Annotated in this window: 48 protein-coding genes, 1 tRNA gene and 4 pseudogenes (1 of these 53 running past the window's edge); 36 read left to right on the forward strand and 17 right to left on the reverse strand. The window is 51.3% G+C overall.

Features of this window, described 5'->3' with window-relative positions:
• Positions 1–178: 178 nt before the first annotated feature.
• Both Q9J79_RS03605 and pyrG read left to right on the forward strand, forming a co-directional pair.
• The gene (locus Q9J79_RS03605; RefSeq protein WP_301911942.1) at positions 179–1,849 is read left to right on the forward strand and encodes an AMP-binding protein; all 1,671 of its coding nucleotides are present in this window, start codon (positions 179–181) and stop codon (positions 1,847–1,849) included.
• A 111-nt stretch (positions 1,850–1,960) separates the two neighbouring features.
• On the forward strand, positions 1,961–3,595 hold the full coding sequence (gene pyrG, locus Q9J79_RS03610) for a CTP synthase (RefSeq protein ID WP_301911941.1): 1,635 nt from the start codon (positions 1,961–1,963) through the stop codon (positions 3,593–3,595).
• 117 nt (positions 3,596–3,712) lie between these two features.
• Here the strand turns inward: pyrG and Q9J79_RS03615 are convergent.
• Positions 3,713–3,824, reverse strand: a pseudogene (locus tag Q9J79_RS03615) (IS5/IS1182 family transposase); the annotation flags it as partial.
• Positions 3,825–4,005: 181 nt separating this feature from the next.
• Between Q9J79_RS03615 and cas3 the strand changes: the two are divergent.
• The 11 genes and pseudogenes from cas3 to cas4 (Q9J79_RS03670) form a co-directional block, all read left to right on the forward strand.
• The gene (gene cas3 / locus Q9J79_RS03620; protein WP_301911940.1) at positions 4,006–6,291 is read left to right on the forward strand and encodes a CRISPR-associated helicase Cas3'; all 2,286 of its coding nucleotides are present in this window, start codon (positions 4,006–4,008) and stop codon (positions 6,289–6,291) included.
• A 79-nt stretch (positions 6,292–6,370) separates the two neighbouring features.
• Positions 6,371–8,200 carry a DUF262 domain-containing protein gene (locus Q9J79_RS03625; RefSeq protein WP_107848843.1) on the forward strand — a complete coding sequence of 610 codons (1,830 nt, stop codon included), beginning with the start codon at positions 6,371–6,373 and terminating at the stop codon, positions 8,198–8,200.
• 97 nt (positions 8,201–8,297) lie between these two features.
• Positions 8,298–8,972: a type I-C CRISPR-associated protein Cas5c gene (gene cas5c / locus Q9J79_RS03630; protein ID WP_301911939.1), complete on the forward strand. Its 675-nt coding sequence runs from the start codon at positions 8,298–8,300 to the stop codon at positions 8,970–8,972.
• Positions 8,969–10,747, forward strand: coding sequence for a type I-C CRISPR-associated protein Cas8c/Csd1 (gene cas8c / locus Q9J79_RS03635; protein WP_301911938.1), 1,779 nt, complete (start codon positions 8,969–8,971; stop codon positions 10,745–10,747). Before cas5c ends, cas8c begins: the two co-directional genes overlap by 4 nt.
• Before the next feature lie 11 nt (positions 10,748–10,758).
• Entirely contained in the window at positions 10,759–11,625 is an 867-nt protein-coding gene (gene cas7c, locus Q9J79_RS03640; RefSeq protein ID WP_301911937.1) for a type I-C CRISPR-associated protein Cas7/Csd2, read from the forward strand.
• 15 nt (positions 11,626–11,640) lie between these two features.
• Positions 11,641–12,294: a CRISPR-associated protein Cas4 gene (cas4, locus tag Q9J79_RS03645; protein ID WP_301911936.1), complete on the forward strand. Its 654-nt coding sequence runs from the start codon at positions 11,641–11,643 to the stop codon at positions 12,292–12,294.
• Between the two features lie 49 nt (positions 12,295–12,343).
• Positions 12,344–13,828, forward strand: a complete 1,485-nt coding sequence (locus tag Q9J79_RS03650) for an RNA-directed DNA polymerase (protein WP_301911935.1) — start codon at positions 12,344–12,346, stop codon at positions 13,826–13,828.
• 74 nt (positions 13,829–13,902) lie between these two features.
• Positions 13,903–14,099: pseudogene (locus Q9J79_RS03655) on the forward strand (CRISPR-associated endonuclease Cas1); the annotation flags it as partial.
• A gap of 34 nt (positions 14,100–14,133) precedes the next feature.
• Positions 14,134–15,033: a hypothetical protein gene (locus Q9J79_RS03660; protein ID WP_301911934.1), complete on the forward strand. Its 900-nt coding sequence runs from the start codon at positions 14,134–14,136 to the stop codon at positions 15,031–15,033.
• 17 nt (positions 15,034–15,050) lie between these two features.
• Positions 15,051–15,401: pseudogene (gene cas1 / locus Q9J79_RS03665) on the forward strand (CRISPR-associated endonuclease Cas1); the annotation flags it as partial.
• Positions 15,383–15,865 (forward strand): annotated as a pseudogene (gene cas4 / locus Q9J79_RS03670) (CRISPR-associated protein Cas4); the annotation flags it as partial. The pseudogenes cas1 and cas4 (Q9J79_RS03670), both read left to right, overlap by 19 nt.
• A 41-nt stretch (positions 15,866–15,906) precedes the next feature.
• Here cas4 (Q9J79_RS03670) and rpoD read toward each other — a convergent pair.
• The 4 genes from rpoD to secA all read right to left on the reverse strand — a co-directional run bounded on the left by rpoD (position 15,907) and on the right by secA (position 22,685).
• Positions 15,907–17,835: an RNA polymerase sigma factor RpoD gene (gene rpoD / locus Q9J79_RS03675; protein ID WP_301911933.1), complete on the reverse strand. Its 1,929-nt coding sequence runs from the start codon at positions 17,833–17,835 to the stop codon at positions 15,907–15,909.
• A gap of 188 nt (positions 17,836–18,023) precedes the next feature.
• Positions 18,024–19,796, reverse strand: coding sequence for a DNA primase (dnaG, locus tag Q9J79_RS03680; RefSeq protein WP_301911932.1), 1,773 nt, complete (start codon positions 19,794–19,796; stop codon positions 18,024–18,026).
• A complete protein-coding gene (locus Q9J79_RS03685; protein WP_301911931.1) occupies positions 19,774–19,920 on the reverse strand; it encodes a hypothetical protein in 147 nt (48 codons plus the stop codon). The genes dnaG and Q9J79_RS03685 overlap by 23 nt, the downstream gene beginning before the upstream one ends.
• Before the next feature lie 14 nt (positions 19,921–19,934).
• Complete coding sequence (secA, locus tag Q9J79_RS03690; protein WP_301911930.1) at positions 19,935–22,685, reverse strand: preprotein translocase subunit SecA; 2,751 nt, start codon at positions 22,683–22,685, stop codon at positions 19,935–19,937.
• Between the two features lie 131 nt (positions 22,686–22,816).
• On the opposite strand from secA, the gene Q9J79_RS03695 reads away from it, so the two are divergent.
• From Q9J79_RS03695 to Q9J79_RS03720, 6 genes are all read left to right on the forward strand, one after another.
• On the forward strand, positions 22,817–23,239 hold the full coding sequence (locus Q9J79_RS03695) for a DciA family protein (protein ID WP_107818651.1): 423 nt from the start codon (positions 22,817–22,819) through the stop codon (positions 23,237–23,239).
• 281 nt (positions 23,240–23,520) lie between these two features.
• Positions 23,521–24,072 carry an azurin gene (azu, locus tag Q9J79_RS03700; protein ID WP_301911929.1) on the forward strand — a complete coding sequence of 184 codons (552 nt, stop codon included), beginning with the start codon at positions 23,521–23,523 and terminating at the stop codon, positions 24,070–24,072.
• Between the two features lie 95 nt (positions 24,073–24,167).
• The gene (locus tag Q9J79_RS03705) at positions 24,168–24,677 is read left to right on the forward strand and encodes a hemerythrin domain-containing protein (RefSeq protein WP_301911928.1); all 510 of its coding nucleotides are present in this window, start codon (positions 24,168–24,170) and stop codon (positions 24,675–24,677) included.
• A gap of 33 nt (positions 24,678–24,710) precedes the next feature.
• Entirely contained in the window at positions 24,711–25,331 is a 621-nt protein-coding gene (locus Q9J79_RS03710) for an HI_0552 family protein (RefSeq protein WP_301911927.1), read from the forward strand.
• Between the two features lie 99 nt (positions 25,332–25,430).
• Positions 25,431–26,576: a succinyl-diaminopimelate desuccinylase gene (gene dapE, locus Q9J79_RS03715; protein WP_301912004.1), complete on the forward strand. Its 1,146-nt coding sequence runs from the start codon at positions 25,431–25,433 to the stop codon at positions 26,574–26,576.
• Between the two features lie 418 nt (positions 26,577–26,994).
• A complete protein-coding gene (locus Q9J79_RS03720; protein ID WP_301912003.1) occupies positions 26,995–27,810 on the forward strand; it encodes a helix-turn-helix transcriptional regulator in 816 nt (271 codons plus the stop codon).
• On the opposite strand, the gene Q9J79_RS03725 is transcribed toward Q9J79_RS03720, so the two are convergent.
• Entirely contained in the window at positions 27,788–28,345 is a 558-nt protein-coding gene (locus Q9J79_RS03725) for a YbhB/YbcL family Raf kinase inhibitor-like protein (protein ID WP_301911926.1), read from the reverse strand. The two genes, Q9J79_RS03720 and Q9J79_RS03725, sit on opposite strands and share 23 nt — an antisense overlap.
• A 256-nt stretch (positions 28,346–28,601) precedes the next feature.
• Here Q9J79_RS03725 and Q9J79_RS03730 point away from each other — a divergent pair, with 256 nt between their 5' ends.
• Positions 28,602–29,411 carry a methylated-DNA--[protein]-cysteine S-methyltransferase gene (locus tag Q9J79_RS03730; protein ID WP_301911925.1) on the forward strand — a complete coding sequence of 270 codons (810 nt, stop codon included), beginning with the start codon at positions 28,602–28,604 and terminating at the stop codon, positions 29,409–29,411.
• 49 nt (positions 29,412–29,460) lie between these two features.
• Here Q9J79_RS03730 and glgB read toward each other — a convergent pair whose 3' ends face one another.
• The gene (gene glgB, locus Q9J79_RS03735) at positions 29,461–33,753 is read right to left on the reverse strand and encodes a 1,4-alpha-glucan branching protein GlgB (protein WP_301912002.1); all 4,293 of its coding nucleotides are present in this window, start codon (positions 33,751–33,753) and stop codon (positions 29,461–29,463) included.
• 260 nt (positions 33,754–34,013) lie between these two features.
• Between glgB and Q9J79_RS03740 the strand changes: the two genes are divergently transcribed.
• From Q9J79_RS03740 to smpB, 3 genes are all read left to right on the forward strand, one after another.
• Positions 34,014–34,089 (forward strand) — tRNA-Asn (locus Q9J79_RS03740).
• Positions 34,090–34,219: 130 nt separating this feature from the next.
• On the forward strand, positions 34,220–35,230 hold the full coding sequence (waaF, locus tag Q9J79_RS03745) for a lipopolysaccharide heptosyltransferase II (RefSeq protein ID WP_301911924.1): 1,011 nt from the start codon (positions 34,220–34,222) through the stop codon (positions 35,228–35,230).
• Positions 35,231–35,284: 54 nt separating this feature from the next.
• Positions 35,285–35,731 (forward strand): SsrA-binding protein SmpB, encoded by a 447-nt coding sequence (gene smpB / locus Q9J79_RS03750; protein WP_013448717.1) that lies wholly within the window; start codon positions 35,285–35,287, stop codon positions 35,729–35,731.
• Positions 35,732–35,809: 78 nt separating this feature from the next.
• Here smpB and Q9J79_RS03755 read toward each other — a convergent pair whose 3' ends face one another.
• From Q9J79_RS03755 to Q9J79_RS03770, 4 genes are all read right to left on the reverse strand, one after another.
• The gene (locus Q9J79_RS03755; protein ID WP_250314195.1) at positions 35,810–36,040 is read right to left on the reverse strand and encodes a hypothetical protein; all 231 of its coding nucleotides are present in this window, start codon (positions 36,038–36,040) and stop codon (positions 35,810–35,812) included.
• 90 nt (positions 36,041–36,130) lie between these two features.
• Complete coding sequence (locus Q9J79_RS03760) at positions 36,131–36,637, reverse strand: YfbM family protein (protein WP_301911923.1); 507 nt, start codon at positions 36,635–36,637, stop codon at positions 36,131–36,133.
• A 34-nt stretch (positions 36,638–36,671) separates the two neighbouring features.
• A complete protein-coding gene (locus tag Q9J79_RS03765) occupies positions 36,672–38,039 on the reverse strand; it encodes an FAD-binding oxidoreductase (RefSeq protein ID WP_301911922.1) in 1,368 nt (455 codons plus the stop codon).
• Positions 38,040–38,148: 109 nt separating this feature from the next.
• Entirely contained in the window at positions 38,149–38,415 is a 267-nt protein-coding gene (locus tag Q9J79_RS03770; protein ID WP_301911921.1) for a hypothetical protein, read from the reverse strand.
• Positions 38,416–38,890: 475 nt separating this feature from the next.
• On the opposite strand from Q9J79_RS03770, the gene Q9J79_RS03775 reads away from it, so the two are divergent.
• Both Q9J79_RS03775 and hpnC read left to right on the forward strand, forming a co-directional pair.
• Entirely contained in the window at positions 38,891–39,373 is a 483-nt protein-coding gene (locus Q9J79_RS03775; protein ID WP_002212871.1) for an FKBP-type peptidyl-prolyl cis-trans isomerase, read from the forward strand.
• 86 nt (positions 39,374–39,459) lie between these two features.
• Positions 39,460–40,272 (forward strand): squalene synthase HpnC, encoded by an 813-nt coding sequence (hpnC, locus tag Q9J79_RS03780; RefSeq protein WP_301911920.1) that lies wholly within the window; start codon positions 39,460–39,462, stop codon positions 40,270–40,272.
• A gap of 72 nt (positions 40,273–40,344) precedes the next feature.
• Here hpnC and Q9J79_RS03785 read toward each other — a convergent pair whose 3' ends face one another.
• Positions 40,345–40,815 carry a DUF1841 family protein gene (locus Q9J79_RS03785; protein ID WP_301911919.1) on the reverse strand — a complete coding sequence of 157 codons (471 nt, stop codon included), beginning with the start codon at positions 40,813–40,815 and terminating at the stop codon, positions 40,345–40,347.
• 90 nt (positions 40,816–40,905) lie between these two features.
• On the opposite strand from Q9J79_RS03785, the gene Q9J79_RS03790 reads away from it, so the two are divergent.
• Positions 40,906–42,747 carry a protein-disulfide reductase DsbD gene (locus tag Q9J79_RS03790; protein ID WP_301911918.1) on the forward strand — a complete coding sequence of 614 codons (1,842 nt, stop codon included), beginning with the start codon at positions 40,906–40,908 and terminating at the stop codon, positions 42,745–42,747.
• 409 nt (positions 42,748–43,156) lie between these two features.
• On the opposite strand, the gene Q9J79_RS03795 is transcribed toward Q9J79_RS03790, so the two are convergent.
• Positions 43,157–44,353, reverse strand: a complete 1,197-nt coding sequence (locus Q9J79_RS03795) for an acetate kinase (protein WP_301911917.1) — start codon at positions 44,351–44,353, stop codon at positions 43,157–43,159.
• 349 nt (positions 44,354–44,702) lie between these two features.
• On the opposite strand from Q9J79_RS03795, the gene Q9J79_RS03800 reads away from it, so the two are divergent.
• The 10 genes from Q9J79_RS03800 (at position 44,703) to Q9J79_RS03845 (ending at position 50,995) form a co-directional block, all read left to right on the forward strand.
• Positions 44,703–45,002 (forward strand): HLGFF motif protein, encoded by a 300-nt coding sequence (locus Q9J79_RS03800; protein WP_301911916.1) that lies wholly within the window; start codon positions 44,703–44,705, stop codon positions 45,000–45,002.
• Entirely contained in the window at positions 45,002–45,187 is a 186-nt protein-coding gene (ccoS, locus tag Q9J79_RS03805; RefSeq protein ID WP_107996599.1) for a cbb3-type cytochrome oxidase assembly protein CcoS, read from the forward strand. Before Q9J79_RS03800 ends, ccoS begins: the two co-directional genes overlap by 1 nt.
• Complete coding sequence (locus Q9J79_RS03810) at positions 45,177–46,487, forward strand: MFS transporter (protein ID WP_301911915.1); 1,311 nt, start codon at positions 45,177–45,179, stop codon at positions 46,485–46,487. The genes ccoS and Q9J79_RS03810 overlap by 11 nt, the downstream gene beginning before the upstream one ends.
• 157 nt (positions 46,488–46,644) lie before the next feature.
• A complete protein-coding gene (gene dnaQ / locus Q9J79_RS03815) occupies positions 46,645–47,379 on the forward strand; it encodes a DNA polymerase III subunit epsilon (RefSeq protein WP_301911914.1) in 735 nt (244 codons plus the stop codon).
• A complete protein-coding gene (ispD, locus tag Q9J79_RS03820) occupies positions 47,376–48,065 on the forward strand; it encodes a 2-C-methyl-D-erythritol 4-phosphate cytidylyltransferase (RefSeq protein WP_301911913.1) in 690 nt (229 codons plus the stop codon). Before dnaQ ends, ispD begins: the two co-directional genes overlap by 4 nt.
• A 31-nt stretch (positions 48,066–48,096) precedes the next feature.
• Entirely contained in the window at positions 48,097–48,579 is a 483-nt protein-coding gene (gene ispF, locus Q9J79_RS03825; RefSeq protein WP_301912001.1) for a 2-C-methyl-D-erythritol 2,4-cyclodiphosphate synthase, read from the forward strand.
• Between the two features lie 76 nt (positions 48,580–48,655).
• Positions 48,656–49,327: a ribose-5-phosphate isomerase RpiA gene (rpiA, locus tag Q9J79_RS03830; protein WP_301911912.1), complete on the forward strand. Its 672-nt coding sequence runs from the start codon at positions 48,656–48,658 to the stop codon at positions 49,325–49,327.
• Positions 49,328–49,395: 68 nt separating this feature from the next.
• Positions 49,396–50,070 (forward strand): thermonuclease family protein, encoded by a 675-nt coding sequence (locus Q9J79_RS03835; protein WP_301911911.1) that lies wholly within the window; start codon positions 49,396–49,398, stop codon positions 50,068–50,070.
• A gap of 15 nt (positions 50,071–50,085) precedes the next feature.
• The gene (locus Q9J79_RS03840) at positions 50,086–50,265 is read left to right on the forward strand and encodes a hypothetical protein (protein ID WP_013448733.1); all 180 of its coding nucleotides are present in this window, start codon (positions 50,086–50,088) and stop codon (positions 50,263–50,265) included.
• Positions 50,249–50,995, forward strand: a complete 747-nt coding sequence (locus Q9J79_RS03845) for an amino acid ABC transporter permease (protein WP_003708737.1) — start codon at positions 50,249–50,251, stop codon at positions 50,993–50,995. Before Q9J79_RS03840 ends, Q9J79_RS03845 begins: the two co-directional genes overlap by 17 nt.
• Positions 50,996–52,290: 1,295 nt before the next feature.
• On the opposite strand, the gene Q9J79_RS03850 is transcribed toward Q9J79_RS03845, so the two are convergent.
• The 4 genes from Q9J79_RS03850 to brnQ all read right to left on the reverse strand — a co-directional run.
• On the reverse strand, positions 52,291–53,709 hold the full coding sequence (locus Q9J79_RS03850; RefSeq protein WP_301911910.1) for a sulfatase-like hydrolase/transferase: 1,419 nt from the start codon (positions 53,707–53,709) through the stop codon (positions 52,291–52,293).
• Positions 53,710–54,238: 529 nt separating this feature from the next.
• A complete protein-coding gene (gene argS, locus Q9J79_RS03855; protein ID WP_301911909.1) occupies positions 54,239–55,957 on the reverse strand; it encodes an arginine--tRNA ligase in 1,719 nt (572 codons plus the stop codon).
• A gap of 91 nt (positions 55,958–56,048) precedes the next feature.
• Positions 56,049–57,257, reverse strand: a complete 1,209-nt coding sequence (pncB, locus tag Q9J79_RS03860) for a nicotinate phosphoribosyltransferase (RefSeq protein WP_107996607.1) — start codon at positions 57,255–57,257, stop codon at positions 56,049–56,051.
• Positions 57,258–57,364: 107 nt separating this feature from the next.
• A protein-coding gene (gene brnQ, locus Q9J79_RS03865) for a branched-chain amino acid transport system II carrier protein (RefSeq protein ID WP_301911908.1) crosses the window boundary here: on the reverse strand, positions 57,365–57,671 show its 3' portion. 1,019 nt of this gene lie beyond the right edge of the window; 307 of the gene's 1,326 nt are visible here — the last part of the coding sequence; its start codon lies off the right edge, out of view; the stop codon is at positions 57,365–57,367.

The following is a 57,671-nucleotide window of genomic DNA, read 5'->3' on the forward strand; positions in this document are numbered from 1 at the left end:
ACTAAAGCGAGGGTATATATTTGGTTTCTTTGACGATTACAAAATCTTTGAACTCTGGCTGTCTAGTAATATGGAAAATTATCCAGAAAGTGAAGGCATATTTCCTTTGCCATCTCAGTATTTATAGGGGCAACGGCCTATGTCGCTGGAAAATGAAACTATTGAAAGACCGATACCTATGGAAAAAATCTGGTTAGACAGTTATGAACAGGGCGTGAATGCCGAAATCGACATTACGCAATACAATTCCATCAGCGATGTATTCCGCCAAAGCGTGGAAAAATTTGCCAGGCTGCCCGCTTTTCAAAATATGGGCAAAACGCTTACTTATGCCGAAACCGGCAAACTGGCGACCGATTTCGCCTCTTATCTGCAAAACGTCCTCAAGCTGCCGCGCGGCGAACGTGTTGCCATTATGATGCCGAACGTATTGCAATACCCGATAGCCCTTTTCGGCATTTTGCAGGCAGGTTTGGTGGCGGTAAACACCAATCCGCTCTATACGCCGCGCGAGTTGGAGCATCAGTTGAAAGACAGCGGCGCGACCGCCATCATCGTTTTGGAAAATTTCGCCAACACGTTGGAGCTGGTGCTGCCACGCACGCAGATCAAACACGTCATCGTTGCCTCCGTCGGCGAAATGTTCGGACTGCTTAAAGGTTCGCTGATGAATTTCGTCATCCGGAAAATCAAGAAAATGGTGCCCGAATACCGTATTCGGGAAACCGTTTCCTTTCAGACGGCATTGAAAGAGGGGGCGAAGCACGTTTTCCAAGCGGTCGCATTAAGCCGCGAAGATACCGCGCTGTTGCAATACACGGGCGGCACGACAGGCGTTGCCAAAGGCGCGGTGTTGAGCCACGGCAACATCTGCGCCAATATGCTTCAGGCAAAAGAATGGATTAAAAACCAATTGCGAGAGGGCAAAGAAACCGTTATCGCCGCCTTGCCGCTGTACCATATTTTCGCCTTAACCGTGAATCTGATGATTTTTGCCAATGCCGGCTCGAAAATCATCCTGATTACCAACCCGCGCGATATGAAAGGCTTTATCGGCGAACTGAAAAAACAGCAGGTTAACGTATTTATCGGCGTGAACACGCTGTTTAACGCGATGGTCAACCGGCCTGATTTTGCCGAAGTCGATTTTTCAGGATTGCGGCTGACTTTGGGCGGCGGTATGGCGACCCAAAAAGCCGTTGCCGAAAAATGGAAAAAAATCACCGGTACGCCCATCGTCGAAGCCTACGGTTTGACCGAAGCCAGCCCTGGCGTGTGCTGCAACCCCTTAAACATCGAATCATACAGCGGCAGCATCGGTTTGCCCGTCTCGTCCACCGAAGTAGAATTGCGCGACGCAAACGGCAAAGAAGTTCCCGTCGGGCAGCCGGGCGAATTGTGGGTAAAAGGCCCTCAAGTGATGCAAGGCTACTGGAACCGCCCCGAAGAAACCGCTAAAGCCATAGACGCGCGCGGCTTTTTGGAAACCGGCGATATTGCCGTGATGGACGAAAAAGGCTGGTTGAAGCTGGTCGATCGCAAAAAAGACCTCGTCGTCGTTTCCGGATTCAATGTTTATCCGAACGAAATCGAGGAAGTCATCGCGCATCACGGCAAAGTGATGGAAGTCGCCTGTATCGGCGTACCCGACGAAAAAACCGGGGAAGCCCTAAAAGTATTTGTCGTCAAAAAAGACCCGTCATTGACCAAAGAAGAACTTATCGCCTTTTGCCGTACCGAATTAACCGCATATAAAGTACCGAAAAATATCGAATTCCGCGACGAGTTGCCCAAGTCCAACGTCGGCAAAATCCTGCGCCGCGAGTTGCGCCAAAGTACTGGGAAATAAAGAAAAGATGCCGTCTGAAAACAGCCGTCCACCGTTCAGACGGCATCCGTCCGTTTGCCAGAACCGCGCGCTTCAAGTTAAAATCGCACATTCCAACATGGGTATTCCATCATGACCAAATTCATTTTCGTAACCGGCGGAGTTGTCTCCTCACTGGGTAAAGGTATCGCCGCCGCTTCTATTGCCGCCATCCTCGAATCGCGCGGCTTGAACGTTACCATGCTCAAGCTCGATCCTTATATCAACGTCGATCCCGGCACGATGAGCCCGTTCCAACACGGCGAAGTGTTCGTAACCGACGACGGCGCGGAAACCGACCTCGACTTGGGACACTACGAACGTTTCATCGATTCTACAATGACCCGCCGCAACAGCTTCAGTACGGGGCAGGTGTACGAAAACGTCATCGCCAAAGAACGACGGGGCGACTATTTGGGCGGCACGGTTCAAGTCATTCCGCACATTACCGACGAAATCAAACGCCGCATCCATGAAGGCGCGGCGGGTTACGATGTGGCTATTGTCGAAATCGGCGGCACGGTCGGCGACATCGAATCGCTGCCGTTTTTGGAAGCCATCCGCCAGATGCGCAGCCAGTTGGGACGCAACAACACCCTGTTCGCCCATTTGAGCTACGTCCCCTACATCGCAGCCGCAGGTGAAATTAAAACCAAGCCGACCCAGCACACCGTTAAAGAAATGTTGAGCATCGGTTTGCAGCCCGACATCCTGATTTGCCGCATGGACAGGAAAATGCCTGCGGACGAACGCCGCAAAATCGCCTTGTTCTGCAACGTGGAAGAGCGCGCGATTGTCGGCAGCTACGATGTGGACAGCATCTACGAATGCCCCGAAATGCTGCACGACCAAGGCATCGATAACATCATTACCGAGCAGTTGCAGCTTAATGTGCAGCAGGCGGATTTGACCGCGTGGAAAAAAATCGTCCACGCCATCCAAAACCCGAAACACACCGTCAAAATCGCCATGGTCGGCAAATACGTCGATTTGACCGAGTCCTACAAATCATTGATTGAAGCCTTGAAACACGCAGGCGTCCACACTGAAACCGACGTACAAATCACTTTTGTTGACAGCGAAAGCATCGAGAAAAACAACGGCGACGTTTCCATGCTCAAAGATATGGATGCCATCCTCGTTCCCGGCGGTTTCGGTTCGCGCGGAGTGGAAGGCAAAATTGCCGCCGTGCGCTACGCCCGCGAAAACAACGTGCCATATTTGGGCATCTGCCTCGGTATGCAGATTGCGCTGATCGAATACGCCCGCGACGTGGCAGGCTTGAAAGGCGCGAACTCCACCGAGTTTGACCTCAAATGCGCCGCCCCCGTCGTTGCCCTGATTGACGAATGGCAAACCGCCGACGGCAGCGTCGAAACCCGCGACGAATCCGCCGATTTGGGCGGCACCATGCGTTTGGGCGCGCAAGAAGTCGAATTGAAAGCAGGCAGCCTCGCCGCCAAAATCTACGGCAGCGAACATATCCGCGAACGCCACCGCCACCGCTACGAAGTCAACAACAACTACGTTCCTACGCTGGAACAAGCAGGCTTGGTCATCGGCGGCGTATCTGCCGGACGCGAACGCTTGGTCGAAACCATCGAGCTGCCGAACCACCCTTGGTTCTTCGCCTGCCAGTTCCATCCCGAATTCACTTCCAACCCGCGCAAAGGGCATCCTTTATTTACCGCGTTTGTCAAAGCCGCGTTGAACAATAAAAAAGCCTGATAAAGCGTTACTTGATGATCAAAATGCCGTCTGAAAGCCTGACAAAGACTTTCAGACGGCATTTTCGCAAGTCGGGGATTATAAAAGCCATCAATTTAATTTTTATGGTTTTATCTAATATAGTGGATTAAATTTAAACCAGTACGGCGTTGCCTCGCCTTGCCGTACTATTTGTACTGTCTGCGGCTTCGTCGCCTTGTCCTGATTTTAAATTTAATCCACTATATTTACCAACTGAATATTGTTAAGCAGGGCGTGAAACTCAAGATTATTGTTTTTATAGTCGTGCAAGTCTGGTTTTGACAGGAAATAGCTTTAAAACATCAGTTTTGCTTAGTTTGATGGGGATGATGGTTTGGAGTCGATATATTTGGAATATCAAAATTTAATTGTAAAAATAAGGAGTTTAGATGAAGGTTTATTATGCTCATTCCGCCCAAGACCAATTCTGCAACCTTTTGCCTTACGAACGCTGGCAAACCCTTCAATCCCACGCCCAAAATGTCGGTAATTCGGCTGCAAATTTTGCTCAAGTTTTCGGCGCGCAAGACATTGCTTATCACACCGGCCAACTACACGATTTAGGAAAATACTCGCTTGAATTTCAGGCTAGATTAAATGGCGGGAGCAGGTCTGTCGACCATTCTACCGCCGGAGCTAAGATTGCTGTCGAGCGTTGGGGAGATGTTATCGGCAAGCTGATGGCGTTTTGCATTGCGGGGCATCATGCCGGGTTGGCGAACGGTGCGGGCGAGGGTGATAACCGCAATACCTTGAAACAGCGTTTGGTGTTGCAATTCGGCAAAGATATTCCGGAACTCGATAGCGTATGGCTGCAAGAAATCAAGCTCCCGGAAACCCTATCCGCACCGCCACTCAAAGCCGACGCGCATCATCCTTTTTTCTCCTACGCCTTCTTCACCCGAATGCTCTATTCCTGCTTGGTAGATGCCGATTATCTCGACACCGAAGCCTTTTATTCAAACCTAGAAAACGAAGCCGTCGAGCGCGGCGGTTATCCCGATTTAAACGCCTTACAACACAATTTCAATCAATTTATCAACGCTTTCAGACGACGTATCGCCCAAGCTTCAGAGCAAACTGAAGCCGAAAAACGCAATGCTGCCTTAAATCGCCTGCGTAGTGAAATTCTCGATCATGCCGTAGAACAAGCAGCACAAACGCAAGGGCTGTTTACGCTCACTGTGCCGACCGGCGGCGGCAAAACCTTCACTTCCATGGCATTCGCGCTGGAACACGCCAAACGGCATGGTATACGACGCGTGATTTACGTCATTCCGTTTACCAGCATCATCGAACAAAATGCCGCCGAGTTTCGCAAAGCCTTTGGCGAATTGGGCGAACAAGCTGTGTTGGAACACCACAGCACTTTCGACGACGGCAAACTGCAAGGTGAGGCTACCAAAGACAAATTGCGCCTCGCCTCGGAAAACTGGGACGCGCCGATTGTCGTGACCACCGCCGTGCAATTCTTCGAATCCCTCTTTGCCGACCGCTCCTCGCGCTGCCGCAAGCTGCACAACATCGCAGGCTCCGTCATCATTCTCGACGAAGCGCAAATGCTGCCGCTCAATCTTTTGCTGCCCATCATGCAAGCCATCAAGGAATTGGCTCAAAACTATCATTGCTCTGTCGTCATGTGCACCGCCACCCAGCCTGCCGTGCAAGCCGAAAACGGCTTCTATCGCGGCTTTGAAAACGTGCGCGAAATAGCCCCAAAACCGACCGCACTTTTCGACAAACTGCGCCGCACCACCGTGCAGCACATCGGCACACAAACCGACGCCGACCTGCTCGCTAAACTTGGCGAACACCCGCAAATGCTCGTCATCGTCAACAACCGCCGCCACGCCCGCAGCCTGTACGACCAAGCCAAACACCTTGAGGGCACGTTCCACCTGACCACCTTAATGTGCGCCAAACACCGCAGTCAAAAGCTTGATGAGATCCGAGGCCGTCTGGAAAACGGCAAATCCTGCCGCGTTATCGCCACCTCCTTAATCGAAGCCGGCGTTGATGTGGATTTTCCGCTGGTGATGCGCGCCGAAGCAGGTTTAGACAGCGTTGCGCAAGCCGCCGGACGCTGCAACCGCGAAGGCAAAAGGCCATCTGAAAACAGCTTTGTCTGGATATTCGCACCCGAAGACAAATGGAAAGCCCCGCCTGAACTTGCCACCCAAGCCGCCGTTATGCGCCTGACCGCCGACAGCTTTTCAGACGACCTCTTATCCACCCGAGCCGTCGCCGCCTATTTCGCCGAGCTTTATCAATTAAAAGGCAGCGAACTGGACAATAAAAAAATTCTGAAAATGCACAACGATACAGGGCAAAGCCTCGATTTCCCATTCCAAACCATCGCCGACAAATTCCGCATGATCGAAAGCCACATGCAGCCGCTGATTATTCCGTTCGATGTCGATGCCGAAAACCTCATTAGCAGCCTGCACCACGCCGACCACATCGGCGGGCTGCTACGCAAACTGCAACCCTATACCGTCCAAATCCCCGAAAAAGCCCTTGCCGCTTTATATAAAGCAGGACGTATTGAACCAATTAACGAGAAAAACTTCGGTAAACAGTTTTATACGCTGATTGGGCTGGATTTGTATGATGAAGTGGCGGGATTGAGTTGGGAGGATAATGCTTTTATCAAAACTGAGAATTTAGTTTTTTGAGTAAACTAAGTGCTGAGATGGGTAGATGTATTACTACTCTTATTTTAGATATTTATTAACTTAACCAAAGGAAAAAATTATGGATATTTCCCCTGATAAACAAAATATAGATAAAGTTTTTAGTAATACTCAATATTACATTGATTTTTATCAACGTGAATATAAATGGACACAAGAACCAGTAAAAAGGTTGTTAGATGATATTTTTTATAAATTTAATGAAGTCTACCAACAGAATAGTAGCTTGCCTCCTGATGAACAAGTTATTGACAGTAAATATCCGTGGTATTACTTAAATACTTATGTAACTAATACCATAGATGGAAGGGTTTATGTTGTAGATGGACAGCAACGATTAACAACTTTAACTTTGATCTTATTAAACTTGTATCATAAGGCGATCGCTAATAAGAGTGAGCTATCTGATTGGGTAAAAAGTAAAATATTCGGTCAATCAGGCTATAAGAAAACTTTTTGGATGAGACATGAGGCTCATTTGTTAACGCTGGAGGCATTATTTGAAGAGCAGATTGACGAAGCACCAACAAATAGTGGACTAACTGCTGAAAATATGGTTAAAAACTATAAGGTAGTTAAATCTTGGCTAGAGCAAAATATAGATGGAAAACATCAATTAGAAACATTTATATTTTATTTTTTACGTCGCTTGGTATTGATTAATTTATCTGTAGAACAGACAGATGTTCCTATGGTATTTGAAGTTATTAATGACCGAGGAGTACGTTTGAAGCCTTACGAAATTCTCAAAGGTAAGCTACTTGGACAAATTGATAAGATTATCTTGGATAAGAAGCAATATAACCAACTTTGGGAAGATAAAACTCGTGCAATTAATCAGTTATCTGATGATGAGACCGATCGTTTTTTCCGTTTTTATTTAAAAGCCCGTTTTAGTCAAAATCGTAGTGATGCTAAACGTTATGACGGCGATTATCATCGATTAATGTTTTCAAGTGAGTTTCAGCAAAATTTAAAACTGGATCATAATCCACAAGGTGTTATGGATTTCTTGGATAACGATTTTACTTATTATGCAGATTTATATGTGAAACTATCAACTCATCTTAAAAAAGATGAAATAGGTGGATTTGCGTTTAACCGCTTGAATGACATTGATGGTGTATTTTTATTGGGGCTGTCAGCCTGTAAGATTAATGATGAGAAAGAAGAGGAGAAAATTAAAAAAATTGCACTAGAAACAGACAGACTGTTTTCTTTACTGCAACTTCAGAGCGTTTATGAAAGTAACGACTTCCAAGAGGCATTACATAGGATTGCAGCAAGCATTCGCAATGCTGATAACAACGAAATTATCCGTTCTGCATTCGATAAAGAGCTGAAGGACGCATTAAAAGATAAAACAACATCTGAAGAATCAATGATCTATTCCTTATTTAAAACGACAGGAGATAATTTAAATACCCGCTTTAAACGCTATTTCTTTGCTCGGGTAGAAGGATTTCTTGCAGAGCAGTTTAATGTAAAAATGCGGCATACTTATGAAGATTTGGTTACAAAAACAGGTGCTAAGAATGGTTTTCATATCGAGCACATCCTATCTCGAAATGAAGAAAGCCAAAAACATTTTGAAGATGAAGATACTTTTCTTGTTGAAAGAAATAGATTAGGTGGAATTTTGTTATTAAAAGGAAAAGATAATATTTCTAGCAGCAATGAGGTTTATCAACAAAAATTAAAAACTTATTCTGGCACTTTGCTTTGGAATGAGACATTGAGAGAGGATTTCTACAAATCTAATCTTGATCTGGAACGGTTTAAGAAAGAACACGAATTAAACGAATTAAAGGCAATTAATGAATTTGATCGAAATGCATTAGAAGAACGCCATATGCTGTTATTTAAAATTGCCAAAATGATTTGGGCTTAATAGAAAGGATTAGGTCAATAAGCAAAAGTGCGGTCATTTTCGCTAACGTTTCAAAACGTCGTCTGAAACCGCACTTCCCAACCAAAAGGAGAACCAAATGAACCAAATCCGCCTACACGTTTGGGGCGATTATGCCTGCTTTACCCGTCCGGAGATGAAGGTGGAGCGGGTGTCTTATGATGTTATCACGCCGTCGGCGGCGCGCGGGATTTTGGCGGCGGTGCATTGGAAGCCGGCGATTCGGTGGGTGATAGACCGCATTTATGTGTTGAAACCGATTCGGTTTGAGTCGGTGCGGCGCAATGAGTTGGGCGGTAAGATTTCGGCGGGTAAGGTCAGCGGCGCGATGAAACGCAAGAGTGTTGCCGATTTATATACGCTGATTGAAGATGACCGCCAGCAGTGCGCGGCGACGGTGCTTAAAGATGTGGCTTATGTGATTGAAGCCCATGCGGTGCTGACGGCAAAAGCGGGGGCGGATGAGACCGTTACCAAGCATATTGAAATGTTCAAACGCCGTGCGAAAAAAGGACAATGCTTTCAGCAGCCTTGTTTGGGCGTGCGTGAGTTTCCTGCCGATTTTGCGTTGATTGACGAAGGCGAGCCGCTGCCGCCGTCGGCATTATTGGAAAGCGAGGGAACCCGAGATTTAGGCTGGATGCTGCACGACATTGATTTTGACCACGGCAACACGCCGCATTTTTTCCGCGCACAAATGAAAGACGGCATGATTGATGTACCGCCGTTTTACGCCGAGGAGGTAAAAGCATGATTCTTGCGTCCCTTGCCCGCTATTACCGCCGTTTGGCAGCGGAAAACGATGAAATGGGCAGCCCGAAAGTGCCGCCTTATGGCTTTAGCGAGGAGAAAATCGGCTGGATTTTGGTGTTGGATAAAGAAGGTCGTCTGAAAACCGCTGTGCCGAATCTGACTGCCGATAAAAAGCCGCAGCCGAAGCTAATGAGCGTGCCACGCCCTGAAAAACGCACGTCGGGTATCAAACCGAATTTTTTGTGGGATAAAACCGCCTACGCGCTTGGCGTGGAAGCCAATAAAAACAAAGCCGAAGCAAAAGAAAAACCGTTTACGCCGTCTGAAAAAACCTTTGACGCCTTTAAGCAATACCATCTCGATTTACTGCAAAACAGCGACGATGAAGGCCTCCAAGCCTTGTGCTGTTTTCTGCAAAACTGGCAGCCTGCACATTTCGCCGCCGAAAATCTGCCTGCCGAAATGCTCGATGCCAACATCGCATTTTCTCTTGAAAAACCGACCGCACTTATCCATAAACGCGAAGCCGCGCAAACCTTGTGGGCAGGCTGCCTAAAAAGCGACGAAGCGCTTGAAAGTTTGTGCCTGATTAGCGGCGACACTGCCCCGATTGCACGGCTGCATCCGGCGATTAAAGGCGTGTTTGGCGGGCAAAGCTCCGGCGGTTCGATTATTTCGTTTAACAAAGAAGCCTTTGCCTCGTTCGGCAAGGAGCAAGGCGCAAATGCGCCTGTTTCCGAACAATCCGCCTTTGCCTACACCACTGCGCTGAACTATCTCTTGCGCCGCGAAAATAATCACTGTCTGACCATCGGCGATGCCAGCACGGTCTTTTGGGCGGAAGCTGATGATAACGCAACTGCGCAGGCTGCCGAAGGCTTCTTCGCGCAAGTATTCATGCCGCCAAATGACGAACAAGAAAGCGTCAAAATTTTTAATGTATTAGAACAAATCGGCAAAGGTTGCCCGCTGCAAGAAATTGCGCCCGAACTATCTCCCAATACCCGTTTTTATATCTTAGGGCTTGCCCCTAATGCTGCGCGGATTTCTGTTCGGTTTTGGCTGGACACTACGTTTGGGCAGCTGGCGGAAAATTTGGCGCAGCATTGGCAAGATTTAGCCCTTGAGCCTTGCGCATGGAAAACGCTGCCGTCGATTTGGCGACTCTTGTTGCAAACTGCTGTATTGGGCAAAAGCGAAAACATCTCGTCCGTGTTGGCAGGCGAAATGACCCGCGCCGTGATTTGCGGCACGCCGTATCCCATGAGTTTACTGTCGCAACTGATTACCCGAATCCGCACCGACGGCGACGTGAACGGTCTGCGCGTGGCAATGATGAAAGCCGTATTAGAGCGATGTTTTAGAAAAGGTTTTATCGAAGAAGGAGTTCCTATGAGTTTGAACAATGAAAGCCTGAATCGCGCCTATCTTTTAGGGCGGCTGTTTGCCGTGTTGGAGCGCATTCAATATCAGGCGTTGGGCGAATTAAACGCCGGCATTGCCGACCGTTATTACGGCTCTGCCTCCTCCGTGCCGTTTTCGGTTTTTCCGCGCCTTTTGTCGGGCGCAAAACATCATTTGTCGCGTTTGCGTAAAGACAAAGCCGGTATGGCGGTGAATTTGGATAAAGATTTGGGCGAAATCATTGCCAAACTGCCCGAAACCTTTCCGCGCCATTTGAGCATTGACGAGCAAGGCCGCTTCGCCATCGGCTATTACCATCAAAAACAAAGCTATTTTGCTAAAAAAGAAACCGCTGAAACTATTGAAAACTAAGGAGTCAGAAAATGTCTGCCATTCAAAACCGCTATGAATTTGTTTACTTTTTTGATGTCACTAACGGCAACCCCAATGGCGATCCCGATGCGGGCAATATGCCGCGCCTCGATCCCGAATCCAGTAAAGGTTTGGTAACCGATGTCTGCCTGAAACGCAAAATCCGTAATTTTGTCGAAATCAGCAGCGAAAACGAAGCCGGTTACGAAATCTACGTCAAAGAAAAAAGCGTGTTAAACCTGCAAAACAAACGCGCTTATGAAGCACTTGGCATAGAATCGGAAGCCAAAAAACTGCCCAAAGACGAAGCCAAAGCCCGCGACATTACCGCTTGGATGTGCAAAAACTTCTTCGACATCCGCACCTTCGGCGCCGTGATGACCACCGAAGTCAATAGCGGACAAGTGCGCGGCCCGGTACAACTGGCATTTGCCCAATCCATCGACCCGATTGTGCCGCTGGAAGTTTCCATCACCCGCATGGCGGTAACCAACGAAAAAGACTTGGAAAAAGAACGCACCATGGGGCGCAAATACATCGTCCCTTACGCGCTCTACCGCGTGCATGGCTTTATCTCCTCCAACCTTGCCACCAAAACCGGTTTTTCAGACGACGATTTAGCCAAACTCTGGCAAGCCCTGACGCTGATGTTTGAACACGACCGCTCCGCCGCCCGTGGCGAAATGGCGGCGCGCAAACTGATTGTTTTCAAACACGACAGCGCACTCGGCAGCCAGCCTGCACATAAATTGTTTGATGCCGTGAAAGTCGAACGCGTAAACGGCGAATCAGGTACGCCGGCAAGCGGTTTTGGAGATTACAAAATCAGCGTGGTTTCAGACGGCCTAAATGGCGTGAGTGTGGAAGAGTTACTTTAAAAAACACTTAAAAAGATGACCGCACTTTTAACCGAAACCCAAGGGGAAAATCAGGACACGCGCCTGATTCCCCTTTCTGCCTTGCAACACTATGCCTTCTGCCCGCGTCAATGTGCGTTGATCCATAACGAGCAGGCGTGGGCGGAGAACTATTTGACCGCGCAGGGCAAGGCGCTGCATGAGCGGGTGGATTCGGGCGAGCCGGAAACGCGCAAGGGTGTGCGCTTTGAGCGGACGGTGCATGTGTCGGCGGAGAAGCTGGGTATCAGCGGTGTATTGGATTTGGTGGAAGTGGACACGAAAATAGGTCGTCTGAAACCCGTGGAATACAAACGCGGCAAGCCCAAACCCGACCCGATGGACGAAATCCAGCTTTGCGCCCAAGGCTTGTGCTTGGAAGAAATGACGGGGCAAACCGTCAGCGAGGGCGCACTGTGGTATATGCAAACCTGCCACCGCGTTCCCGTTGTGTTTTCAGACGGCCTACGCGTCCAAACGCTCTCCATCATCGCCGCCGTGCGCGAACTTCTAAACAGCGGCCAAACCCCGCCGCCCGACTACGGCAAACGCTGCAAAGCCTGCTCGCTGGTGGAGATTTGCCAACCGGAGTTGCTGGGGAAACGGGATAGGAGTGTGGGGTATGTTGAGGGATTGTTTGGGGAAAATTAAAAAATAAACAATAGATGTGTAAGTACTTTTATGATGGGATAAACAATAAATGAGTCGAAAAAGCATTTTAGAACTGAACGCTAATGAAGCAAGGCAATTCTTTTTGAAACATGAAAGCTATTGCAACATTGATTTACCTAAATATTTTTCATTCTCTGAATTATTAGAGAAAATATCTAATGAGTATTCAGGGAAATCATTGGGAGATTTTTCAGACAAAATGAAAATGACGAATTTAGATGATGTGAATTATCTTTTATATGCCAATAAAGATGGGAAATTATCATGGAGGTCATTGCAGATTATAAATCCTTTAGTATATGTGGCATTGGTACATAAAATTACCGAACAGGAAAATTGGGAAAAGCTACAAGCAAGATTTAAGAAATTTAGTAAAAATGAAAAAATAAAATGCTTAAGCATACCCGTTCAATCAGAAAGTAAACAATCTGACAAAGCTCAGCAAATTTCAAATTGGTGGGAACAAGTAGAACAGCAGTCTATTTTGCTCTCCTTGGAGTATGACTACGTTTTTGATACAGATGTGGCAGACTGTTATGGTTCAATATATACGCATTCGATTGCATGGGCGGTAGAAGGCAAGAAAATCGCTAAAGAAAATAGAAAAAATGGTTTGTTAGGTAACTTTATTGATAAAAGCATTCAAAATGCGCAAAACCAGCAAACAAACGGTATTCCACAAGGTTCTGTTTTAATGGATTTTATCGCTGAAATTATATTGGGTTACATTGACAGGATTCTAGGTGCTTTCTTAAAGAAGCAAAAAATAACGAATTATCAAATCTTACGTTATCGTGATGATTATCGAATTTTTGTTTGTAATCATAATGATGGTGAAAGAATTCTAAAAATACTGTCTGGCATTATGATGCCGTTTGGATTTAAGCTAAATGCAAGTAAAACAAAAGGAAGCCAAGATGTTATTACTCAATCGATAAAAAAGGACAAACTGGCTTGGTTAACTATTCCTCAAAATAATCGAATCAGTTTACAAAAGCAACTTTTGCTTATTAGACAGCATAGTATTAATCATGCTAATTCTGGTAGTTTAAATACTGCATTGAATAAATTCGATAAACAGATAGAGAGAATTAGAAATAAAAAAGGAAAAGTGCGTAATATAGAGCAACTTATTAGTATTGCAACAGATATTGCATACCATAATCCAAAGGTAATACCAGTGTGCTGCGCAATTATTAGTAAGTTACTTTCAGAATTGGACGATAGCAAGCACATATCTTTATTAGTTCATGCAAAATTAAGCAAAATGCCTAACTCAGGATTTGCACAAATTTGGCTGCAAAGGATGTTGAAAGATAATTTAAGTTATTTTAAATTTTCAGAAAAAATATGTGAATTGAAGAATGGTCAGATAAGTTTGTGGAATTACGACTGGGTAAATAGTCCGAATATATTAAATATATTGAAGAACACATCTATTTTCTTGCAAGCTGAATTTGATAAATTGGATAGTATTATTCCTAATAATGAAATTGACCTTTTTGATTATTAGCAAATAAATGCAGATACCTAATTTTCAGCTAATCCTCCAATAAAAGCAGAATCGAACCCCAAGGAGTTTTCCCCATGCGCAAACTGCAAAATACTCTGTATATCACCACCCAAGGCAGCTATCTGCATAAGGAGCGGGAGACGCTGGTGGTGGAGCAGGAGCGTAAGAAGGTGGCCCAGTTACCGGTGCATTCCATCGGGCATATTTTCTGTTTTGGGAATGTGTTGGTGTCGCCTTTTTTGTTGGGGAGGGGTGCGGTGAAAATAATGTATTAACCATTAATTATATTTTATTTAAGGAGAAAAATGATGAGTTTACTACAAGCATATTCTTTAGATTTAGGTAAAAAAATTAATGAGAAAGAAGCGGATATCGCTTATCAGAAAGGTTTGATTGGCAGTCAAAAAAACTTTCAATGTCCTCATCAGGAGTGTGGTATTGCGGTTACTTGTGCAAATTTAGAACGACCTAAATACAAAAGAAAGGTAGAACCTTATTTTAAATCGGTTGAAAATCATAAATTTGGTTGTCCTTTTGCAGAGGAGGAAAGACGTACCAAGTTTCAGGATATTGATAAAAATGGATTTTATGAAAATGTCACTTCAGGCGAGATTTTGGTAAATCTGGCAGAACCTACACCTAAAAAACAAAATAGCGATAATGCTTCTGAGGTTAAAGAAATCAATGTTTCACGAACTTGCCAACTTTCAGATTCAAAAAAAGATAAAGTATCAACTAATCAAACTAAAACTTTATCTGTATTGGTTTCATCTTTCTTAAATAATGAAAACTTTCCAATAACATTACCAAGACCATATCAAGAAAGAATCTTCTTGAAAGACGCATTTATTAAAGTTGATGGTCAGGATTTGTCAAGCCTGGAACAAAATTGTTGGAGAGTTTATTACGGAAAAGCGTGGATAAATAAACTATCAAGTGGTGATTATCAAATTAAATTTGACTCTCAGTTACATGATCTTTCAGTTGAAGTGAGTGGTGTTAGACCTTCGTTTTTTATTTCAAAATCTTTGATTTGTGATTCGCCATATGAAAAATTCACAAAAGAGAAAATAGATGAATTAGTAATTCAGAAAAAACCTAAACAAGTTTTTATTTTTTCAGATGTTCCATCTTTAAATCATACAAAGAAATATATTAATTTTATACTTGAAGGTCTACCATATTTAGAGATTTTGGATACATAAAATAAGGAGTTTTCCCCATGCGCAAACTGCAAAACACGCTCTACATCACCACCCAAGGCAGCTATCTGCATAAGGAGCGGGAAACGTTGGTGGTGGAGTAGGAGCGTAAGAAGGTGGCGCAGTTGCCGGTGCATTCCATTGGGCATATTTTCTGTTTTGGGAATGTGCTGGTGTCGCCGTTTCTGCTGGGGTTTTGCGGTGAAAATAATGTGAATTTGGCGTTTTTTACCGAAAACGGACGTTTCTTGGGGCGGCTTCAGGGGCGGCAGAGTGGCAATGTGCTACTGCGTCGGGCGCAGTATCGGGTGTCGGAGCAAAATCCCGTGCCGATTGCGCACAATATCATTGCGGCAAAGATTCGGGCGAGCTGGAAACACGTAAGGGCGTGCGCTTTGAGCGGACGGTACACGTTTCGGCGGAAAAACCGGGCATCAGCGGCGTGTTGGATTTGGTGGAAGTGGATACGAAAACAGGCCGTCTGAAACCCGTGGAATACAAACGAGGAAAGCCCAAACCCGACCCGATGGATGAAATCCAGCTTTGCGCCCAAGGCTTGTGCTTGGAAGAAATGACGGGGCAAACCGTCTCTGAGGGTGTGCTGTGGTATATGCAAACCCGACACCGCGTCCCCGTCGTGTTTTCAGACGGCCTGCGCGCCCAAACCCTCGCAACCATCGCCGCCGTGCGCGAACTCTTAAACAGCGGACAAACTCCGCCGCCCGACTACGGCAAACGATGCAAAGCCTGTTCGCTGGTGGAGATTTGCCAGCCGGTATTATTGGGGAAACGGGATGGGAGTGTGGGATATGTGGAAGCGTTGTTTATTGTGTAAGAAAAACCGCAGGTATTTGAAACCTGCGGTTTTTTTGAGGGTTACAGTTTGCTGTCTTCGCTATCCAAGAAACTTCTCAAACGGTCGCTTCTTGTCGGATGGCGTAATTTGCGGAGTGCCTTTGCTTCAATTTGGCGGATGCGTTCGCGCGTTACGTCAAACTGTCTGCCGACTTCTTCCAGCGTGTGGTCGGTGTTCATATCGATGCCGAAACGCATACGCAGGACTTTTGCCTCACGCGGGGTCAGGCTTTCGAGTATTTCTTTGGTTACTTCGTGCAGGCTGGTGTACATTGCCGCATCGGCCGGCGCAACATTGTTGGAATCCTCGATGAAGTCGCCCAAGTGCGAATCGTCGTCGTCACCGATGGGGGTTTCCATGGAAATCGGCTCTTTGGCGATTTTCATGATTTTGCGGATTTTGTCTTCGGGCATCTGCATCAGTTCGGCAAGTTTGGCAGAATCGGGTTCTTCGCCGGTTTCTTGCAGGTGCTGGCGCGAGATGCGGTTCATCTTGTTGATGGTTTCAATCATATGTACCGGAATGCGGATGGTACGCGCCTGATCGGCAATCGAGCGGGTAATTGCCTGACGGATCCACCAGGTTGCGTAAGTTGAGAATTTGTAGCCCCGGCGGTATTCGAACTTATCGACCGCCTTCATCAAACCGATATTTCCTTCTTGAATCAAATCAAGGAACTGCAAGCCCCGGTTGGTGTATTTTTTGGCAATGGAAATCACGAGGCGCAAGTTTGCCTGAATCATTTCCTGCTTGGCGGCTGCGGTTTCTTTTTCGCTCGACACCATATTTTTGTTGATTTCTTTCAACTCTTCGATGGAAATGCGGGTTTCTTTTTCCATATCCGCCAACTCGGTTTGTTTTTCGAGGATGGCGTGGCGGAAACGGTCGAGTGCGTCGCTCCAAACCCTGCCTTTGGCGATTTCTTCTTCAATCCATTGCAGATTGGTGATTTCGGGCAGGAAGTTTTGGATGAAGTAGTCGCGTTCCATATGGACGCGGTCGAGGCAGATGTCGCGGATTTCGCGTTCGAGTTTGCGGATGTTTTCTACTTTTCCGCGCAGGCTGCTTCTGAGGCTGTCGATTTGCCGGGTGGCGAAACGGACTTCCAGCAGTTTGTTGGCAATCGCGTCGCGGTAGGCGAGATAGTCTTTGTGCCGGCTGTGGTGTTTTTCCAAACGGCCGATCATTTTTTTGTAGTCTTTTTCGATTTGGGCAAAGTGGCCGATAACTTTTTGTTTCAATTCGGCGAGATTGGCTGCCGAGATTTCATCCGCATCTTCTTCCGATTCTTCGTCGTCTTCGTTTTCATCCGAGTTGTCGCTGGAAGGTTTCTCGGGCGCTGTGGTTTCCAAGTGCCCCAAGCCCAATTCGTTGAGCAATACTTCATTGGGGTCGATAATGGCTTCTACGACTTCGTCGACGCGGATTTCGTCTTTGCGGATTTTTTCGATGAGTTCCAAGATTTCCGCAATGGAACCCGGGCAGGCGGAGATGGCCTGAACCATATTTTTCAGGGCGTTTTCGATTTTTTTGGCGATGATGATTTCGTCTTCGCGGGTCAGCAGGTCGACCTGTCCCATTTCGCGCATATACATACGGACGGGGTCGGTCGTCCTGCCGAACTCGGAGTCGGCGCTGGAAAGGGCGGCCTCGGCTTCTTCGACGGCATCATCGTCGGTAACGGCGGCATTGTCGCTTAACAATATGTCTTCCGCATCGGGGGCGTGTTCGGTAACTTGGATGCCCAAACCGGAAATCATACTGACGATGTTGTCGATTTGGTCGGCATCGGACATATCGTCGGGCAGTGCGTCATTGATTTCGGAGTAGGTGATGTAGCCGCGTTCTTTGCCCATAATGATGAGTTGGCGCAGGCGCGCGCGTTGTTCCTCAATCGTCAGGGGGCGGGCATCGTCTTGGTATTCTTCGTGATTTTGGTTTTTGGACATTGTCTGCTTTCTGTTGGCAAGATGCCGACGGTTTGCGTTTGGACGCACCTGAAGGCGTGGCAGAGTAGGGTACTCTGATGCCGTCTGAAGGCTTTTTGGGATGGGTGTTCTGCAGGTGTCGTTGTTGCAGCCGGGGGGGAATGCTTTTCAGACGGCATAACGGGTTTACGGGTGGCGGAATCCGCCGGTCAATTTTGTTTTGCGGTCAGCAGCGACAGCAAAAGTTTTTTCTCGCTTTCATTTAAGCCGGATTGCAGGCTTTTTTGTTTCAATGCTTCGATTTGGCTGTATTTTAACTCATTGAGCAGTTTTTTGATGCCGATTTGGAAGTTTTCGCAATCTTCTTCGCCGCCGCCTTCCATTTCTTCCGATTGAAGGGCCGACCGGAAGATGCGGTTGATTGTTTCTTCGTAGGGTGAACCGCGCATATGTTCCAAAATCTGCGCGGTTGCCGGCACGGAAGGATGGCTTTTAATGGTTTCGGCGAGGTTGGCAAGGCAGGCGAAATCGCCGTCCAATGCCAAATAATCGGGCAGGTCTATATATGCAGCCCAATCCGGATTTATCAAGAGGCTGCGGATTTGCCGTTGCACCAATGTCGGCATAACGGGCTGTTTGACGGAAATCGGAGGCAGTTTGTAGCTTTTTTGTTTGACGTGCCGTTTCGGTGCTTCCTGTCCCAGCAGTTGCGCGAGATTGTCGGGGTCGATGCCGACCAGCTCGCTAAGCCGTTGTTTCAACAAATAACCCAATGCCGGCGCGGTGATTTGCGCCAAAAGCGGCGAACTGGTTTTCACCAATTCCGCCTTGCCTTCCTGCGTATTGAGATTGAGGTCGTCTGAAAGGTGTTCCCAGAAATATTCCGACAGCGGCTTGCTTTGATTCAACAGCGCGTCTTCAAATTGCGTCTTGCCGTAGGCGCGGATGTAGCTGTCGGGGTCGTGTTCCTCGGGCAGGAACAAAAAATGCAGCGATTTGTCGTCTTTCAACTGCGGCAACGCATTTTCCAGCGCGCGCCAAGCCGCTTTGCGCCCTGCGCTGTCGCCGTCGAAACAGAAATAAATACTGTCTGCCTGCCGCATCAGGATTTTGACGTGTTCCGCCGTCGTTGCCGTGCCCAAAGCCGCTACGCCGTAGCCCACGCCGAACTGCGCCAGCGCGACCACGTCCATATAGCCTTCGACCACCAAAATCCGCCCTGCTTCTTTGACTGCGGCACGCCCTTCATACAGTCCGTAAAGGTTTTTCCCCTTATCGAACAAAGGTGTATCGGGAGAATTTAAATATTTCGGCTTCGAGTCGTCCAGCACCCTGCCGCCGAAACCGATCACCTGTCCGCGCGGATTGCGGATGGGGAACATAATCCGATGGCGGAAGCGGTCGTAATGCCGTCCCTCATTGTCAATCACCATCCCCGTATCCACCAACGCAGTATTCGGGTACGGCTGGAACACTTGCGCCAAAGGCTGCCAGCCGTCGGGCGCGTAGCCCAAACCATAATGCGCGATAACTTCGGCACTCAAGCCTCGTTTGTCCAAATAAGCCTTCGCCGCCGGATTGAATTTTAGCTGTTGCGCGTAAAAATCCGCTGCTGCTGCCGTCGTTTCTTCCAGCGTCTGCTGTTTTTTCTTGCGTTCGGCACGGACTTCGGGATTATCGTTTTGCCCGCGCACTTTAGGCACGACCATACCCACGCGGTCGGCAAGAAACTGCACCGCCTCCGGAAACGACAGCCCCTGATGCTCCATCACAAAACCAATCGCCGAACCGTGCGCCCCGCAACTGAAACAATGGTAAAACTGTTTGGTCGGACTGACCGAAAACGACGGCGTTTTTTCCTTGTGGAACGGGCAACACGCCATATAGTTCGCCCCGCTTTTCTTCAGCGGAACCTGCTCGTCGATAATATCGACAATATCGGTTTTGGCTAAAAGCTCGTCAATGAAATCGGATGGAATCATGATGTGGGGCGGACGGGATGTCTGTTTTCGGTACGGACGGTACGAAATCGGGATTTTTCAGAATGGCGGTCGGATGTGGCGGTTCAGGCAAAATGCCGTCTGAAACCGGATGTTCAGACGGCATTTGCGTTCAAACGCTCAAGCCAGTTTGCCGTGGCATTGTTTGTATTTCAAACCGCTGCCGCAGGGGCAGGGGTCGTTGCGGTGGACGATTTGCCCCCGCGCTTCCAAGGCTTCGGGGCTGAAATCCGTCCCATCGGGATTAAAGGCTTCGGTAACCAGATCGGTTTGCGATTGCCCCAAAAGTTCTTCCATATCGGGCGATTCGGAATGGATGGACTGGATGTTGCCGACGGGTTGCTCTTCAACCGCCGCGACAGGGTTTTGTTCGATTTGAACCGAGGTAAGCAGGGAGGCGATATGGAATTTGATGCCGTTCCACAGGTCTTGGAACATGGTAAAGGCTTCGCGTTTGTATTCCTGCTTCGGATTTTTCTGGGCATAGCTGCGCAGGTGTATGCCTTGGCGCAGGTAGTCCATAGCGGCGAGGTGTTCGCGCCATTGGTTGTCGATGACCTGCAACATCACGTTGCGCTCGAAATCCGCCATCGCCTGCCTGCCGACCAGTTCGGTTTTGGCGGCATATTCGTTTTCAATGCGTTCGATCAGACGCTCTTTGATGTCTTGACCGTCAATCGCATTATCAGCCTTCAGCCAGGACTGGATGTCTTCCTGAAGCCTGAATTCGGCGGCCAGACGGTTTTCCAGGGTCGGAATATCCCACTGCTCTTCCATACTTTCCGGCGGCATATAGAGGTCTACGAGCCCGCCGACGACATCAAAACGGATTTCCTTCATCAGGTCGCTGATGTCTTTGCTGGTTAAAATTTCGTTGCGTTGGCTGTAAATGACTTTACGTTGCTCGTTGGCGACGTCGTCGTATTCCAGAACCTGTTTGCGCATATCGAAGTTTCTGCCTTCGACTTTGCGTTGCGCCCCTTCGATTTGGCGCGTCAGCAGGTTGTGCTCGATGGCGACGCCGCGTTCGGGTGCAAGGCGGTTGAGGATGGCAGCGGCGCGGTCGAGTGCGAATAGGCGCAGCAGCGGGTCTTCAAACGAGAGGTAGAAACGGCTGGATCCGGGGTCGCCCTGACGGCCGGAGCGTCCGCGCAACTGGTTGTCGATACGGCGGCTTTCGTGGCGTTCTGTGCCGATGATGTGCAAACCGCCTGCTTCCATAACCTTGTCGTGTTCTGCCTGCCAGCCGTTTTCGAGTGCGGCGATTTGTGCCTGTTTCTCTTCGTCGCTCAAGGTTTCGTCGGCACGGATGGCATCGGTTTGGTGCTTCAGGTTGCCGCCTAAAACGATGTCCGTACCGCGTCCCGCCATATTGGTGGCAACGGTAATCGCGCCGACTTTGCCGGCTTGGGCGACAATCAGCGCTTCGCGTTCGTGTTCTTTGGCGTTGAGGACGTTGTGCGGCAGTCCGGCTTTTTGCAGAAGGTGGGAGACCAGTTCGGAGTTTTCGATGCTGGTCGTGCCGACGAGGACGGGCTGCCCGCGTTTGTGGCATTCCTCGATGTCTTTGACGACGGCTTCGAATTTTTCTTCGGCGGAACGGAAAATCTGGTCGTTGAAGTCTTTGCGCTGTACGGGGCGGTTGGTCGGGATAATGACGGTTTCGAGGTTGTAGATGCTTTGGAACTCGAAAGCCTCGGTATCTGCCGTACCGGTCATACCGGAGAGCTTGGTGTACAGGCGGAAATAGTTTTGGAAGGTGATGGAGGCAAGGGTTTGGTTTTCGCGTTTGATTTCCACGCCTTCTTTGGCTTCTACGGCTTGATGCAGGCCTTCGGACCAGCGGCGGCCGGACATCAGACGGCCTGTAAATTCGTCAACGATGACGATTTCGCCGTCTTGGATAACGTAATGTTGGTCTTTGTGGAACAGCGAGTGCGCGCGTAATGCTGCCATAAGGTGGTGCATCAGGGAGATATTTGCCGCCGAGTACAGTGAGTCGTTTTCTGCCAGCAGCCCCATTTGGGTCAGGATTTGTTCGGCGTGTTCGTGACCTGCTTCGCTCAGGATGACCTGATGTGCCTTTTCGTCGACCCAATAGTCGCCTTCGCCTTCTTCTGTCTCTTGACGGACGAGGTGGGGCGGAACGGTGTTCATGATTTGGTAGAGCTGGATGTTGTCGTCCGCCTGACCGGAAATAATCAGCGGGGTACGCGCTTCGTCAATTAAGATGGAGTCCACTTCGTCAACGACGGCGAAATTCAATTCGCGCTGCACTTTGTCGTATTGGTCGGTCACCATATTGTCGCGCAGGTAGTCGAAGCCGAATTCATTATTTGTGCCGTAGGTAATATCGGCGGCATAGGCGTTTTGGCGGTCGAACGGCTGCATGTCTGAAATAATCACGCCCACGGTCAGACCGAGGAAATTGTAGAGGGGCTCCATAATGCCTGCGTCGCGCGAGGCGAGGTAGTCGTTGACGGTAACGACGTGCACGCCTTTGCCGGCCAGCGCGTTGAGATAGACGGCAAGGGTGGCGACCAAGGTTTTGCCTTCGCCGGTACGCATTTCGGCGATTTTGCCGTCGTGCAGCACCATACCGCCGATAAGCTGCACGTCGAAGTGGCGCATACCGAGGATGCGGCGGGACGCTTCGCGGCAGACGGCGAAGGCTTCGGGCAAAATGCCGTCCAAAGTCTGACCGTCGGCGAGGCGTTGTTTGAATTCGGCAGTTTTGGCTTGCAGATCAGCATCGCTTAAGGCTTGCATCTGTTCTTCGAGCGCGTTGATTCTGGCAACGGATTTACGGTATTGTTTCAGCAAGCGGTCGTTGCGGCTGCCGAAGATTTTCTTGGCAATGTTTGTCAGCATGAATAATTCCTGCGCCTGATATAATAGTGGGGCGAAAACGCGATTTTAACACAAGCGTTTGTGCAAAGTGCTAATGCCGTCTGAAATAAAGGCGCGTTTGCGGTATTTCAATCTTTTTGGGTGTATGTTTTATGAATTTGGAACAGTTGGGCAGGCGGGACGCGCTGCTTTCCGGACTTTTGAAACAGGCGGGACAGTGGCGGCGGTTGGATGCCGCCGTGAAAAAACTGCTGCCCGCCAACCTGCACCCGCATTTTCAGACGGCATGTATCGAAGACGGCAGGCTTGTCCTTTTGGCGGCAAACAATATGGCGGCATCGCGTTTGAAAATGATTGCACCGTCGGTATTGCCGCAGTTGGCAGGGCTTGACGCTTCGATACGGTCTGTTTCGGTCAGGCTGGTCCCGAAACCGGAAAAACCGCAGAAAACCAATACCCTGCATTTGAGTAAGGCTGCGCTGGAGAGTTTCGATTCGGCGGCGGCAAAGTTGGAAAAACGGCATCCCGAATTGGCGGCAGTGCTGGCGGAGCTGGTCAGGAAGCACGGGGCATAAGGCGGCCGGCAGGGATGTTGTAAATATCCGTTAATATTTGCGCGGCGGGGGACGGCTGCCCTAATACTAAAGAAATAGGTTCGGGGTAAAATTGCCCTTTCTTGGGTAAACGATTGTAAACTTGCAAACAGGCTTTGATTTCAAATGAAATTTGTAGCAAAATGCCGCCCCGAAACATCTGTTTGTGCAACGCGGCGGAATCTTTTTCAAGGTTTTGTTAATGGCGGTTGCACTTTGATTTCCGTAAAACCGAATATTATTTTATCGATTGGAGATTTACCATGAAAGCTTATCTGGCCCTGATTTCTGCCGCCGTTATCGGTTTGACTGCCTGCTCTCAAGAACCTGCCGCGCCTGCCGCCGAGGCAACTCCTGCTGCTGAAGCACCCGCTTCCGAAGCACCTGCCGCCGAAGCTGCTCCTGCAGATGCTGCCGAAGCCCCTGCTGCCGGCAACTGTGCGGCAACTGTCGAATCCAACGACAATATGCAGTTCAACACCAAAGACATCCAAGTCAGCAAAGCATGTAAAGAGTTCACCATCACTCTGAAACATACCGGTACGCAACCCAAAGCCAGCATGGGTCACAACCTCGTGATTGCCAAAGCTGAAGACATGGATGGCGTATTTAAAGACGGCGTAGGTGCTGCCGATACCGATTATGTCAAACCTGACGATGCGCGCGTTATTGCCCACACCAAACTGATCGGCGGCGGCGAAGAGTCTTCCCTGACTTTGGATCCTGCCAAATTGGCTGACGGCGACTACAAATTTGCCTGCACCTTCCCGGGTCACGGTGCTTTGATGAACGGCAAAGTAACTTTGGTCGATTAATCCGCTTAAAGTTTCAAAAGACGGACAGCCTGCTTTGTGCAGGCTGTTTTATTATAAAATGACTGCTTGAAAAGTGCCCCGTTGAGAACGAAAACATGAATCCGTTTGAAACCCAAAGCGTTACCTTTGCCGAACCGATTGAAATGCTGTATGCCTGCCACGGCAAAGTACGCCGTTTCTGCGGACAAGTCGCCATGCTGTCGGACTACATCGCCGAAAACGGCTGCAATCAGATTGTTTTGCAAACCATCCGCCAAATCTCCCGGTATTTCAACGTTGCCGCGCCGCTGCACCATGAAGACGAAGAAGAAAACTTTTTCCCGCTGCTGCTGCAATACGCGCCGCAAGCACGTGAAGGTGTGGACGAGCTTTTGCGCCAACATATCAGCCTGCACAACAACTGGGCGGCAGTATCCGCCGAATTCTTCAAACTCGAAGCAGACAACGCCTATGTCCCCGATGCGGAAGCGTTCAAACGTTTTGTGGCGGGATATGATGTGCATCTGGCGATTGAAGAGCCTTTGTTCGACATGGGCAAAACCTTTATCCCCAAAGAAAAACTGACCGAAATCGGCGAAATCATGGCGGCGCGCCGGCGCAAATAATGCCGTCTGAAACAATCGTCTCAAGGATATATTATGCTAACCCCGAAAAGCTGCGATTTGTTCAATATTCCTTTTTTCCAATTTTCCCAGCTTAAAAAATACCAGCCTGAAAGTATTCCGCAAATTAAGGCCGACTATAAAGAAAACTGGCAGATATGGCAGCAGCTGATCCAGCAGGTTGCCGCCGAATTGGGTGCGCCGTTTGCACCACCGCATATCGAACGCTGGTGTAACGGCTGGCAGGTGCGCGCCCACTTCTTTGCCTATTTCAAATACGCCCAATACAAAAACTCTGCCGCCATCCTGTCGATACTGCTCAACCGCCGCCGTTTGAGCGTTAGCTTGGATTGGCACTGCTATAAAGCCGACGTGTCGCCGATTGCGCTGCCTGATTACAACCGCTGGCTGGATGATTTCGATACCGACAAATACGCCGCATTCGATATGTGGCACGGCGCGGAAAGCGAATACGACGACTACCGCACCGTCGCGCAGCAAAATGAATCCGACCGAAAGTTGCAAAACGACGAAGACTTTTTCTGCATCGGCAAACACATCGAACGCGACGATTTGGGCAGGCAGGATGTCGCGAAATGGATAGCGGAAACGGTGGAAGACTTGCTGCCGCTTTACGAAGCGTGTCATGGTGCTTGACCTGAAGAACCCGCTTCGCTATCGTTAGCCCGTTCCATTCAACATCAAATGCCGTCTGAAACTCCGTTCAGACGGCATCTCAAACAGAAAAGCCGAAAAATGACCGAAACCCAATCCCTAGAACTCGCCAAAGCGTTGATTTCCCGCCCGTCCGTTACGCCGGATGACCAAAATTGCCAAAAACTCCTTGCCGAACGCCTGCACAAAATCGGTTTTGCGGCTGAAGAACTCCATTTCGGCGACACCAAAAATATCTGGTTGCGACGCGGCACGAAAGCTCCCGTCGTCTGTTTTGCAGGGCATACCGACGTTGTGCCGACGGGCCCTGTTGAAAAATGGGATTCGCCCCCGTTCGAACCGACTGAGCGCGACGGAAGATTATACGGGCGCGGCGCGGCGGACATGAAAACCGGCATTGCCTGCTTCGTTACCGCCTGCGAGCGTTTCGTTGCCGAACATCCCGACCATCAAGGCAGCATTGCACTCTTGATTACTTCCGACGAAGAGGGTGACGCGCTGGACGGTACGACCAAAGTCGTCGATGTATTGAAAGCGCGCGACGAACTTATCGACTACTGCATCGTCGGCGAACCGACCGCCGTGGACAAATTGGGCGATATGATTAAAAACGGCCGGCGCGGCTCGCTGTCGGGCAATCTGACCGTCAAAGGCAAGCAAGGCCATATTGCCTATCCGCATTTGGCAATCAATCCCGTCCATACTTTTGCCCCGGCATTGCTGGAGCTGACACAGGAAGTTTGGGACGAGGGCAACGAATACTTTCCGCCGACCAGTTTCCAAATTTCCAATATCAACGGCGGCACAGGCGCGACCAATGTGATTCCGGGCGAGCTGAACGTCAAATTCAATTTCCGCTTTTCTACCGAGTCCACCGAAGAAGGGCTGAAACAACGCGTCCACGCCATTTTGGACAAACACGGCGTGCAATACGATTTGCAGTGGTCGTGTTCGGGGCAGCCCTTCCTGACCCAAGCGGGCAAACTGACCGACGTGGCACGCGCCGCCATCGCCGAAACTTGCGGCGTAGAGACCGAACTGTCCACCACCGGCGGCACTTCGGACGGACGCTTCATCAAAGCCATTGCCAAAGAACTTATCGAACTGGGCCCGTCCAACGCCACCATCCACCAAATCAACGAAAACGTGCGGCTGGACGATATTCCGAAGCTGTCGGCAGTGTATGAGGGGATATTGGCGCGGTTGTTGGCTGGAAATGCCGTCTGAAAGCAGCTTGCTTGCCGGATAAGGATGTCCGACCATTTTATTAGACCTAACGTGGGTTTGAGATAACACATTGATTTTTTTATGTAGAGCGATTTATTTCAACGGCAATCTATTCCCTCTCCCGTGGGAGAGGGTTAGGGAGAGGGCATCGGGGCGGCAACGGACATATTGCCTGTATCTGCCCCGTTTTACCCTCTCCCCGACCCTCCCCTACAGGGGAGGGGGTCAAGTTGCAGGCACGCCGACGGAATATGGTTGAAACCCGACCTTTCAGGGCAGTAGAATTTTGGTTTATTTTTGGGGAAATAACTCCTTCCAAATCAGGGTAAACAGGGCTGCGCCTTTATGTGCAGCCCTGTGTGTTGAAACATTGAGGAAGATAACCGTGCCGTCAAATTACTTTCATACGCGCGAACGATTGGGTGCTTTAGGCGGCATCGTGCAACATCATACCGCCTTGTACCGCAGCGTGGCGGTATATGAACCGGCTGTGCTTATCGTGCGGCGCGGAAGCAAGAAGCTGCGGTGGACGGGGCGCGAATTGAGGATTGCGGCGGGTGAAGCGGTCGCCTTGGCAGGCGGGCAGACATTTGACGTTATTAATATTCCCGATTCAGACGGCCTCTATCAGGCGCAATGGATTGCTTTCGAACAGGAAACCGTAGAAAGGTTCGCCACACAATACGGGACGGCGCAGGCAGTGTGCGATGCGGTGAAGCTGCCGCACCCCGGGCGTATGGGCGCGGCGTTTGATTATGCGGCTGCGGTACTGGCGGATGAAGAAGTGCCGCACAATGCGGCGGAAGCCGCGCTTTGCGGCGTGTTGGCGTGGTTGCAGCATGACGGCATCGGTTTTGCCGTGTACGAAGGCGTCAACCTGATGCGGCAAATCCGCAAACTGATTACCGCCGATATGGCTGCGGACTGGTCGTCGGCGATGTTGGCGCAGCGGCTTAATTGCAGCGAGGCCGCGTTGCGGCGGCGGTTGGCGCGGCAGGACACGAATTTCCGTACGCTGCTGACGGATGTACGCATGATGCGCGCGCTGACGTTGTTGCAGGTTACGCAATGGCCGGTGGCGCAGATTGCCGGCGCGGTCGGCTATGACTGCCCGTCCCGTTTCAGCGCGCGCTTCAAAGAGCGGTTCGGTTGCGTACCGTCGGCGGTCCGCTCGGTAGCGGAGCCGGCGGCATATCGGCGCACGGGGCAGGTCAGCGTCGGTGTTCGACCGTGAATTTCGCTTCGCCCAAGCTGTTTGCCTTAGTGAAGAAACCGACCAGCGCGGGTGTGGATTCGGCGGTGATGTTCGGCAGCTTGGTGACTTTCAGCGCGGTGAGCGTGAATTCGTAGCGGTGTTTCCTACCTTCGGGCGGACACGCGCCGCCGTAGCCCGGAGTGCCGAAGTCTGTGCGGGTTTGCAGCGCGCCTTTGGGCAGCCTGCCGCCTTGCGCGGTAATGCCTGCGGGCAGGCGGCGGACATCGGCGGGAATGTCGGCGACCACCCAGTGCATCCAGCCCAGACCGGTCGGCGCGTCTTTATCGTAAACGGTCAGGACGAAACTTTTTGTCCCTGCGGGCGGATTTTTCCACGACAGCGCGGGCGAAGCATTGCCGCCCGAACAGCCGAAGCCGTAAGGCGCGCTCAAAAGCTGGTTTTGCGTGAAGCTGCCGTCTTTGGACGGGTTGTCGAATTGCAGCGTGAATGCGCCCTCGGCAAAGGCAGCGGTTGAAAAAGCCAGCAGTACAGCGGAGAGGATGCGGGTTTGCATAGATGATTCCTTTGCTTGATGAATAAGTGGATTCATTATAGGCTGTCAACGGCGGCAGGAATGTGCCGAAACGGTTGGATGATGTGCCGAAATGCGCAAATGCAAAAATCCGTGGTTTCAGACGACCCTTTGCAGGTCGTCTGAAATCTTTAATTCCTTTCCCTGAGGCTTTGGAAATATCGAATATTTAGGAATTGCCGCAACCCAACACCCTCAAGATTTACGTCATAGCCCGTTCCTGCATCGGCGTGCGGGAATGGCGAAAATTAGGGATTTTGCCGTCAAATCCATGATAGAGATACGGAGCAAACGAATGATTACCCTGCCTTCCTTAAACAATCTGCCGTCAAAATGGGATGAAATCCGCCATTGGCTCGAAACCCAAGTTTTTGAGTGTGAAGTCATGCCGTATCCCAATCTGACGGAACACGAAGCCAAACAGTTCGAGCAGGATTTTATCGACCGTATCGGCTGCGCGCCTGAAGAATATGTCCGTATCCGCCGTGCCATCCGTCTCTTGGAAGCGCGTTATCCTGATAGCTCGAACGAACTGACCGCCGCCGCCATTGTCACGCCTTTGGGTGAGATGCTGGCGGTGTTCGGTGGCAAAGGCTTGTGTTTGCTGGAGTTTGTCGGGCAGAAACATATGGAACAGGAAATTACCGCCGTCCAAAAAGCTTTGCGCGGACGATTTGTGTTTCGGGAGGATGAGCGAACGCAACTTTTGCGGCAGGAATTGGATTTGTATTTCCAATGCCGTCTGAAAACCTTTGCCACGCCTTTGGAGCAGATTGGCACTGAATTTCAAAAGCAGGCATGGGATGAGCTGCTGGCGATTCCCTACGGTGAAACGCGCAGCTACAAGGAGCAGGCGCAGCGTTTGGGCAATCCCAAAGCTGTCCGAGCCGTTGCCGCTGCAAACGGGCAGAACAAGGTGTCTATCTTGATTCCCTGCCACCGCGTTATCGGCAGCGACGGCAAACTGACCGGCTACGCAGGCGGCTTGAACCGCAAACGGTTTTTACTGGCTTTGGAACGCGGCGAAGTTCAGACGGCATTGTTTTGACGGGCGCGGAGGACAACGGGGCTTGAGGGGTTCAAGCCCCGTCCGCCTTTCAGACGGCATCGGAGGTTTTTTCCGCTCCGGTTTGGCTTTGTGCCTCCTGATACAGGTAAACGGTTGCCAACGGCGGTACGGTTACGGACAGGGAATTTGGTTTGCCGTGCGACCAAACTTCTTCCGTTTCCAACGTTGCGCCGGCAGAAACGCCGCTGCCTTTGTAATGCAGGCCGTCTGAATTGAGGATTTCGCGGTATCCGCCGGCAGAATTCACGCCGAAGCGGTAGCCTTCGCGTACCACAGGCGTGAAGTTGCTGATGACGATAACGCGGTTGCCTTCGCGGTCACGTCGCTCGAAGACGAAGACGGAGTTGTCGCCGTCGTCGGCAACCAGCCACTCGAAGCCTTCCGGCCATTGATCCAATTGGTAAAGCGGCGCGGTGTCTTTATAGACGCGGTTCAAATCGCGCACGAAGTCTTGCACGCCTTTGTGCCGGCCGCCTTCTTGTTCGAGTAAAAACCAATCCAGTCCTTCGTTGTAGTTCCACTCTCTGCCTTGCGCGAACTCGTTGCCCATAAACAAGAGTTTTTTGCCGGGGAAGCCGTACATAAAGCCGTAGTAGGCGCGCAGGTTGGCGAATTGCTGCCAGCAGTCGCCGGGCATCCGTCCGAGCAGCGAGAGTTTGCCATGCACGACTTCATCGTGTGAAAGCGGCAGGACGAAGTTTTCGCTGTACTGGTACATCATGCCGAAGGTCATTTTATTGTGGTGGTATTTGCGGTTGACGGGGTCTTCCATCATGTAGCGCAAGGTATCGTTCATCCAGCCCATATTCCATTTGAAGCTGAAGTTCAAACCTTCTTGACGGGTTACATTGGCAAATGAAGTAGACTCTTCGGCAATTTCGGTCGCAGCCGGAACTTCCTCTTTCAACATGGTGTTGGTATCGCGCAGGAAAGCGATGGCTTCGAGGTTTTCATGTCCGCCGTATTGGTTCGGAATCCACTCGCCGTCTTTGCGTGAGTAGTTGCGGTAAATCATTGAAGCCACCGCGTCAACGCGGATGCCGTCGAAGCCGAAGCGTTCTATCCAATACAGGGCGTTGCCTTGCAGGAAGTTTCTGACTTCGTTCCTGCCGAAGTTGTAAATCAGGGTGTTCCAGTCTTGGTGGAAACCTTCGCGGGGGTCGGCATGTTCGTACAATGCCGTGCCGTCGAATTTGGCAAGCCCGTGGTCGTCGGTTGGGAAATGGCCGACCACCCAGTCGAGGATGACGCCGATGCCTTCGTCGTGGGCGGCTTTAATCAGGGCGCGCAATTCTTCCGGCGAACCGAAACGGCTGGTCGGCGCATACAATCCGGTCGCCTGATAGCCCCACGAGCCGTCAAACGGGTATTCGGAGACGGGCAGAAATTCGATATGGGTAAAGCCCATGTCTTTGACGTAGGCGACCAGTTCTTTGGCGAGCTGTCCGTAAGTCAGCCAGAAGTTGTTTTCGGGATTGCGTTTCCACGAACCCAAATGCACTTCGTAAATGCTGATGGGTGCGTCAATGGCGTTGGCACGGGCGCGGAAGTCGGGGGCTTCGACTTTTTCCGGCAAACCGCGCACGACAGACGCGGTATTCGGACGCAACTCCGCACCGAAGGCATACGGGTCGGCTTTTTGCCGTACATTGCCGCCGGCATCGCGGATTTCAAATTTGTAGAGGGCATTGGGTTTGACTGCCGGAATAAAAATTTCCCAAATACCGTTGTCGCGGTGGAAACGCATGACGTGGCGGCGGCCGTCCCAGTTATTGAATTCGCCGATGACGGAAACGCGCTGCGCATTCGGCGCCCATACGGCAAAGCGTACGCCCTTCACACCGTCCAACTCGGCAAAATGCGCGCCCAAAGTTTCATAAGGGCGCAGGTGTCTGCCTTCCGCCAACAGCCAAGAATCCATTTCTTTCAATGCCGACGGGAAGCGGTAGGGGTCTTCTTCGCGCACGGGGTTGCCGTTTCCGCCGTAATAGACGTTCAGCGCGTAATCGGGAGCGTTTTCGGGCAATACGGCAACAAAGAATCCGCGCCCATCGATTTTTTCAGACGGCGCAATCAGTCCGCCGCTTTCACGGTCGACAATATCTACTGCCGAAGCGTCGGGAATCAAAACGCGCACGACTTCGCCGCCTTCGGGAAGGCGGTGCCGTCCCAAATAGGCGAATACGTCGCCGTGGGTCGCAAAAAACAGGCTGTCGACCGTGTCGCGTTCGGCTTGGTCGGGTTGGCGGTAGGAAAGGGTTGGGCAGTTCTTTTTCATACGGACTCCGTCAATCATGGCAAGTTGGGCGGTCATGGTTCGGCAATCTGCAAAGTCTTCCAGCGCGACGGGCATTTTGCGCGCCCAGTTGGGATAACCCTCGGCAACGCCCGGCACATTCAGGTTGTCGCCCACGCCCAGCAGGTTTTCCAGTTGCACCGCATACAGCCTGCTGCGGCTCATGGCGGCGTATTTGTGGATGGCGGACATCAGCCCTTCTGTCATTTCAGACGGCATTGTGCTGTCTTTGTCCGAACAGCCGCATTGTTTAAGCTTGTCGAACAGGTCTGCCTTGTCGTGTTCGCGCGCTTCCAATGCCGTCTGAAAAGTTTCCGCATCGGGAATCGTGCCCAGGCAGTACATGGTTTCCAAATCTTTGCCGTTCCAATAGCCCGCCAAAGGTGCAACATCGTGCGTGCTGACGACCGTAATCGCCTGTTCGGGATATTCATCGGGCAATTCAAAACCGTGCCTGCCTTTGCTGAAATACACGACCTTATAAGAAAACACCTGATAACGGTTCAGCAAATCACGCACCCGGTCGGGCACCGTCCCCAAATCCTCGCCGATGACGATGCAGCGGTTGCGCCGGCTTTCCAAAGCCAAAATGGCAAACATCACGTCCGCGTCGTAATGCACATACGCGCCCAAGTCCGCCGTCCCGCCCGCAACCCACCACAGGCGGTACAAAGCCATCACATGATCGATACGCAAGATGCCGTAAAGCCGCATATTTTCACGCAACAGCCGGGCGAACTTCTCATAACCCGTGTGCTTCAGCATTATCGGATTGAGCGGCGGCAAATCCCAGTTTTGCCCCGTCGGGCACAAAGGATCGGGCGGTGCGCCGACAGACATATCCATACAATAATCTTGGCGGTTTAACCAAGTGTCCGCGCCGCCGCGCGCCACGCCGACCGCCAAATCGCCGTAAATCCCCAACTTGATGCCGAGTCTGACCGCCGTTTCCTGCACTTTGTACCATTGTTCCGTGCAAAGCCATTGCAGCCACATATAAAAACGGATGTCGTGTCCGTGGTTGGCGGCAAAGTTTTTGACGGCTTCTCCGTCGGTGTCGCGAAACTCGGCAGACCAAGATTGCCAGCCTATGCCGCCGCAGCCGCCGTAATATTGGTCGAGGGCTTCAAACAGCCCGAATCCCGACAGTGCCGCTCCTTTTTCTTCCGCAAATGCGGCAAAAGCCGCACGTTCCTTTTGGGCGGCTTCGCACGGTTCGGTTTCAAATGCTTGGAATGCTGCCTGAAGAGCTTCGCGTTTGAACGCCCAAACCGCCGTGTAGGTTACGGTATCGGTAATCCGCAGCGCGGCAATGCGCCGCTGCATTTTTTCTTGGGCAAAACGGTTTTTCAGGGTTTCGCTGTAGGAAAACGCCCCGACTTTTTCCACATCGAGATAAATCGGATTGAGCCATTCGCGCGAAGACGGGCTGTACGGGCTGGCAAAGGCGGGCTTGGCACTGAAAAGCGCGTGCAGCGGATTGATGCCGACGAAATCCAGCTTTTTCTCTGCCGCATAAGCCATCAGGTTCTGCAAATCGGTAAAGTCGCCTATGCCCCAGTTGCGGTGCGAACGCAGGCTGTACAGATGCACCGTCAGCCCGTTCATTCTTGCGCTGCAGTTTGGTTCGGGCGGCCGGTAAACCGATTGCGGCGCGACAATCAGACGGATTTTTCCGGCAGCGCACGAAAGGGTGTAGTAGCCGCAGGAAAGATCGGGCAGTGCGAGTCGGAGCGTGCCGTGGTCGTCGCGGTCGAGGGGTAAAACCCGATGTGTGCCGTTTTCATCTTCCAAAACGGTTTCCGTTTCGTCCGACCATGCGGACGGCAGGGTCAGATTTTCGCATCCGTGTTCGCGGGCTGCCAGCGTGTCGAGATAAATGCCGTCTGAAACACCGTCTTTCTGCAAGGTGTCGGCTATCGTTTCCCATACCTCTGGCGGCGTGGCGCGATATACGCCGCCGATGTCGTGAAACCCCAAGCTGATGCCCAAAGCAGAAGCGCGTTGTTCCAGTTCGATACTCATCCTGTTTTCCTGTCTGTTGTCCGTAATCTCAAGGCGTAATCTTAATATAAATACGGAATGATGACGGCTGTAATTGCGTGTAACGGCGGTTTCTTCCATATTGTTTGACTTGAACCAATATGCCGTCTGAAGCCGGTTTTCCCGTTCAGACGGCATATTTGGCTAAATATCTTTTCCATTCATATATTTGTAGTTTTGTTACCCGTTTGGACAAAATTAAGGATTGACACATTTTTTGCGGACGCTATAATACGCCCCATTCCCCGATAGCTCAGTCGGTAGAGCGACGGACTGTTAATCCGCAGGTCCCTGGTTCGAGCCCAGGTCGGGGAGCCAGAATTTTGAAGCCCGAACTTGAATGTTCGGGCTTTTTCATATTTGCACGTCCGGCGTTCGGAATGCGGCGAGATAGGTTTTCCAACGGTTTCGCGGTAAAATTCCGCCTGTCTGATTTCGGTTTCTTGTTATGTCCATCAAAATCCTGATTATTTCTCCCAGTTGGATAGGCGACTGCGTGATGACCCAGCCCTTGTTCCGCCGTTTGAAGGAACTTCACCCCGGTTGCACGATTGATGTGTTCGCGCCGAAGTGGTCGATGGCGGTGTTCGAGCGTATGCCGGAAGTGAATGAGATTCTTGAAAATCCGTTCGGACACGGTGCGTTGGAGTTGAAACGCCGTTGGCGGGTCGGTAGGAATTTGGGACGGCGCGGCTACGATCAGGTTATCGTGCTGCCCGGTTCTTTGAAATCGGCAATCATCGCGCTGGCAACGGGTATCGGAAAAAGAACGGGTTATGTCGGTGAAAGCCGTTATTTTCTGTTGAACGATATACGCAGGCTGGATAAGGAACGTCTGCCTTTGATGGTGGACAGATATACGGCTCTTGCGCATCAGAGTCAGGAAGATTTTGACGGGCATTCGGGATTCCCCGAGTTTTCCATTGATGAACGGCGGCGGGAAATTTCTGTCGAAACTTTCGGTTTGAATCTTGGAAAGCCTGTTCTGGCTTTTTGTCCGGGGGCGGAATTCGGGCCGGCAAAGCGTTGGCCGGCAAAGCATTTTGCCGAGTTGGGCAAACATTATTCGGCGGCGGGTTGGCAGGTTTGGTTGTTCGGTTCGCAAAAAGATGATGAAATCGCCGAGGAAATCAACCGCCTTTCAGACGGCATATGTGTGAATTTATGCGGAAAGACCGATTTGTCTCAGGCAATGGATTTGCTGTCGTTGGCGGACACGGTCGTGTGCAACGACAGCGGGCTGATGCACTTGGCGGCGGCATTGGGCAGGAAGGTGGTGGCGGTTTACGGTTCTTCCAGCCCGACGCATACGCCGCCTTTGAGCGACAGGGCAAAAATCGTCAGCCTGCACTTGGAATGTTCGCCCTGTTTCAAACGGGAATGTCCGTTGGGGCATACCGACTGCCTCAACAGGCTGTATCCCGAGAAGATTGTGCAGGCGGTTGAAGAGGCGGTATGATGGGTTCTGTTTTCGGGTTTATGCCGTCTGACGGCGGATATTGATAGGATGTTTATGGCTATTGCGAACAATAAAAAAGCATTTCACGATTTTTTCATTGAAGACCGGATTGAAGCCGGTTTGGTATTGGAAGGCTGGGAAGTTAAAGCAATCCGCGCCGCGCGCGTACAGCTTAAAGAGAGTTATATTTATTGGAAAAAAGATGCGTTTTATCTGGTCGGTTGCCATATTACCGCGTTGCCCACAGCCTCGACACACATCAAACCGGATGCCGTACGCCCGCGCAAGCTCTTGTTGAAACAGTCGGAAATCAATAAGTTAATCGGAAAAACCGAACGCGCCGGCTACACCATCGTGCCGCTGGATTTGCATTTTTTGCGCGGAAAAATCAAGATGGAAATCGGTTTGGCAAAAGGTAAGAAACAGCACGACAAACGCCAGAGTATGAAAGAGGCGGATTGGAAACGCGAGAAACAGCGGTTGATTAAGCATACACGCTGATGGGGATGCGGTTTCAGACGGCATTTGAACAATGGTGTTGAAATACGAAACGGAAAAACAGGGCGGTTGCCCTGTTTTCTATTTGCGTAAAAGATGCGGATGACGGGAAGCGGAAAAACGGAAATGCCCGTCTTTGGCGAAATCGTAAACGTTGCTGATTGCCCTGATATGGTGGGGTGGTTCTTTTCCTTGTTTCAGACATTCGCGCGCTATTCTCCGTAATTTCTGGTTGGCAAGGCGTTTGTCCTGTTTTTCGCTGACTGCCGTGGTTATAGGGGAAAAGGGGTGTTTTCTGTAACTTTTACTCATGATGGTCTCCCAGGTTGAAATACCTAGGTTTCCTTGAGTGCGATTCCGTACTTTGTCTTCATTAAAGTTTCCGTGGTGTTTGAAATATATTTAGTAAATGCTGACCAGTACATTGCTATTTGAATGCCGGGCGGTTTTGTAAAAATTGCCGATTTTGTAAAAGTAGTCGGTAATTTCTTCTTTTATATCATCAATTTCATCTTCATAATCCCAAATGTCGGGGTAGATATGATGCTCTTTGCACACCTGCATACTGAAATGCTCCATTGCGCTTTTTATGTCGAAGCCTTCCAAAGCTGAGACGATTTCATGGATTTGGGCGGATTCGATATAAGCGGCGTATCCGTCGCCGTCCGAAATGGGTGCCGTTCCGACGATTGATTCGGATAACAGATTGCCCTTTAAGGGATTTTCTGCACTTATTCCGGTCAGTACAAAATGCAAAACATCCCACATTTTATCGATGTCGAGGCAGACGGCAGCCTCATCCTCCAAATCTTCCAGTTCTTCAAACAATTCTTGCCATTCGGTATCGGTGTTTTTAAGCAAAGCCAGTTTTTCATTATCGACCAGTTGATAGGTTGCTGTCATTCCCATGATATTTCCTATAATTTCATTTTGAATCAGTTATTTATGGAAGAAGTTTGCCCGGGTTCATGATGTTATATGGATCAAGGTGTTGTTTGATGCTTTTCATCAGGGCGATTTCGGCAGGGGTGCGTACTTTGTCCAGCCACTGTTTTTTGATGATACCTATGCCGTGTTCTGCGGCAACTGTACCATTGCAGGCAAGAACGTTGCAATAGACTGTGCTGTTAATGTCGTTTTCGTAACGATAGACTTCATTGCTGAGGATTTCGGGCAGGAAAGTATTGTAGTGCAGGCTGCCGTCGCCCAGATGTCCGAAGCAGACGATTTGTATGCCTTTGAAATTCTGTTCCAAATCTTTGGCGCACCGGCGGACAAAGTCGGCAACGCGCCCGATGGGGACGGCAATATCGTGTTTGATGCTGGTGCCCAGTTTGCGTTGTGAAGCGGAGATGTTTTCGCGCAATGCCCACATATGGCCACGTTCTTGTTCGCTTTGTGCCAATACGCTGTCGGTAAAACCCTTTTCATATAGGAGTTCGGCAAGTTGTCCGTCAAGGTTGCCGTTTGGCAGAGAGTCGGTCAATTCAAGCAGGATGTGCCATTCTGAATGTGTCGGCAGGGGGAGTTTGCTGAATTCGGAAGACAATTCGGCGGCAAAACGGCCGATCAGTTCAAAACTGCATAGGCGTTCGGCAAAGTGCGCTTGGGTTTCGGTCAGCAGGCGGACGGCGGATTCGATGTCGGGAATGCCGACCCAGGCGGTCGCCTTGTCTAAGGGGTTGGCAAACAGCTTGAGCGTGGCTGCGGTGATAATGCCCAATGTACCTTCGCTACCGATAAACAAATGGCGCAGGTCGTAGCCGGTGGTGTTTTTATGCAGGGGATGGAGATGGGAAACCAGTTCGCCGTTGGGGAGGACGACTTCCAAACCGATAACCAGGTCGCGCATCGTGCCGTAACGCAATACGTTCAAACCTCCGGCATTGCAGGCGATGTTGCCGCCGATTTGGCACGAGCCTTCGCTGGCGAGACTGAGTGGAAACAGCCTGTTTGAGGCTTCGGCTGCCTGTTGGACGGTTTGGAGTACGGAACCTGCTTCGACGGTTATGCAGTTGTCTGACAAATTGATGCTGCGGATGCGGTTGAGTTTGGCAAGATTCAGCAATACGCCGTTTTTCGATACTGCCGCGCCGCACAAACCGGTATTGCCGCCTTGTGGCGTAACCGGAATACGGTGTTTGTGGCAGAAACGCATAATGGTTTGAACGCTTTCAACGCTGCGCGGCTGCAAAATGATGTCTGGTGCAGACGTAAAGCGGTTGCGCCGGTCTTCTAAAAGCGTCGGAGAAGGTTCGGCAATTTCATCTGCCGGCAGGAGTCGGGAAAATTCGGTATGCAGGTCAAGCATGTTTGTCGGAAGGGTGGGGAGGATATTGAGGAAGGGAATCTGATGCCGTCTGAAAAGTCAAAAAAGCAGGATACTGAACGTATCCTGCTTTTTTGCAAGCGGAAAATGCTTATTTTGCAGCTTCGGAAGCAGGAGCTTCAGCGGCAGGAGCTTCGGCAGCAGGAGCTTCGGCAGCAGGAGCTTCAGCGGCAGGAGTTTCGGTAGCGGAAGCTTCAGCAGCAGGAGTTTCGGTAGCGGAAGCTTCAGCAGCAGGAGCTTCAGTAGCGGGAGCTTCGGCGGCAGGTGCTTCGGCAGCAGGTGCTTCAGCGGCTTTTTCTCCGCCGCAGGCGGCCAGGGCCAAAGACAACAAAGCAGCGGCAAACAGGGATGTTTTCATTTTAGTAACCTTTAAAATCAATTTAAATTGTTGAAACAAATAGGTCTTTGTCGACCATACTACAAACTGGGTTGGAAATTCATTGCTGAATTTTGCGTAATTATGCACCACGAAATAGGGGATTGCAACGGTGTGCAAATGGGAAAGCAGGTTTGAATGAAAAGTTTTTCCGCCGGGCGGATTGATAAATCCTGTAAAACGGTTTTGCTGTTAAAAATTCGATAGGGATGAATATTATAGAGATTAATATAATTCAGTATCTTGTATGATTTATTAAGGCAGATTGGGGAAGTCGGCAGACAGGTTGGAATGGTTTTTAAGAATGTTGTAAAAAAGTTACACCACAATAAAATAACAAAAATTTACATTGAAATATGTGCTGTACAGTTTATGAACAGGTTAACGGTAATCGGCCGGCGCGGCGGTTGTGTTAGAATGCGCCTGTAATCAATCTGCTGTTCCTGAAAGGACAAATATGGCTATCGTGAAGAATTCCGTGGTTTCGCTGCATTATGAGATGTATGATGCCAACAATCAGCTTTTGGACAAAACCGAAGAACCGATTGCGTATCTGCACGGCGGTTACGACGGCATTTTCCCTTTGGTGGAAGAGGCGTTGCACGGTAAGGATGCCGGCGATACGGTCGATGTGGCGCTGTCGCCCGACGATGCGTTCGGCGAGCAGGATCCGGAGTTGGTCCGTATTGAAGATGCGGGTGTGTTCCCTGTTGAAGTCGAAGTCGGCATGATGTTTGAAGCCGACGATCCTGAAACCGGCGATGTTGTCGTCTATCGTGTAACCGATGTTGCCGACGGCAAGGCGGTGGTGGACGGCAACCATCCTTTGGCAGGCATGAAAATCCGCTTTAAGGCTACGGTTGAAAGCGTGCGCGATGCATCCGATGAGGAAATCGCACACGGTCATGTCCACGGTCCGCACGGTCATCACCACCACTGATTGCCGGCAGCTTGGAGGTATCTGATGCCGTCTGAAAAGGGTTTGTTCCGTTTCAGACGGCATTTTGTTTGATGGATGGAGAAGGTATGTCGGTTGGGCATTATGAGAATTTTCCCGTCGGTTCGCTGATTTTGCCGCGCAGGTTGAGGAAGCCGGTTCATGCGGTGTACGCGTTTGCACGTACGGCGGACGATATGGCGGACGAGGGCAGTATGCCGTCTGAAGCCAGGTTGGCGAAGTTGGAGGGTTTGCGGCGCGAGTTGGACGTGTTGGCATCGGGCGGCCGGTCGGCGCATCCTTTGATTGCACGATTGGATGCCGAGGCGGTTGTGCCGTTCGGTTTGGATTTGCAGCCGTTTTATGATCTGCTTTCGGCGTTTTCGCAGGACGTGGTCAAAACGCGGTACGCGCATTTCGGCGAGCTGGCCGATTATTGCCGGCGTTCCGCCAACCCTGTCGGACGCATTATGCTGGCTTTGTACGGGAAAACGGATGCGGTGTGCGTGGCGCAAAGCGACGGCATTTGTACGGCTTTGCAACTGGTGAATTTTTGGCAGGATGTGGCTGTGGATTGGCAAAAGGGCAGGGTTTATATTCCGCAGGACGATTTGTTGAAATTCGGTGTTTCCGAGGAACAGATTGCGGCAGGACGGGCGGATGCGGCGTTTCAGCGGCTGATGGCGTATGAGTGCCGGCGCGCGTTCCGTATGCTGAAGGCGGGTTCGCCTTTGGCGCGCGAATTGAAAGGGCGTATCGGTTTGGAACTCCGTATGATTGTGTTGGGGGCGCAGTTGATTTTGCAGAAACTGGACGCGTGCGGCTACGATGTGTTTGCACAACGTCCGGTTTTGGATAAGAAGGATTGGCTGATTATGCTGAAACGCGCGTTGTGGAAATAATTTGGGGAAAATGAATGCCGTCTGAAAGGGCTTGTTCCGCTTCAGACGGCATTTTGCAGGCGGTTGGTATGGTCATGCGATTTCATGCGGGTTCAACCTGGCTTGATCCTCTACACCCAAGCCGATGAGTTTGCGCAGTCGGGTCATGTAGAAATTGACATCCAAACCGGTGCCGTAGCGTTGCGCCGTCCACAGTGTTTCCGCCAGTGCCTCCATCATTTCGTGTTCGGCTTCCAGCCAGCCGCGTTTGGCGCACAGTGCCTGATGGATTGCGCGTATGCCGTGCGGCTGGTCTATGCCCGCCTGTTCTTGGACGGACAGATGCAGCGACATATGCAGGAAGGGGTTGCTTTCGCCGTTTTCCGGCAGCCAGTCGGTGTCCAGATGGTCTTCGATATGTTCGAGATAGCGGTGGTATTCGGGATGGGCTTCGACAATGCGGAGGGCTTTCTGTTCCAACGCGCCCAATTGCAGCGGATTGAGCCGCTGCTGCCACACGCGGGCGAAAAAGCGGCGGACATCGTGGGTATTGACATCGTACATGGCGGGTTCGATAAGATGTTTATGTAAATAGGTTCGGACAATGGCGGGTTTTACATAAATTAAATCCCGCCGTCAACTTTACCTTTTATAATGTGGACAAATTATTTGTCTGAAACGGATTCGATTATGAAAAAACTGATTTGCCTGTTCGCCGTATTTTTGATGTTGTGCGGACGGGCTTTCGCGCTGGATGCGAACGATCTGCTGCCGCCGGAAAAGGCATTCGTTCCGGAGCTTACCGTTGCCGACGACGGTGTGAATGTCCGTTTCAGGATTGCCGACGGATACTATATGTATCAGGCGAAAATCGTCGGCAAAACCGATCCGGCGGATTTGTTGGGACAGCCTTCTTTCAGCAAGGGTGAAGAGAAGGAAGACGAGTTTTTTGGCAGGCAGACGGTTTACCATCACGAAGCGCAGGTTGCCTTTCCTTATGCAAAGGCTGTCGGCGAACCGTATAAATTGGTTTTGACCTATCAGGGCTGTGCCGAAGCCGGCGTGTGCTATCCGCCCGTGGATACCGAGTTTGATATTTCCGGCAACGGCACTTACCATCCGCAAACCGATGAGCCGGTATCCGCCAAAGACCGTTTTTTGCAGCCTTCCTCCACAAACGGCAGCGGGGCGTTGCCGCCCCCAAAGGGGGATGAGGGCGGCGACAGCCGTTTCAAGCTGTCTTGGGATACGCTCAACGCCAACCTGTTGGCGTTTTTTCTCGCCGGTTTGGGTCTGAGTTTTACCGCCTGTATGTATCCCTTGTTGCCGATTGTGTCCAGCATTGTGGTCGGTGACAAAAAGGCAGGCAAGGCGCGGGCGTTTGTGCTGTCCGTCGTTTATGTTCAGGGTTTGGCTCTGACTTATACGCTGGTCGGCATTGTTGCCGGGCTGACGGGCGCGCTGCTGACCGTATGGTTGCAGCAGGCTTGGGTGGTGTTGGCGGCATCGGTTTTGATGGTCGTCTTGGCACTGTCTATGTTCGGGCTGTTCAACATCCAGCTTCCCAACGCTGTGCAGTCGTATTTCCAAAACCAGAGCAGCAAACTTTCAGGCGGTAAAATCGTTTCCGTCTTTATTATGGGCATATTGTCCGCGCTGATTGTCGGGCCGTGCGTCGCCCCGCCGCTGGCATTTGCCTTGGGCTATATCGGTCAGACGGGCGATGCGGTTTTGGGCGGTTTGGCACTTTACACTTTGGCGTTGGGCACCGGCGTGCCGCTGATTGCCATCGGCACGTTCGGCGGACATATCCTGCCTAAGGCTGGCGATTGGATGAATGCCGTCAAATACGCATTCGGCTTCATCCTGCTAGCCGTCGCCGTTTACCTCGCCACTCCGCATTTGCCCTATTATCTCGTCGTCGCGCTGTACACGTTGCTGATGCTGGTTCCCGCCTTTATGCTGCTGGTCAACGGACGCAGGCAGAAACGCCGTCCGAAAGCTGTGGCATTCGCATTGGGCGGTATATTGCTGATAGGCGGCGCGTGGTTCGGCTGGCAGGGCGCAAAAGGCAAAACGACCGCGCTGCACCATTTCCTGACCCTCAATCCCCCGGCCGAAGCAGGCAAATATTCGGAACACGGCAAAATGTTTGCCGATACTGCCGCGCTGAAGGCAGCGATGGATACGGCGTTGAAAGAACATCCCGACAAACCCGTCGTTTTGGATTTTTATGCCGACTGGTGCATATCCTGCAAAGAAATGGCGGCATACACGCTCAATCAGCCGGAAGTGCATCAGGCAGTCGATATGGAACGCTTTTTCCAAATCGACGTAACCGCCAACACGCCCGAACATCAGGCGTTGTTGAAAGAATACGGTCTGTTCGGGCCGCCGGGCGTGTTTGTCGTCCGCGCCGACGGCAGCCGCAGCGAGCCGCTGCTGGGTTTTGTCAAAGCAGAAAAGTTTATCGAGTGGTATGAACAGAACCGCTGATTCCGATGTTTCAAATGCCGTCTGAAGTTCTCAGACGGCATTTTTGTCAGAAAGGAAAACGGCAATATCCGCTATACACACGGAAGCAGTCCAAAGATGTGAAAACCGTGTGTATAAGTTAGTTTGCGTATTGAAATTAAAAGATAAAAATACGATGACTAAAAAATAGGCATAAGAAAAGATAAACACAGCCGTTGTTTGCCGCTGTGTGTATCTTTTGTGGAAAAACATCTTAATGCCATGTGTTTTATGGAAAATAATAACATGATTAAAAAATAGTCAATTATCAAGGTTCAGGTAGGCGGCTGCAACCGTCAATGTCTGAAAAGAGGCAGTGCTGTTTAAGCATGGAAAGTCGGATAAAAAAACTGCCTCCGTTTCCGGAGGCAGTTCGTGTGCGGATAAAACCTTACAGACCGCTCAAACGGGCAGTGTCGTGGGCAATCATCAGCTCTTCGTTGGTCGGAATGACCACGGCAACGGCTTTGCTGTCGGCAGTGGTAATCACGCCGGCGTTGCCGAAGCGGGCTTTCAGGTTGGCTTCTTGGTCGATGTTCAGACCGAGGAAGCCCAAGTAGCCGATTACGCGTTCGCGGATGATGTCGGAGTTTTCGCCAATACCGCCGGTAAAGACCAGTGCGTCCAAGCCGCCTGCGGCAACCGCCATACTGCCGATGTATTTGGCAAGGCGGTAGATAAACATATCCAAGGCCAATTTCGCGCCTTTATGCCCCTTGGCGGCTTCTTCTTCAATGGTGCGGCAGTCGTTGGACAGACCGGAAATGCCGAGCAGGCCGGATTTTTTGTTCAGCATTTCGGTGATTTGGGCGATGGTCATATTGGCGTTTTCGGCGAGGAAGCCGAATACGGCAGGATCGATGTCGCCGCTGCGCGTACCCATTACGAGGCCTTCCAGCGGGGTCAGGCCCATACTGGTGTCGCGTGATTCGCCGTTGGCGACGGCGGTAATGGATGCGCCGTTACCCAGGTGGGCGATGATCATGCGCAGGTCTTTTTTGTCTTTGCCGAGGAAGCGTGCAGTTTCGTCGGCAACAAAGCGGTAGCTGGTACCGTGCGCGCCGTAGCGGCGCAGGCCGTATTTTTCATAGTATTCTTGCGGAATGGCGTATTTGTAGGCGTGTTCCGGTATGGTTTGGTGGAAGGCAGTGTCGAAAACGACGACGTTGGGCAGGCCTTTGAAAATGCTTTGTGCGGCACGCAGACCCAAGAGGTGGGCGGGGTTGTGCAGAGGGGCGAGCGGGATGCATTTTTCGATGCCGGCAATGACTTCGTCGTCAACGAGGATGGATTCGCTGTACAGTTCGCCGCCGCTGACGACGCGGTGGCCGATGGCGCCGATGCGGCTGTCGAGGCCGTGGACTTTGAGTTCTTCCATCAGGGCTTCGACTGCGCCGGTGTGGTCGGGCTTGGCAGACAGGTCGACTTTGTGTTTTTCGCCGTTTACTTTGAATGTGATGTACGCGTCGGGCAGGTTGAGTTTTTCGGCAAGGCAGCTGAGCAGGACTTCGCCACTATTGTTATCTAAGACTGCACCTTTGAGGGACGAGCTGCCGCAGTTCAAAACCAAGATTAATTTTTGGGACATTTTCTAACTCCGGAAAGTTTCAGACGGCATGGGGGTTGGACCCAGATACTAACCAAGTCCCGTGCCGAATCCGTTTTGTTTTCCTTGACGGGAAAGTAGTGGGGCCGGCTGAAACGGTTGATGAATAAAAACGCGCTATTTTATCAAAAAACAGTTGCGGCTGCTTGGCTTAATCGGGCGTTTGCGTGAAAATGGCGGAAGTTGGGTATTTTGATGGGGAAGGGAAAATATGCGGTATGTCGGTATTTTTCAAGGTTGCGGAGAGGATTCTTTGCGTTTTTCCCGTTCAAGCTGGTACATTCGCCCTGTTTTTAGTTGATGCCGTCTGAAAAAGGCGGGTGGGGAATTTATGCATTATTTCAGTATTCATGACCAATCGGGACAGCATATAGGCTTCTTTGTCTTGCTTGCCGACGATGAATCGGAGGTGCGGTCGCAGAGCGGACGTTTTGCCGTTAAATTGGAAGATGGGGCGGGCAACCATGTCCTTTCGCCGTTTGCCCAGACGGAAGTTCCCCAGTATTGGCGCGTGGTCAAAGACCGTATCGAGCTGTTTTTTGACGAAGCGGCTGTAGGGACTTTACGCAATGAGTATTTGAACGTGTCGGGGCAGACTTTTATTCTGACCGACCTGACCGGAGCGGTGTGATGGAAAGTATGTTTATTCTGGTGCCTATCAGCATTATTTTGGCATTTGTTATCGGCTGGTTTTTTTGGTGGTCGGGTAAAAACGGACAGTTTGACGACTTGGAAGGGCCTGCGCACCGCATTCTGATGGATGATGATTCAACAAGTAAACTGGTTGAAAGAAAAGAGGAAAAAGATGAGTGCTAAGGGAGGGGGGCTGTCTTTGTTCCGCAGCCGCCGTTTCGCCCCGCTTTTCGGCACGCAGTTTCTCGGTGCGTTCAACGACAATGTGTTTAAAACCGCGCTGTTTGTGATGATCAGCTTTTACGGTTTGGGAAAAAACGGCGTTCTGCCTGCAGGACAGATGTTGAATTTGGGTGCATTGCTGTTTATCCTGCCGTATTTCCTGTTTTCTGCACTGTCGGGACAGTTGAGCAATAAATTCGACAAGGCTGTTTTGGCACGTTGGGTCAAGGTGCTGGAAATCATCATTATGGCGGTGGCGGCATACGGGTTTTATATCCGGTCTGCCCCGCTGCTCTTGGTCTGTCTGTTTTGCATGGGCGCGCAATCGACGCTGTTCGGCCCGCTGAAATACGCCATCCTGCCCGATTATCTCGACGGCAACGAGCTGATGATGGGCAACAGCCTGATTGAATCCGGTACGTTTATCGCCATCCTGTTCGGTCAGATACTGGGGACTGCGGTGGCAGGTGTGCCGCCTTATATTGTCGGGATACTGGTTTTGCTGGTCGCCGTCGGAGGCACGACCGGCAGCCTGTTTATGCCGTCTGTACCCGCCAAGGCTGCCGATACCCAAATCGAGTGGAATATTGCCCGTGGCACAAAATCCCTGCTGCGTGAAACGGTGCGGCACAAGCCCGTTTTTACCGCCATTATCGGTATTTCGTGGTTTTGGTTTGTCGGCGCGGTTTATACCACGCAACTGCCGACCTTTACCCAAATCCATTTGGGCGGCAACGACAATGTTTTTAACCTGATGCTTGCTTTGTTTTCCATCGGTATTGCCGCCGGTTCGGTACTGTGTGCCAAGTTCAGCAGAGAACGGCTGATGTTGGCTTGGGTAACGGTTGGTGCGTTTGGTTTGACGGTTTGCGGTCTGGTTTTGGTGTGGCTGACGCACGGTCATCGTTTTGAAGGGCTGAACGGCATTTTCTGGTTCCTGTCGCAAGGATGGGCATACCCCGTCATGCTGGTGATGATGCTGATCGGCTTTTTCGGCGGCTTCTTCTCCGTCCCGCTCTATACTTGGCTGCAAACCGCCAGCAGTGAAACTTTCCGTGCCCACGCTGTTGCCGCCAACAATATCATTAACGGTATCTTTATGGTTTCCGCCGCCGTTTTGAGCGCGGTGCTGCTGTTTTTGTTTGACAGCATTTCACTGCTGTATCTGATTGTCGCCTTGGGAAATATTCCGCTGTTGGCGTATTTGGTGAAACGTGAGAAGCGGTTTTTGGGAGTTGTGCCGATTGGGGAAAAACGTTGAATGCCGTCTGAAAAAATTGTCCCCAAAATACACAATCCGCCTGTCCAATGTTGTGAACACGCTGTGAATAAGTGGGTTTGTGCATTGAAATGAAAACAGAAAAATACGCTGCCTAAAAAATAGTCAGTAGATGGAAAATTTGAAGAAAGAAGCAGACATGATTCAACGCCAAATCATCCTCGATACCGAAACCACCGGTCTTTATGCAGACGGCGGCGACCGCTTGGTCGAGTTTGCCGGTCTGGAAATGGTCAACCGCCAAATGACCGACAAAAACCTGCACCTCTATGTCCATCCCGAGCGCGATATGCCCGAAGAGGCGGCACGCGTCCACGGCTTGACGATACAGGTTTTGGAAGGGAAAAACGCGCCGCCGTTTGCAGAGGTTGGAAGGCAGATTGCCGATTTTCTGCGCGGTGCGGAACTGATTATCCACAATGCCAAATTCGACGTGGGCTTCCTCAATATGGAGTTCCGCCGGATGGGGCTGCCGACCGTCGAGGAACTCGGCTGCACCGTTACCGATACCCTGGCGATGGCGCGCGAAATGTTCCCCGGGCAGAAAGCCAGCCTGGATGCCCTGTGCAACCGTTTTTCCGTCGACCGCAGCAAGCGCGTCTTGCACGGCGCACTGATTGACTGCGAGCTTTTGGGCGAGGTCTATCTTGCTATGACGCGGCGGCAGTTCGACCTAATGGGTGCGGCCGCAGAGGAAAAAATGGAAACCAAACCCGTGGCGTATACCGAAACCAAACGCAGCGGCAAACTGAAAGTCATCAGGGCGGACGAAAACGAGTTGGCGGAACACGGGCAATATTTGGACGGCTTGGGCGAAGCCTGTATTTGGCGCAAGGAAGCCGTGCCGTCTGAAAACGGCGGGGAAAATGCATGAAGCGCAAAAATATCGCGCTGATTCCCGCCGCCGGCATCGGGGCGCGTTTCGGTGCGGACAAACCCAAGCAATATGTCGAAATCGGAAGCAAAACCGTTTTAGAACATACACTTGGGATTTTTGAACGGCATGAGGCCGTCGATTTGACCGTCGTTGTCGTCTCGCCCGAAGACACGTTTGCCGATAAGGTTCAGACGGCATTTCCACAGGTTCGGGTGTGGAAAAACGGCGGACAGACCCGCGCCGAAACTGTCCGCAACGGTGTGGCAAAACTGTTGGAAACCGGTTTGGCGGCGGAAACCGACAATATTCTGGTACACGATGCCGCGCGCTGCTGCCTGCCGTCTGAAGCCCTGACGCGGTTGATAGAACAGGCGGGCAACGCCGCCGAAGGCGGGATTTTGGCAATTCCCGTTGCCGATACGCTCAAACGCGCAGACGGTGGGAACATTAGTGCAACCGTCGAGCGGATGAGCCTTTGGCAGGCACAAACGCCGCAGCTTTTTCAAGCGGGTCTGCTGTACCGCGCATTGGCTGCGGAAAACTTGGACGGCATTACCGATGAAGCGTCCGCCGTGGAAAAATTGGGCATCCGCCCTTTGCTGGTGCAGGGCGACGTGCGCAATTTGAAATTGACGCAGCCGCAGGACGCATACATCGTCAGGCTGCTGCTCAATGCCGTCTGAACTTCAATTCAAAACATCAGGAACACAAACGATGACGAACATCCGTATCGGACAGGGCTACGATGTCCACCAACTGACCGAAGGCAGAAAGCTGATACTCGGCGGAGTTGAAATCCCATTTGAAAAAGGGCTGCTCGGACATTCCGATGCCGATGCGCTGCTGCACGCCGTTACCGACGCGCTGCTCGGCGCGGCAGGTTTGGGCGACATCGGCAGCCATTTCCCCGACACCGCCGCAGAGTTCAAAGATGCGGACAGCCGCGCCCTTTTGCGTGCGGCGTATCAAAGCGTTCAGGCGCAGGGTTGGCAGGCGGCCAATGTCGATACGACCGTGATTGCACAGAAACCCAAACTCGCGCCGCACATTCCGCAAATGCGTGCCAACATCGCCGCCGATTTGGGCATCGATATTTCGTGCGTCAACATCAAAGGCAAAACCAACGAAAAACTCGGCTATCTCGGGCGGATGGAAGGCATAGAGGCGCAGGCGGCGGTATTGCTGGTACAGATTTGAACGCGGCGGGCAGGACGTGCAAAAAAATGTTAAGATGGCGGCTGTTTGTTGATACGGTTTCCCAAAGGACAAAAATATGACGACACAAGACGAACTCAAGCGCATCGCCGCCGAAAAAGCAGTCGAATTCGTACCCGAAAACGAATACATCGGTATCGGTACCGGCTCGACCATCAACTTTTTCATCGAAGCCTTGGGCAAAAGCGGCAAAAAAATCAAAGGCGCAGTATCTACTTCCAAAAAATCCAGCGAACTGCTTGCCCAGTACGACATTCCCGTCGTTTCCCTGAACGAAGTATCGGGGTTGGCGGTCTATATCGACGGTGCGGACGAAGTCAACCACGCCCTGCAAATGATTAAGGGCGGCGGCGGCGCGCACCTCAACGAGAAAATCGTCGCCAGTGCATCCGAAAAATTTGTCTGCATTGCGGATGAAAGCAAATATGTTTCACGTTTGGGCAAATTCCCTCTGCCAGTGGAAGTCGTCGAAAGCGCGCGTTCCCTTGTTTCGCGCAAACTGCTCGCCATGGGCGGGCAGCCCGAACTGCGTATCGGCTACACCACGTTTTACGGCAACCAGATCGTCGATGTCCACGGCTTGAATATCGACAAACCGCTGACGATGGAAGACGAAATCAACAAAATCACCGGCGTGCTCGAAAACGGCATATTCGCCCGCGATGCCGCCGACGTGTTGGTTTTAGGTACGGAAGAGGGCGCGAAAGTCATCTATCCCTGCCAAGGGTAATCCTGACGTTAAGATGCCGTCTGAAATCCGGTTCCGATATGTTCAGACGGCATCGGCATTTGAAAAATATGCAGATTAAAAAAATCATGAAATGGCTTCCCGTCGCCCTGTCGCTTTTGGGCGCGTTGGGTTATACGGGATACGACAGCGAGCTTGTCCGTACCGGTATTGCCGTACTGAATGAATTGGGTGTAGAGGAGGGTGCGGGTAGGTATGAAACACCCGTTCGCCGACGGGTATCGGCGAAATCCGGGCGCAGCTACACAGGCACGGTGTCCAAAGTCTATGACGGCGACACCCTGCACGTCATCGACGGCGACGGCGCGAAACACAAAATCCGTATGGCGTATATCGACGCGCCGGAGATGAAGCAGGCTTACGGCACGCGTTCGCGCGACAACCTGCGCGCGGCGGCGGAAGGCAGGAAAGTCAGCGTGCGCGTGTTCGATACCGACCGCTATCAGCGCGAAGTGGCGCAGGTTTCTGTCGGCAAAACCGATTTGAACCTGATGCAGGTGCAGGATGGGGCGGCGTGGCATTATAAAAGTTATGCTAAAGAACAGCAGGATAAGGCGGATTTTGCCGACTATGCCGACGCTCAAATTCAGGCGGAAAGGGAACGCAAAGGATTGTGGAAAGCTAAAAATCCGCAAGCGCCGTGGGCGTACCGCCGTGCAGGCAGGAGCGGCGGGGGCAATAAGGATTGGACGGATGCCATGGGCGAATGGTTGGGCATTTGGTAAAGACACCGCACGGCTTTGAACGGCAAATGCCGTCTGAAAACCGCGCGTCCGGCATTTTTGCGGAAACGCGCAACCGCCGTCTGCCGCGATAAAAAAGTTCAGGCGGCGGTTTTTACGGTAAAATGGCGGATTATTTTGAAACGGCGGCAGTTTCGCCGGTTTTTGATACGGACACTATATGGATTTTCGTTTTGACATTATTTACGAATACCGCTGGATGTTCCTTTATGGCGCACTGACGACACTGGGGCTGACGGTCGTGGCGACCTCGGGCGGTTCGGTATTGGGGTTGCTTTTGGCATTGGCGCGCCTGATTCACTTGGAAAAAGCCGGTGTGCCGATGCGCGTGCTGGCGTGGGCGTTGCGTAAGGTTTCGCTGCTGTACGTTACGCTGTTCCGAGGTACGCCGCTGTTTGTTCAAATTGTGATTTGGGCGTATGTGTGGTTTCCGTTTTTTGTCCACCCTTCAGACGGCATTTTGGTCAGCGGGGAAGCGGCAGTCGAGCTGCGTCGCGGATACGGGCCGCTGATTGCCGGTTCGCTTGCTTTGGTTGCCAACTCGGGGGCGTATATCTGTGAGATTTTCCGCGCGGGCATCCAGTCTATAGACAAAGGGCAGATGGAGGCGGCGCGTTCTTTGGGTATGACTTATCCGCAGGCGATGCGCTATGTGATTCTGCCGCAGGCATTGCGCCGTATGCTGCCGCCTTTGGCAAGCGAATTTATCACATTGCTAAAAGACAGCTCGCTGCTGTCGGTGATTGCCGTGGCGGAGTTGGCCTATGTTCAGAATACGATTACGGGTCGGTACTCGGTTTATGAAGAACCGCTTTATACCGTCGCCCTGATTTATCTTCTGATGACGACTTTCTTAGGCTGGATATTCCTGCGTTTGGAAAAACGTTACAATCCGCAACACCGCTGATTGGAGTCATATCAACAAAAAGTCGCCTCGGTATTCATTTGAGGCGGCTTTTTTGTAGCAAATTTACATTCAAAGAGAAAACGCCCTATGCCGTCTGAAAGTCTTTCAGACGGCATCTGTCAGCCTCACGCAAGAGGGAATCCCATCTGTTTGGTTTCAATTTTTTGGGGTGATGTATGAGCCGTCATTCCCGCGCAGGCGGGAATCCTATCCGTTCGGTTTCCGTTGTTTTTGAGTTTCGGTTTTTCCGATAAATTTCTGCAGTTTCCGGATCTGGATTCCCGCTTTCGCGGGAATGACGAATCCATCCATACGGAAACCTGCACCACGTCATTCCTACGAACCTACATCCCGTCATTCCCACGAAAGTGGGAATCCAGAACGTAAAATCTGAAGAAACCGTTTTATCCGATAAGTTTCCGCACCGACAGACCTAGATTCCCGCCTGTGCGGGAATGACGGCGGAGGAGTTTCAGTTATTTCCGATAAATTTCTGTGGCTTTGGGTTTCCGGATTCCCGTTTTCGCGGGAACGACGGCGGAGAAGTTTCGGTTTTTCCGATAAATTCCCGTGGCTTTGGATTCCCGCTTTCGCGGGAACGACGGCGGAGAAGTTTCAGTTATTTCCGATAAATTTCTGCGGTTTCCGGGTCCGGATTCCCGCTTTTGCGGGAATGACGGCGGCGGCGTTTCAGTTATTTCCGATAAATTCCCGTGGCTTTGGATTCCCGCTTTCGCGGGAATGACGAATCCATCCATACGGAAACCTGCACCACGTCATTCCTACGAACCTACATCCCGTCATTCCCACGAAAGTGGGAATCCAGAACGTAAAATCTGAAGAAACCGTTTTATCCGATAAGTTTCCGCACCGACAGACCTAGATTCCCGCCTGCGCGGGAACGACGGCGGAGAAGTTTCGGTTTTTCCGATAAATTTCTGTGGCTTTGGGTTTCTGGATTCCTGTTTTCGCGGGAATGATGGCGGATGGTTTCTGTTTTTTTGATAACTTCCTGTGATTTTGGATTTTTGGATTCTTATAGTGGATTAACAAAAATCAGGACAAGGCGACGAAGCCGCAGACAGTACAGATAGTACGGAACCGATTCACTTGGTGCTTCAGCACCTTAGAGAATCGTTCTCTTTGAGCTAAGGCGAGGTAACGCCGTACTGGTTTTTGTTAATCCACTATACAAAGCAATTTATCGGAAATGATGAAAAAAGTGGGCTTGAGGGGGTCGGCCTGTCTGCAAAATGCCGTCTGAAGGCTGTTGATGCTTTCAGACGGCATTGTTGTTATTTGATTTTGAAGTGCAGCCAGGCGACGTGCCCCTGTTTGAGGTAGCGGAAGGTTTCATTGAGGTTGCCGACGGGCGGCGGATGGTCGCCGACGATGATGACTTCCACGCCTTTCATTTCGGGGCGTTGGATTAAATCCGCCAGTTGGTCGAAGAATTGGGTGTGCAGGCTGAAGTTGCGGCAGAGGTCGGTTTCGGCGGGTAGGCCGTATTCGGTGCATTTGAGCCTGTGGTTGAAAATGTCGGATTCGGGATAGTCGGCGTGGCTGGTCAGCGTCATCCAGTAAAACAGTCCCTTGTCGTGTTTTTTGAAAAATGCCGACACTTCGCCGAACAGCTCGCTGTCGCACACGCCGCTGAAAATGGCGCAGGTTTTTTTACCGATCAGGTTTTCGGCGGTTTTGATTTCTTGAAAGCCCGCCCTCGGATACCAGCTGAAGCGGTCGTAAAGCGAACTGCCCGCGCCGTGCATCGCAAAGGTGGCGTAACCTTCTTGTTTCAAACGGTTGGGGAGGCAGCGGGCAAATTTTTCGTCGGGCGCGCGGCGCAGTGCAAACCCGCGCAAACCGCCGTAGGCGCACAATTCGCGCATTTCGCCTTCGACCGTCGCGCCGATGAAGGGAAAACTGCCGCTTTCCCAAACTGAAAAACGGTCTTTTTGCGCCAGCAGTTTGGCAAAAGTGGCGTTTTGAAGTTCGGGATTGGCCGGCAGCCCCCAAGATTCGGCGACGATAAAGAGGATTTTTTGAGATTTCGGCTCGTTCAGATGCGTGGCGGCACGCTGTTGATTGCCCAAGGGGAGGAAGACGGGATCGACCAGGCCGGCGGTAATAAAGTCGGCATTCTGGCTGACGGTGTAGAGCATCGCCTGACTTTTGGCGTAATAGAAGTTGTTTGCGCCGAAGATATTGGCCATCCGCCCCCGGTCGTAGTAATTCAAATGGCCGGTGAAATAGCCGGCTGCTGCCACAACGGCGGCGCAGACGGCAAGGTGTCGGAAGTCGGTTTTGGCGGCGGCTTTCTGCAACACAAACGGCATCGCCAGCATATACAGCAGTAACAGCCCGGTCATTATCTGATAAGGGGCGGGGGCGGTCAGGATGAAGGGGACGAGGTTGATGGCGCCGATGAGGTCCATAAAAGGGAAGAGCTGGATGACCATCATCAGCCCGTCAAACAAAACCGCCAGCCAAAACGCCAATACGCCGGCAATTTTGACGAAACGCCAGGGCAGGGCGATCAGCAGCGCGGCGGGAAGGTAGTCCAAATTGACAATCGGGCGGGCGGTGGCGGTCAGCAGTGCCAAAACCCAAAACACCGCATTGGGAGCCAGCAGTATCAGCAGGGACAGCAGCAGCCGTTTCGGCAGGAATGGCGGCAGCGTCCATTGTTTGGAGAGCAGGGCGTGAATATTCATCGTATTTCCTTTTCGGTTGAAACTTCGCCACTCGGACATCTGTCCTTCGGGGCGGCAGGATCAGACTTTATTTGGGAGGCGTAACCCCTTCCAAATCGGGGCAACACATAGGGCGGTGCTTTATATGTCGTCCTGTGTGTTGAAACATCTGCATTTCTTTCTGAAACAGGGGTATTTAAAACAGAGAACCGGATGACAGACCGATGCCGTCCGGGCGCGAAAGTGCAGCACAGTGCGGCAGGGGGCGCGCACGCGTGTCGGGGAAAGGAAAACAGGGAAAAGAGGCGGGCTGAAACCCTGCCTGAAGAAAAGGCGGATTTGAGGGGCGGGAAAAGGGGAATGCGCCGCGCGGAAAGTGCATGCGTCGGCAGGAAGGGGGTTATAATTTTTTGCTTGCTTGCTTGCTTGCTTGCTTGGCGTTTGTCTGTTTCGCATTTTGGGAAGGGCGGCGGATACGGTGTATCGCGCCGCTTTTTTCAGATTCGGATGAGGATGGCGGGGCTGTTGTCCGCAATCGGGCGGTGCGGTTTTACATTACGTCTAACACATCGATGCCCAGCAAATCCAAGCCTTGTTTCAGCGTGTCGCCGGTGAGCTTCGCCAGTTGCAGGCGGCTGTTGCGGCTTGCGCCTTCGGCTTTGAGTATTGTGCAGGCTTCGTAGAAGCGGCTGAACAAGGTAGCGATTTGATAGAGGTAGGCGGCGAGGTAGTGCGGATACGCCGTGTCCGCCACGCTTTGCAGCACGTCTTCGAATTTCAGCAGCTCGGCGGCCAGTTGTTTTTCCAAAGGTTCGGTCAAAACGGTTGGCGCAGTTGCGTCCCATTCGCTTGCTTTGCGGAACACGCTTTGCACGCGGGTGTAGGCGTATTGCAGGTAGGGGGCGGTGTTGCCTTCAAACGAGAGCATGGCGTCCCAGTCGAACACATAATCACTGGTGCGGTTTTTGCTCAAGTCGGCGTATTTGACTGCGCCGATGCCGACGGTTTTGCCGATTTTAGCGGCTTCATCCGCGCCCAATTCGGGATTTTTCTCTTTCACCAAAGCAGTGGCGCGCTCAACGGCTTCGGTCAGCAGATCGACCAGTTTCACGGTGTCGCCGCTGCGCGTTTTGAACGGTTTGCCGTCTTTGCCCATCATCGTGCCGAAGCCGATAAACTCGGCTTTTGCATCTTCCGGCAGATAGCCGGCTTTGCGTGAAGTGGTAAAGAGTTGCTCAAAGTGCAGGGCTTGGCGGTGGTCGACGACGTACAGCAGGCGGTCGGCATGAAGCGTGCCGACACGGTAGCGTAAACACGCCAAGTCGGTGGAAGCATAAAGGAAGCCGCCGCCTTGTTTTTGCACGATAAATGCGGCAGGTTCGCCCTCTTTGTTTTTAAACTCGTCCAAGAACACGACTTTCGCGCCGTCGTCTTCGACCGCCAGACCTTTTTGAACCAAATCATCGACCACGGGCTGCAAATCGTCGTTGTATTTCGATTCGCCCGCCACATCTTCAGGGCGCAGTTTCAAGCCCAGCGTGTCGTAAACGGCTTGGGCGTGCGAGAGCGAAATATCGACAAACTGTTTCCACAACGCCAACACGGTTTCATCGCCGCCTTGCAGCTTCACAACGTATTCGCGTGCGGTATCGGCAAAGGCAGGGTCTTCGTCAAAGCGCACTTTGGCGGCGCGGTAAAACTGCTCCAAGTCCGCAAGTTCAAACGCGGCATTGTCTTTTTGCTGCTCGACCAGATAAGCGACCAACATGCCGAACTGCGTCCCCCAGTCGCCGACGTGGTTTTGACGGATGACGGTGTTGCCCATAAATGCCAACACGCGCGAAATGCTGTCGCCGATGATGCTGGAACGCAGATGACCGACGTGCATTTCCTTTGCCAGATTGGGCGAAGAATAGTCGATAACGACGGTTTTCGGTTGGGCGGTTTTCTCCACGCCGAAACGCGCGTCGTTCAAGGCCGTCTGAATGTTTTGCGCGAGAAATTCGGGGCGCAGACGCAGGTTGATAAAGCCCGGACCGGCTACTTCCGCGCTTTCGATTACGGCGTTGTCCGCCAATGCTTCGGCGACCTTTTGCGCCAATTCGCGCGGATTTTGTTTGGCTTTTTTCGCCGCACCCATCACGCCGTTGATTTGGAAATCGCCGTGTTCGGCGTTTTTGGTCGGCTGCAAAACAATAGGGCTGTCGGCGATGCCTGCGGTGGCAAAGGCGGCGGCGGCTTCGTGTTCGACGGTTTGGTGTAGGTTCATGAAGTTCGGTCTTTCGGTTAAATTCAAATCAGGCGGTATTTTAAAAGAATTTGTACGGCAGCAATAGGAATTGTGGGATTGTTGCCGGGGACTAGGATGTTTGTACGGCGGGAACGCCGAATACCTGCCTCAGGTAGGCAAGGAAGGTGTTGTTGTTGGTCATGGTTTTTCCGGGCGAATCGGAGAGCTTGGCGACGGACTGACCGTTGCATTCGACCAGTTTCAACACGATATTCAAAGGCGTATGCCCCATATCGTTGGTCAGGTTGGTGCCTATGCCGAAACTGGTTTTGAAGCGGTCTTTGAAATATTGGTGCAAAGCCCAAGATCGGTCGATATCCAGTCCGTCGGAGAAGGTCAGCATTTTGGTCCGGCTGTCGATTTTGAGTTTTTTATAGTGTGTGTAGGCTTTGTCCCCCCATTCGTAGGGGTCTCCGCTATCATGCCGCAAACCGTCGAAGAGCTTGGCGAAATAAAGGTCGAAATCGCGCAGGAAGGCATCCATGCCGACCACGTCGGTCAATGCGATACCGAGGTCGCCGCGGTATTCGTGTACCCAGCTTTCGAGCGCGGCTTTTTGGAAATTCCGCAATTGTACGTCGAGGGCCTGGAATGCCTGCAGGAACTCGTGCGCCATGGTGCCGATGGGGGTAATGCCGAGTTTTTTGGCGAGATAAACGTTGCTGGTCCCGCGTACGATGCCGGGGGCGGCTTCAAGCAGGGTGCGGATGACGTGTTCCTGCCATGGGAGGTTGTAGCGGCGGCGTGTGCCGAAGTCGGAAATCAGGAAGGGCGGATCGTCCGGATTCTGTGTGGCGGCTATTTCTTTCAGACGTGCGGCTTTGGCTTGAAGCCGGCGTTCGCCTTCTTCTATGACCGCAGGTGTTTCCAAGCGGCGGAAGTAAAGTTCGTTGACAATGGCAAGGATGAAGATTTCAAAAAACATCGCTTGAATCATGGGGCCTTCGATACGGATGTTCAGACGGCCTTCGGCATCGGTGCCGACTTCGACAAAGCGGCGTTGGAGCTGGAAGAGTTCGAGATAGTCGACGAAATCGCTTTTAATGAAGCGCAGGCTGCGGAGGTAGCCGAGTTCGTCATGGGTGAAGCGCAGTTGGCAGAGTGAGTCAAGTTCCTTTTCCAAGTCTTCCTTGATATCGGCAAGCGGATAGGGAGTTGAGGCATTGCGGCATCGGAATTCGTAAAGGCTGTGTGTCTGCGGAAACTGGTGCAGAACCACTTGCAGCATAGTGAATTTGTAGAGGTCGGTGTCAAGAAGTGAATGTATGATGCCGGTCATATGGCGTGTCTCCCGATTTCTGGTGGCGGCTTAGGACGTATTAGAACATATCACATTTGCCCTGTGTACCGAAAATGCCGTCTGAAGGTCTTTCAGACGGCATGGTTTCAGGATTTTTTCCTTACGGCCGCATTGAGCAGGCAGCCTAAGGCAAAGCAGGTTAAAGAGGGAATAATCCAACCCAGTCCTATGCTGTATAGGGGAAGGGCTTTGTCGATGGCTTTTGCTGCTGTTTCGCTGAAACCGAAGGCGGTTTTGTAGGCATCGAGCAGGCCGACCGCCAGTGCGGGCATCATGGTGCAGAAATAGACGATGCGGCTACCGCCGAACAGCCTGTCGGTCAGGGTCAGCAGGATGAGTACGATGGTCAGCGGATAAAGCAGCATGAGCATGGGGACGGAAATCTGCAGGATG

This window comes from Neisseria viridiae, from assembly GCF_962747995.1.
In the GTDB taxonomy this organism is placed as follows: domain Bacteria; phylum Pseudomonadota; class Gammaproteobacteria; order Burkholderiales; family Neisseriaceae; genus Neisseria; species Neisseria viridiae.

Bases quoted from the DNA above. Each gene is read 5' to 3' on its own strand.
- cas7c (WP_301911937.1), top strand. From the start codon at position 10,759: ATGTCTGCCATTCAAAACCGCTATGAATTTGTTTACTTTTTTGATGTC.
- pncB (WP_107996607.1), bottom strand. From the start codon at position 57,257: ATGACCGGCATCATACATTCACTTCTTGACACCGACCTCTACAAATTC.
- Q9J79_RS03845 (WP_003708737.1), top strand. From the start codon at position 50,249: ATGGATTTTCGTTTTGACATTATTTACGAATACCGCTGGATGTTCCTT.
- dnaQ (WP_301911914.1), top strand. From the start codon at position 46,645: ATGATTCAACGCCAAATCATCCTCGATACCGAAACCACCGGTCTTTAT.
- Q9J79_RS03685 (WP_301911931.1), bottom strand. From the start codon at position 19,920: ATGCCGTCTGAACATCCGGTTTCAGACGGCATTTTGCCTGAACCGCCA.
- Q9J79_RS03660 (WP_301911934.1), top strand. From the start codon at position 14,134: ATGATGAGTTTACTACAAGCATATTCTTTAGATTTAGGTAAAAAAATT.
- cas5c (WP_301911939.1), top strand. From the start codon at position 8,298: ATGAACCAAATCCGCCTACACGTTTGGGGCGATTATGCCTGCTTTACC.
- Q9J79_RS03625 (WP_107848843.1), top strand. From the start codon at position 6,371: ATGGATATTTCCCCTGATAAACAAAATATAGATAAAGTTTTTAGTAAT.
- smpB (WP_013448717.1), top strand. From the start codon at position 35,285: ATGGCTATTGCGAACAATAAAAAAGCATTTCACGATTTTTTCATTGAA.
- ccoS (WP_107996599.1), top strand. From the start codon at position 45,002: ATGGAAAGTATGTTTATTCTGGTGCCTATCAGCATTATTTTGGCATTT.
- Q9J79_RS03795 (WP_301911917.1), bottom strand. From the start codon at position 44,353: ATGTCCCAAAAATTAATCTTGGTTTTGAACTGCGGCAGCTCGTCCCTC.
- hpnC (WP_301911920.1), top strand. From the start codon at position 39,460: ATGTCGGTTGGGCATTATGAGAATTTTCCCGTCGGTTCGCTGATTTTG.
- cas3 (WP_301911940.1), top strand. From the start codon at position 4,006: ATGAAGGTTTATTATGCTCATTCCGCCCAAGACCAATTCTGCAACCTT.
- Q9J79_RS03760 (WP_301911923.1), bottom strand. From the start codon at position 36,637: ATGGGAATGACAGCAACCTATCAACTGGTCGATAATGAAAAACTGGCT.
- ispF (WP_301912001.1), top strand. From the start codon at position 48,097: ATGACGAACATCCGTATCGGACAGGGCTACGATGTCCACCAACTGACC.
- Q9J79_RS03730 (WP_301911925.1), top strand. From the start codon at position 28,602: ATGGCGAAAATTAGGGATTTTGCCGTCAAATCCATGATAGAGATACGG.
- Q9J79_RS03790 (WP_301911918.1), top strand. From the start codon at position 40,906: ATGTGGACAAATTATTTGTCTGAAACGGATTCGATTATGAAAAAACTG.
- Q9J79_RS03785 (WP_301911919.1), bottom strand. From the start codon at position 40,815: ATGTACGATGTCAATACCCACGATGTCCGCCGCTTTTTCGCCCGCGTG.
- argS (WP_301911909.1), bottom strand. From the start codon at position 55,957: ATGAACCTACACCAAACCGTCGAACACGAAGCCGCCGCCGCCTTTGCC.
- Q9J79_RS03705 (WP_301911928.1), top strand. From the start codon at position 24,168: ATGAATCCGTTTGAAACCCAAAGCGTTACCTTTGCCGAACCGATTGAA.
- Q9J79_RS03755 (WP_250314195.1), bottom strand. From the start codon at position 36,040: ATGAGTAAAAGTTACAGAAAACACCCCTTTTCCCCTATAACCACGGCA.
- cas4 (WP_301911936.1), top strand. From the start codon at position 11,641: ATGACCGCACTTTTAACCGAAACCCAAGGGGAAAATCAGGACACGCGC.
- dapE (WP_301912004.1), top strand. From the start codon at position 25,431: ATGACCGAAACCCAATCCCTAGAACTCGCCAAAGCGTTGATTTCCCGC.
- Q9J79_RS03800 (WP_301911916.1), top strand. From the start codon at position 44,703: ATGCATTATTTCAGTATTCATGACCAATCGGGACAGCATATAGGCTTC.
- cas8c (WP_301911938.1), top strand. From the start codon at position 8,969: ATGATTCTTGCGTCCCTTGCCCGCTATTACCGCCGTTTGGCAGCGGAA.
- ispD (WP_301911913.1), top strand. From the start codon at position 47,376: ATGAAGCGCAAAAATATCGCGCTGATTCCCGCCGCCGGCATCGGGGCG.
- rpoD (WP_301911933.1), bottom strand. From the start codon at position 17,835: ATGTCCAAAAACCAAAATCACGAAGAATACCAAGACGATGCCCGCCCC.
- Q9J79_RS03775 (WP_002212871.1), top strand. From the start codon at position 38,891: ATGGCTATCGTGAAGAATTCCGTGGTTTCGCTGCATTATGAGATGTAT.
- azu (WP_301911929.1), top strand. From the start codon at position 23,521: ATGAAAGCTTATCTGGCCCTGATTTCTGCCGCCGTTATCGGTTTGACT.
- Q9J79_RS03725 (WP_301911926.1), bottom strand. From the start codon at position 28,345: ATGCAAACCCGCATCCTCTCCGCTGTACTGCTGGCTTTTTCAACCGCT.
- Q9J79_RS03650 (WP_301911935.1), top strand. From the start codon at position 12,344: ATGAGTCGAAAAAGCATTTTAGAACTGAACGCTAATGAAGCAAGGCAA.
- Q9J79_RS03605 (WP_301911942.1), top strand. From the start codon at position 179: ATGGAAAAAATCTGGTTAGACAGTTATGAACAGGGCGTGAATGCCGAA.
- Q9J79_RS03810 (WP_301911915.1), top strand. From the start codon at position 45,177: ATGAGTGCTAAGGGAGGGGGGCTGTCTTTGTTCCGCAGCCGCCGTTTC.
- pyrG (WP_301911941.1), top strand. From the start codon at position 1,961: ATGACCAAATTCATTTTCGTAACCGGCGGAGTTGTCTCCTCACTGGGT.
- waaF (WP_301911924.1), top strand. From the start codon at position 34,220: ATGTCCATCAAAATCCTGATTATTTCTCCCAGTTGGATAGGCGACTGC.
- dnaG (WP_301911932.1), bottom strand. From the start codon at position 19,796: ATGATTCCATCCGATTTCATTGACGAGCTTTTAGCCAAAACCGATATT.
- Q9J79_RS03710 (WP_301911927.1), top strand. From the start codon at position 24,711: ATGCTAACCCCGAAAAGCTGCGATTTGTTCAATATTCCTTTTTTCCAA.
- Q9J79_RS03695 (WP_107818651.1), top strand. From the start codon at position 22,817: ATGAATTTGGAACAGTTGGGCAGGCGGGACGCGCTGCTTTCCGGACTT.
- glgB (WP_301912002.1), bottom strand. From the start codon at position 33,753: ATGAGTATCGAACTGGAACAACGCGCTTCTGCTTTGGGCATCAGCTTG.
- secA (WP_301911930.1), bottom strand. From the start codon at position 22,685: ATGCTGACAAACATTGCCAAGAAAATCTTCGGCAGCCGCAACGACCGC.
- Q9J79_RS03765 (WP_301911922.1), bottom strand. From the start codon at position 38,039: ATGCTTGACCTGCATACCGAATTTTCCCGACTCCTGCCGGCAGATGAA.
- Q9J79_RS03770 (WP_301911921.1), bottom strand. From the start codon at position 38,415: ATGAAAACATCCCTGTTTGCCGCTGCTTTGTTGTCTTTGGCCCTGGCC.
- Q9J79_RS03850 (WP_301911910.1), bottom strand. From the start codon at position 53,709: ATGAATATTCACGCCCTGCTCTCCAAACAATGGACGCTGCCGCCATTC.
- Q9J79_RS03835 (WP_301911911.1), top strand. From the start codon at position 49,396: ATGCAGATTAAAAAAATCATGAAATGGCTTCCCGTCGCCCTGTCGCTT.
- rpiA (WP_301911912.1), top strand. From the start codon at position 48,656: ATGACGACACAAGACGAACTCAAGCGCATCGCCGCCGAAAAAGCAGTC.